Below are 53,841 nucleotides of genomic sequence, written 5' to 3'. Positions count from 1 at the left end.
GGGGACGACGGGGGCCGTCGCGGGGGCGTGGCACGGGCCGTCCGCCCGGGTCCGGGAGGCCCACCGCCCGCCACCGCCCCGGCCGCGCCCGTGCGGCGTCCGTGCCGAGGGCTCCGCCCGCCGTACCGCCGCGCGGGCGGCGCACCGCGGGCCCGCCGCCCGGCGCGCTGTGCGCGCGGGTGCCCGGCGCGCTACGCGCAGCCGCAGGACCGGCGGACGACCAGCCGGGACGGGAACACCCGCAGCCGCTCCCGGCGCGACCCCTGGACCCGGATGGCGTCGTCCAGGACGAGGTCCACCGAGGCCCGGGCCATCGCGGACCGGTCGGAGGCGACCGTGGTCAGCGGAGGATCGGCCAGCGCCGCCTCCTTGATGTCGTCGAAGCCCGCCACCGCCAGCTCGCCCGGCACGTCGATGCGCAGCTCACGGGCCGCGCGCAGCAGGCCGATGGCCTGGTCGTCGGTGGAGCAGAAGACGGCCGGGGGCCGCCGCGGCCCGGCGAGGATCTCCAGGGCCACCCGGTAGGCGTCGTAGCGGTTGTACGGCGCCTCGAAGAGGCGGTCCTCGGTGGGCAGCCCGGCCTCCTTCATGGCCCGCCGCCAGCCCTCGACGTGGTCGGAGACCGGGTCGCCGACGGAGGGGGTGTCTGCGGTGCCGCCCATGCAGGCGACGTACTCGTAGCCGTGCTCCAGCAGGTGCCGCACGGCGGCCTGGGCGCCGCCCACGTCGTCGGTGACGACGGCGACGTCGTCGATGGCCTCGGGGCGCTCGTGGAGCAGCACCACCCGGGCGTCCCAGGCGTCGATCTCGGCGGCGGCCATGTCGTTCAGCGCGTGGCTGACCAGGATCAGGCCGCTGACCCGCATCCCGAGGAAGGCCCGCAGGTAGTGGACCTCGCGCTCGCCCACGTAGTCGGAGTTGCCGACCAGCACCATCTTGCCGCGCTCGGAGGCGGCCCACTCGACCGCGTGCGCCATCTCCGCGAAGAACGGCTGGCGCGCGTCCGGGACGATCAGTCCTATGAGGTCGGTGCGCCGCGACGCCATCGCCTGGGCGACCCGGTCGGGCCGGTACCCCAGCTCGTTGATGGCGGCGAGGACACGCTCGCGCGTGGCCGGGGCGACCGGCCGGGGTCCGTTGTTGATGACGTAGCTCACGACGGCGGTCGAGGTCCCCGCCAGCCGCGCCACATCGTCCCGAGTCACCTTGGCCACGCGCGGAGTCTACGCGGATGGAACCCCCGCGGGGCAGGCCGTATCACCCCTCGGTCACCCGGATCGCGGCGGGGGCCCGCCCGGCGGGCCGCGCGCCGGACGCGGTCAGTCCCCGGTCCGGCCGGTCCGCCCGGCCCCTTCCGGCCTCCTGGACCGGTCCGTCCTGTCCGTCCGCTCCGCCGTCTCGCCCTTCTCGGGCTTCTCCGGGACGACGAAGCGGTAGCCGACGTTGCGGACGGTGCCGATCAGGGACTCGTGCTCGGGGCCGAGCTTGGCGCGCAGCCGCCGGACGTGGACGTCGACGGTGCGGGTGCCGCCGAAGTAGTCGTAGCCCCAGACCTCCTGGAGGAGCTGGGCGCGGGTGAAGACCCGGCCCGGGTGCTGGGCGAGGTACTTCAGCAGCTCGAACTCCTTGAAGGTCAGGTCCAGCACCCGTCCCTTGAGCTTCGCGGAGTACGTGGCCTCGTCGACGGAGAGGTCGCCGCTGCGGATCTCGGCGGGCAGTTCGTCGGCGGTGAGCTGGGCGCGGCCCTGGGCCAGCCGCAGCCGGGCCTCGACCTCGGCCGGTCCGGCGGTGTCCAGGAGCACGTCGTCGACGCCCCAGTCGGCGGTGACGGCGGCGAGCCCGCCCTCGGTGACGACGAGGAGCAGCGGGCAGCCGGGCCCGGTGGAGCGCAGCAGCCGGCACAGCCCGCGCACCTGCGGGAGGTCGCGGCGGCCGTCGACGAGGACGACGTCGGCACCGGGGGTGTCGACCAGGGCGGCGACCTCGGCGGGGGCCACCCGCACCGAGTGGAGCAGCAGGCCGAGGGCGGGGAGGACCTCCGCCGACGGCTGGAGCGCGTTGGTCAGCAGGAGCAGGGAACTCATCGCGGCCCACCCGCCCGGTCCGTCCCGCAGTCGTGCACGGTTCGCTCGCCCATAACGTCTGGTTCCTCCTCGGTCCTGCGAGGACGTTTACGGCACTGCTTCGTACGGTGCGGTCCCGGCGCCCGGGGCCGCTGCGACTTCGGAACCGAACGCTCCCGAAAGCACGAAAGGACCCGGGGGCTTCGCTGCCCGAGTCCTCTTCACAGCAGAATAGCCGATATGAGCAACCGACCGGCAGGCCGTGTGGCGCGTCCCACCTCCGATCCGCACGGCGGGACACCCTTCGCGGGGGCCCGGGGCGCACCGCCCGGGGGGCCGGGGGAAGGGCCCGCGGCCGGGCCGCGGCGGGCCGTGCTGCTCACCGACGACGGGGTGCCGATCGACGCCCGGTACGAGCCGGGCCCGCCCGCTCCCGCCCCCGTCCGGGAGGGCGGCCCGGCCCTCCGTTCCGCCCCGGCGCGCGGCTCCGCCCCCGTCCCCGGCCCCGGCCCCGTCATCGTGGTCGCCCACGGCTTCACCGGCGGCGCCGACGGGCCGCACGTGCGCCGGGTCGCGGCGGCCCTCGCCCGCTCCTGCGCGGTGGTCACCTTCTCCTTCCGGGGGCACGGCCGCTCCGGCGGCCACTCGACCGTCGGCGACCAGGAGGTGCGGGACCTGGCGGCGGCCGTCGCCTGGGCCCGCTCGCTCGGCCATCCGGGGGTGGCCACCGTGGGCTTCTCCATGGGCGGCTCCGTGGTGCTGCGGCACGCCGCGCTCTACGGCGGCGACGTCCACGCGCGCACCGACGCGGTGGTGGCGGTCAGCGCCCCGGCCCGCTGGTACTACCGGGGGACGGCGCCGATGCGGCGGCTGCACTGGCTGGTGATGCGCCCGTCCGGCCGCCTGGTGGGCCGCTACGGCTTCGGCACCCGCATCCAGCGCCGCGAGTGGGACCCGGTGCCGCTGCCCCCGGCGCGGGCCGCGGCGCGGATCGCCCCGACGCCGCTGCTGGTGGTGCACGGCGACCGGGACCCCTACTTCCCCCTCGACCACCCCCGGATGCTGGCCGAGGCCTCCGGCGGCCACGCCGAGCTGTGGGTGGAGCCCGGCATGGGCCACGCCGAACACGCCGCCGGGGCGGACCTGCTGGGCCGGATCGGCGTCTGGGCGGCCCGCGAAGCGGGCTAGCCTGAGGTGTTCACCGCAAGCGATTCCCTGCGATCGAGGAACCAGATGGCAAAGGTCACGGTGCGCTACTGGGCCGCCGCGAAGGCCGCGGCCCGGGTGGCCGAGGAGCCCCACGAGGCGGACACGCTCGCGGCCGCGCTGGCCGCGGCGCGCGAGCGGCACCCCGGCGAGCTGTCGCGCGTGCTGTCGCGCTGCTCGTTCCTCGTCGACGGGGACCCGGTGGGCACCCGCGGGCACGAGACGGTCCGGCTGACCGACGGATGCACCGTCGAGGTGCTGCCCCCGTTCGCGGGAGGGTGAGGATGAGCGACCAGCCGTACGGGCAGCAGCACCACCCGCAGCAGGGGCACGACGCCGGGGCCTGGCCGGGCCACCGGCCCTACGACGACTCCGACACGGGCCAGCACACCCAGCAGTGGCAGGGGCAGACCTGGGAGACCAGCCTCCAGCCGCCCGTCCCGGCGTCCCCCGCCGAGGAGACCTCCCTGCTCCCGCAGCCGCCGCGGGCGCACCCCGGCGCGCAGGGGTACCCGCCGGAGCCGTACGCGGCGCGGCAGCCGCACCCGCACCAGCCCCACGCGGCGGACCCCGCGCCGTACGCGGGCCCGCAGTCCTACGGGACCCAGCAGCCGCAGCAGTACGGGACCCCCGGGCCCCAGCCGTACGCCGCCGAGCCCCAGCCGCAGCCGTATGCCGCCGGGCCCCAGCCGCAGCAGTACGGGACCCCGCGGGCGCAGCCGTACGCGGCCGATCCGCAGCCTTACGCCCAGCCGTACGCCACGGACCACGGCGCCCGGCCGCAGCCGCAAGCGGACCCGTCCCACGGCACCGACGTCCACGGGGGCCGGCCGTACGCCCAGCCCCAGCCGTACGGGGAGCCCCAGTCCCAGCCGTACGGGGAGCACCAGCCCCAGCCGTACGGGGAGCACCAGCCCTACGGGGAGCCCCACCTCCAGCCCCGGGCGGTGCCCGCGCCCCAGCCCCACGGGCAGGCGCAGCCCCACGGGCAGGCGCAGCCCCAGCCGTACGCGCAGCCCCAGCCGCAGCAGTACGCCCAGCCGTACGGGGAACAGCCGCCGCACTCCGTGCCGCGGTCCCAGCCGTACGCCGAGCCCCGGTCCCAGGCGGCCCCTCAGCCGCACGCGGCCTCCGGGCCCGCCCCCGCCCCCGGTGCCGCCCCCGCCCCCGGTGCCGTCCCCGAGGCCGGTCCCGCCGAGGGGCCCGCCGACGGCCCCGAGTACGGTCCCGCCACCCTCGCCGGGAACGCGCGGGTCACCGACGCCCAGCGGGCGCGGGCCGAGGGGCGGTCGCCGATCATCGACCCGGGGATGCAGCCCGCCCTGCTCACCGCGCTGCTCGGCCTGCTGCTGGCGGGCGCGGCGGCGGTCGGCACGTACGCCCTGCTGGTGCCGCTGGTCGCGCTCCAGGGCCTCACCGCGGCCGGGTGGTTCCGGCTGAACGGCATGTGGCCCGCCCGGCAGGGCATCGCCCTGGGTTTCGCGGGCGCGCTGGCGGCCGACGCGGCGATGCTGGCGTCCGACCGCTCGCCCGCCGCCCTGATCGGCACCCTCGGGGTGTGGGTACTGCTCTCCCTGGTGCTGCAACTGCGCTCGCACGCCGATCCCGACGAGCGGATGTACGGCCTGATGGCGACCGTGGCCGCGACGGCCCTGGCCGTCGTCGCCGGCGGCTACCTGGCGGCGGACCACGACGCGGTGACGGTCGGCGCGGTGGCGGTGGCGGTGGCCCTCGTGGTCCGCGCCCTGCCGGTGCCCGCGGCGGTGTCGGCGGTGGGCGCGCTGCTCGCCGCGGCGGTCGCGGGCGGGGCCGTGGGCTCCCTGACCATGTCCGGCCCGGCCGGGGCGCTGCTCGGCGCGGGCGCGGCGGTGTGCGCGCTGGCGGGCCACCGGGCGGCGGCCTACGACTACCCGTCCCGGTTCGTGCACTTCACGGCGGGCGTGGCGCTGCCGCTGGCGGCGGCGGCCCCGGCGGTTTACTTTCTCGGACGGGTCCTGGGGTAGCCGCCCGGCCGCCCCGCCCCGCCCCGCCCGGCGGCGGTGCCTGTCACAGGTGATCGACAGAATCCCGGCGGCCGTCCGGCGCGGCACTACGCTCGCGGGGGACGGCCGCCGGTCGTCGTGACCGCCGCCGTGGGGGGAAGGGCCTGATGTCCCGGAAGCGAGCACCGCGCGCACTGCTGATCGCCGTCGTGGTCCTCGGCGTGCTCCTGGTCGTCGCGGACCGCGTCGCCGCGCACGTCGCGGAGGGGGTGGCGGCGGACCGGCTGCGCGCCTCGGAGAACCTGTCCTCGACGCCGGACGTCTCGATCAACGGCTTCCCCTTCCTCACCCAGTGGGCCCGCGGGGAGGTGGACGACGTGGAGATCGGCATCGGCGGCTACGAGGCGTCCACCGGCGGCGGCGGGCGCATCCGGATCGAGGGGCTGCGGGCCCGCGCCCGGGGCGTCCGCGTCGCGGAGGACGGCGGCAGCGCCACCGCGCGCAGCGCCACCGGCACCGCGACCGTCTCCTACGACGAACTGCTGAAGGCCACCAGGTCCGGGCCCACCCAGGTGTTCCCGGGCATCACCGCCGAGATCGTCGGCCTGGCGGACGGCGGTCACGGGAAGATCAAGGTGTCGGTCGCGATCACCACCCCCCTCCGTTCCTGGACCCAGCCCGTGCTCAGCACGCTGGCGGTCGAGGACAACCAGGTCCGGGTGCACGCCGACGCGCTGCCGAAGCTGGTGGCCGACCTGGCGGAGTCCCGCGTCCGGGACATCACCGACTTCCGGCAGACCATCGACGAACTCCCGGGCGGCGTACGGCTGGACAAGGTCGAGGCGACCGGGGACGGGGTCGAGATCACGGTGCGGGGCGCGGACATCCGCCTCGCCGGGTAGCGGCGCCGGGCGGCCGTCCCGGACCCTCCGCGTCCGAGGGGCGAGACGTCGCCGTCCGTACCGCAGAAGGCTTTCCCCGCGGTCCCGCCCGCGCCGCGCCGGGCGCCCGCCGCGCCCTGCCCCCATCCCGCATCGCGGACGATGTCGTCTCACTATGCGACACGCCGGTGACATCGCCCGCTTTTCGTCCTTACGATCGGTGCCATGAAGCGACAGGCGGATCTCACGAAGCGGCGGGCAGTGGACCTGTGCCGCGTTGCCGCCATGCTCTGTCGCGCCTTCTGAGCGGACGGCGACGCCGCCGTCCGTGTTCCCTCACCGCGCCCCGGTCCGGGGCGCCCGCGTGCCCGGCCCTCGCCGGCCGCGCGCACCCTCGCACCGCACGCCCCGCCGCACCTGCCCCGGAGGAGAAAGCATGAGCCGCAGCGACGTTCTGGTCGACGCCGACTGGCTGCAGGACCACCTGGACGACCCCACCATCGCCATTGTCGAGGTGGACGAGGACACGTCCGCGTACGAGAAGAACCACATCAAGAACGCCATTCGCATCGACTGGACGAAGGACCTCCAGGACCCGGTCCGCCGCGACTTCGTGGACCAGGAGGGCTTCGAGAAGCTGCTGTCCGCCAAGGGCATCGGCAACGACCACACGGTCGTCCTCTATGGCGGCAACAACAACTGGTTCGCCTCCTACGCCTACTGGTACTTCAAGCTGTACGGCCACGACAGCGTCAAGCTGCTCGACGGCGGCCGCAAGAAGTGGGAGCTGGACGCCCGCGAGCTGGTCGCCGGCGACGACGTCCCCGCCCGCGCCGCCACCGAGTACAAGGCCAAGCCGCAGGACGCCTCGATCCGCGCCTACCGCGACGACGTGGTCGCCGCCATCGGCTCCCTGAACATCGTCGACGTGCGGTCGCCCGACGAGTTCTCCGGCAAGCTGCTCGCCCCGGCCCACCTGCCGCAGGAGCAGTCGCAGCGCCCCGGCCACGTGCCGTCCTCCCGCAACATCCCGTGGTCGAAGAACGCCAACGACGACGGCACCTTCAAGTCCGACGAGGAGCTGAAGGCCCTCTACGAGGACGAGCAGGTCGACCTGGCCAAGGACACCATCGCCCTGTGCCGCATCGGTGAGCGTTCCGCCCTGACCTGGTTCGTCCTGCACGAGCTGCTCGGCGTGGAGAACGTCAAGAACTACGACGGTTCGTGGACCGAGTACGGCTCCCTGGTCGGCGTGCCGATCGAGCTGGGCCCGGCCAAGTAACCGACCCGACCGACCTCTTCTACACCCGATCAGGAGTACGACATGTGCGGAGCGAAGGCCGGCGGCCCCGACGCCTCGACGATCAAGCCCGGTGAGACCACCATCCAGGGACAGGTGACCCGCGACGGCGAGCCGGTGACGGGCTACGTCCGTCTGCTGGACTCGACCGGAGAGTTCACGGCGGAGGTGCCCACCTCCGCGACCGGACAGTTCCGCTTCTACGCGGCCGAGGGCACCTGGACCGTCCGCGCGCTCGTCCCGGGTGCCACCGCCGACCGCACGGTCGTCGCCCAGCAGGGCGGACTGGCGGAGGTCGCGATCGCCGTCTGACGGCATCCGGATGCCAGAGGGCCGCGCCCCACGGGTTGGACACCCGGGGCGCGGCCCTCTGGGCTGTCTCCGGACGCGTCCGGACCTACCCTGGACGTATGTACGCACGGCGCCGGCACGTCTACTTCGCCATGATGGGCGTCTGCATCGTGCTGTTCGTCCTGGCCTGGGCCGTGGTCCGGATGTGGTCGGTCCCGGCGGCCGTGGGCATGTGCCTGTTCGCCATGCTCATCCCGCCGGCCGCCGCGATCGTGGCCAACCGGCGGGGCCCGGAGGACCGCTGGTGGGACGACCCCTCGGGCGACGGCGAGTCCGACGAGTGGTGGGACGAACTGGACGGCAAGAAGCGGCCCCGCCGCTGACCGCCCCGTCACGGCACCCCTTCCGCACCCTCCGCACACCGGCCCCGGAGCCGGGCACGGGGGGAACCGGCGCGGGGCGCGGGCTCGTGGCCGGGAGCGGCGGCCCCGGCGCGGGGCACGGCACCCGTGGGGCGGCCGTGATGGGCGTGGTGGGTGACACGACGGGGGAGGCGGCGATTCCGCTTCGTGCCGGAGTCTTGACCGTCCGTAAGGTCTAAACCAATCATGGCGCATGCCGAGAATCCGCAGAACGCTCACCGCCCTCGCCCCGCTGCTCCTGGCCGCGGGGCTCGCCGTCCCCGCCCAGGCCACCGGTGCCACCGCCGCCCCCGCCCCGGCCGCCGCGACGGCCGCCTGGCCCGGCCCCGCGCCCGTGTTCACCCGTGTCGCCACCAGTGACCCGGTGCTCTTCATCACCATCGACGACGGATGGGGCACCGAGGACGCCGCGGGCGCCCAGCGGCTGCTCATCGAACGGCGGATCCCCGCGTCCCTGTTCCTGCTGCCGGACGCCCACGAGCGCGACCGGGACTACTACCGCACCCTGCTCGCCCACAGCCCCGCCCGGGTGGAGAACCACACCGTCACCCACCGCGACATGACCACGCTCACCGAGGCCGAGCAGCGCGGGGAGATCTGCGGGGCCCGCGACCGCCAGCTCGCGGCCTTCGGCGACAGCCCGCAGCTCTTCCGCCCGGCGGGCGGCCAGACCTACCAGTGGCCCTACTACAACGACGCCACCCGGACCGCCGCGACCGCCTGCGGTGCCCGGGCCGTGGTCACCTGGACCCACGACCTGACCACCTGGGGCACCTGGTCGCCCCCGGTGCCCGCGCTGCGCGCCGGGGACATCGTGCTGCTCCACATGGGCCCGCAGCTGGAGGGCGACCTCCGGCGGGTGCTCGCCGCGGCGGACGCGGCCGGACTGTCCCCGGCCCGGCTGCGCGACTACACCCGGGGCGCCTCCTGAGCGCGGCCCGGCGTCAGTAGACGAGCGCCTGGGTGCCGTCGGAGAGCGACTCCTGCACGAACACCTGGGCGCCCGCGATCCGCACGCCCTCGATGACGTCCTGCTCGGTGATCCCGCGGCGGGCCGCGCACTGGGTGCACAGGGTCAGCCGCCCGCCCGCCAGGACCGCGTCCAGCAGCTCCGGCAGCGGCGCGGAGTGCGGCAGCTCGAACCCGGCGGCCCGGCCCGGCACCGCGAACCAGGCGGACTCGCCGGTCAGCCAGAGCGACACCTCGACACCGCTGGCCACGGCCACCGCGGCCACCGTGAACGCCTGCGAGCACCGTTCGGGCGCGTCGGCGCCCGCCGTCACCTTGATCACGAGCTTCTTCGCCATGGCCGCATCGTACGGCGCGCCACCCGCCCGGCGGCCGCGAGGGCCGACCTCGCCCCGTGCCGCCGGGCCCGGCCGCGTAAGCTGGTGCCCGGCCCCGCGCGCGGCGCACGCACCGCCCGTACCGCACCCGCTCAACCGAGGAGCACCCGTGGAGATCTTCTTCGAAACCCTGCTGGTCCTGGTCTGCGTGGGCGTTCTCGCCTTCGCCGGACTGACCGTGAAGAAGCTGTACCAGGGCCAGCGCTGACCCCCCACGCCAGGAAGTTCCTCTCATGATCGAGATCCCGTCCGACCTCCACAAGGACCTCGTCCCGCTCGTCTTCCTCCTCGGGAACTGGGCGGGTGCCGGCGTGCACGACTTCCCGGGCGCCGAGAAGTGCAACTTCGGGCAGGAGGTCTCCTTCACCCATGACGGCCGGGACTTCCTGGAGTACGCCTCCCACTCCTGGGTGCTCGACCAGGACGGCAACAAGGTCCGCCCGCTGGAGTCCGAGCACGGCTTCTGGCGCGTCGACGCGCAGCGCCGGGTCGAGGTGACGATGACCCGCGACGACGGCGTCATCGAGATCTGGTACGGCGAGCTTGCCGACCAGAAGCCGCAGATCGACCTGGTGACGGACGCCGTGGCCCGCACCGCCGCCTCCCGCCCCTACACCGGCGGCAAGCGGCTGTACGGCTACGTCAAGAGCGACCTGATGTGGGTCGGCGAGAAGCAGACCCCCGAGGTCGAGCTGCGTCCCTACATGTCGGCGCACCTGAAGAAGGTCGTCACCCCGGAGGACGTCGAGCGCTGGGCCAAGGCCCTGCCCGACGACATGCCGGACGACGGCATCGCCTTCTTCAAGTAGCCGCGGGCTGCCGCCCGCGCGGCGCGCTCACGCCTCGACGGTCACCCGCACCACCTCGTGCGCGTCGTCGAACCGGACGGCCGGCCAGTAGCCGTCCGGGAAGTGGTCGCCGCAGGTGTCGGACAGGTGCAGGACCACCCCGTCGCCGTCGGCCTCGATGGTGTCCAGCAGCAGGTCCGCGCGCGCCTCGGCCAGCTCGGCGTCGGTCGGCGCCCCGTCCCCGAGCGCCCGGACGACCGCCTCGGCGGCCCGGCGCTCCAGCTCGGCGCACCGCCCGGCCGCCCGGCGCAGCCGGGCCGCCACCGGCGCGGGCACCGCGTCGTCCGGCTCCGGCAGCAGGGCTGCCTCCCGGCCGCCGGGCAGGCGCACCCGGCCGGGCACCCCGTCCGGCGGGGCGGCGGGCCGCTGGGCGTCGAGGGGGCGTTCGGCGGAGGGCTCGGTCACAGCGGCACTGTAGCCGCGGCCCCGAGCCCGCGGCCCCGAGCCCGCGGCCCCGAGCCCGCGGCCGGGGGCATCTCCGGCCCATCCGGGGCGGGCCGCGCCGCTCCGGCGGAGCCGGGGGAGGTCCGGGCCGTCCGGGCCCGCCGGGAAGCGCGGAACAGCCCGTAGACTCGGGGGTGTGGTGAGCACCGACTGGAAGAGCGATCTCAGACAGCGCGGCTACCGGCTGACGCCTCAGCGGCAACTGGTGCTCGAAGCCGTGGACACCCTGGAGCACGCGACGCCCGACGACATCCTCGTCGAGGTGCGCAGGACCGCCTCGGGGATCAACATCTCCACCGTCTACCGCACGCTGGAGCTGCTGGAGGAGCTGGGGCTCGTCTCGCACGCCCATCTCGGGCACGGGTCGCCCACCTACCACCTGGCCGACCGGCACCACCACATCCACCTGGTCTGCCGGGACTGCACCCAGGTCATCGAGGCCGACCTGTCGGTGGCGGCCGGCTTCACCGCGGAACTGCGCGAGCGGTTCGGCTTCGACACCGACATGAAGCACTTCGCGATCTTCGGCCGCTGCGCCGACTGTTCCGCCGCGAAGGCCCCGTCCGCCGGGTCGTAGTCTGGGGGCATGAAGAGCCCCCTGCTGTCCCTGCCCGGCGCCGTCCCCGCCGAGGGCGTGGACGAAGGCGTCGCCGCCCACTACGGCGACCTGTTCCGCGAGCAGCGCGCCCTCGCCGAGGGCACCGGATTCGTCGACCTCTCGCACCGCGGTGTGGTCGCCGTGACCGGTGACGACCGGCTGAGCTGGCTGCATCTGCTGCTCACCCAGCACGTCAGCGACCTGCCGCCCGGCCGGGCCACCGAGGCGCTGGTCCTCTCCGCCAACGGCCACATCGAGCACGCCCTCTACCTCGTCGACGACGGGACGACCACCTGGGCCCATGTGGAGCCGGGCACCCAGGAGGCGCTCATCGCCTACCTGGAGTCGATGAAGTTCTTCTACCGCGTCGAGGTCGCGGACCGCACCGCCGACCGCGCCGTGGTGCACCTCCCGGCCGGTTCCATCACCGCGGCGCCCGCCTCCGCCGTCGTCCGCGAGACGCCGTACGGGCGCGACCTGTTCCTGCCGCGCGACGGGCTGGAGGCGTTCGCCGCCCAGGCCGGGCCGCCCGCCGGGATCCTCGCCCACGAGGCGCTGCGCGTGGAGCAGCACCGGCCCCGCCTCGGCTTCGAGACCGACCACCGGACCATCCCGCACGAGCTGGGCTGGATCGGCACCGCCGTCCACCTCCAGAAGGGCTGCTACCGGGGCCAGGAGACCGTCGCCCGGGTGCACAACCTCGGCCGGCCGCCGCGCCGCCTGGTCTTCCTGCACCTGGACGGCAGCGAGGTCCACCTGCCCCCGGCCGGGGCCCCCGTCCGGCTCGCGGACGACGGGCCCGACGGGCGCAGAATCGGCTTCGTCACCACCTCCGCGCGCCACCACGAGCTGGGGCCGGTCGCCCTCGCCCTGATCAAGCGGAACGTCCCGGTGGACGCGCGGCTGGTCGCCGAGGAGACGGCGGCGGCGCAGGAGACCGTCGTCGAGCCCTGACCCGGCGGCGTCCGGGCGGCCCGTCGTCCCCGCCCCGGCGGGGCGGGCGGGCCGCCTCCGCCCCGGCGCTCACCTCCGCCCCGGCGGGCGTCTCCGCGACCCCGGCGGGCGGTCCCGGCCGGGCGGCCCGGCCCTCCGGCGGCGCGGGTCCTCAGACCTCGACCAGCACCGTGAACGGGCCGTCGTTCGTCAGCGACACCCGCATCGAGGCGCCGAACCGGCCCGTCGCCACCGTCGCCCCCAGCTCCCGCAGCCGGGCCACGACCTCGTCGACCAGCGGCTCCGCGACCTCGCCCGGCGCGGCGGCGCTCCAGGTGGGGCGGCGGCCCTTGCGGGCGTCCCCGTACAGGGTGAACTGGCTGATCACCAGGAGCGGGGCGCCGGTGTCCGAGCAGGACCGCTCGTCCCGCAGGATCCGCAGCGACCAGAGCTTGCGGGCCAGCCGCGCCGCCTCCTCCGCCGTGTCGCCGTGCGTGACGCCGACCAGGACGCACAGCCCCTCGCCGTCGACCCCGCCGACCGCCTCGCCGTCCACGACGACGCTCGCGCCGTCCACCCTCTGCACCACCGCTCGCATGGAGCCCATGATGCCGGTCCCGTCCGGTGCGGCTCCGGGCGACCCCGTACGGGGTTTCTTTTCGCTACCTAACCCCCCATCTGGGGCCGTTCGGGGGCACTCGGTCACATAGCGGCCACTTGGGATGGCACGATGCTCCCAGACGCCGGTCGAGGGACGGTTGAGGGACATGAACACACCGAGTACGGGGCAGCCGCCCAGGACTGCCGCGTCGACCTGCGGCCTGGAGGCGCTCCGGCCGCCCGTGCAGCGCACGGACAGCCCGGAGCTGGCCGCCGGGCATCCGGAGCACGACCTGGCGGCACTGAGCCTGCCCGAGCTGCGCGCGCTGCGCCGGGACGCCCGGGGCCGGGAGACCGACCTCAGCTATGTGCGGCGGCTGCTGCACGGCCGGATCGACATCCTGCGGGCGGAGCTGGCGCGGCGCGGCCCGGCCTCCGTGGCGACCACCGCGGCGGTGGGCCCGGTCGTCGAGCGGCTGTCGGAGATCCTCACCGACGCCCCGGCCCGGCACCGCTCCTCCGCCCGTCATGTGACGCTGGGCCCGCCGCGGACCGAGGAGTGCCGGCGGCTGGCCGCGGAGATGCTCGGCGAGGTGGCGCTCTCCGATCTGTCGGCCCGCACCGATGTCGAGCTGACCTCCGGCATGGGCCGCCTGGTCCGCCACGAGCAGCAGGTCTCCCGCCGCCGCCGGCGGCTCCAGCGCACGGCGGACGAGTGCGGCGCGGAGATCGCCCGCCGGTACCGTGAGGGGGAAGCCCAAGTCGACGACCTGCTCGTGTGACGCCGGGGCGGCTGTGCGGGCCGCCCGGGGGCCCGGCGATCCCGGGCCGTCACCGCGCGGGTCACCCTCCGTCCGGAAGGCCACCGCCGATGCCCGCGTCCCCGCAGCCGTCCCCCTCCGTGCCGCCGTCCCCCGCCGTGCCCGCCCCGCCCGTCCTCGCGGAGGTCGTGCGCTCCGGATTCGTGGAGGGGCGGCACCGGGGCGGTCTGGTCGTCCTGGACACCGACGGGGCCGTGGAGCTGGCCCTCGGGGACGTGACGTCCCCGGTCTTCCCCCGCTCGGCCAACAAGCCGATGCAGGCGGCGGGCGTGCTGCGGGCCGGGCTCGACCTGGCGGGCGAGCGGCTGGCGCTGGCCGCCGCGAGCCACTCGGGGGAGCCGTTCCACCTCAAGGCCGTCCGCGCCATGCTCGACGCGTACGGGCTGGACCCGGAGCTCCTCCGGTGCCCGCCCGACCTGCCGCTGGACCCCGAGGAGCGGGACCTGCGGCTGGCGTCGGGGGAGGGGCCCGACCGGATCACCATGAACTGCTCCGGCAAGCACACCGCCATGCTCGCCGTGTGCGCCCTGCGGGGGTGGCCGCTGGAGACGTACCTCGACGCGGACCACCCGCTCCAGCGGCTGATCCACGAGGTGGTGGAGGATGCCGCGGGCGAGCCGGTCGCCGCCGTCGGCACCGACGGGTGCGGGGCGCCGCTCATGGCGATCGGCCTGACCGGGCTGGCCCGCGCCTTCCGCTCCTTCGTCCGCGCCGAGCCGGGCACGGCCGGGCGCCGGGTCGCCGACGCGATGCGCGCCCACCCCGAGTACGTGGCGGGCACCCGCCGCCCCGACACCTGGCTGATGCGGGAGGTGCCGGGCGCCCTGTCCAAGATGGGCGCCGAGGCAGTGCAGGCGGTGGCGCTGCCGGACGGCCGGGCACTGGCCTTCAAGATCGAGGACGGTTCCGGACGGGCCCTGGGCCCGGTGCTGGCCCGCGGTCTGGCCCTCCTCGGCGTCACCTCGCCGGTCGTCGGGCGCATCGGCCGCGCCCCGCTGCTCGGCGGCGACCGGGAGGTCGGCGAGGTCCGCGCAACCTTCTGACCCGCTCCGGAGAGCGCCGGGCGCCGTCGGGGCGGCGCCCGGCCGCCGGGAAACCCCTCCGGGGACGGGGGCGGAGGCAGGGAAAACCCGCGAGACGGGGAGCGGGGGCGCCGCCTACGGTGAGGCCATGACATACCCCGACATCGACGTACGCCCGATCAGGGAGGACGAGCTTCCCGGCTGGAGCCGCGCCATGAACGTGGGCTTCCAGGTCTCCCCCGCGGTGAGCCCCGAGGTGCTGGAGGCGCGGCGCGGCCTCTTCGTGCCCGGCAGGCTGCTCGGCGCCTTCGACGGCGGGCGCTGCGTGGCGACGTACCGGTCGTTCGACCAGGAGGTCACCGCCGTGGGCGGCGCCCCGGTCCCCGCCGACGCGATCTCCAACGTGACCGTCAGCGCGACCCACCGCCGCCGGGGCCTGCTCTCCCGGATGATGGCGCACGACCTCGCGGCGGCGCGGGAGCGCGGGGACGTCGTCGCCACGCTGATCGCGGCCGAGTACCCGATCTACGGCCGCTACGGCTTCGGCCCGGCCACCTCCGCGGCCGAGTGGACGATCGACGTGCCGCGCACCGGGCTGGACCGCGGCCGCCCGGCCGTCGACGACGGGGGCCGCGTCGACTTCGTGGACGGCGCGGAGGTCCGCGCGCTCGGTCCCGGGCTGCACGAGCGGCTGCGCCGGGCCCGGCCGGGCGCGGTCAGCCGCACCGAGCAGTGGTGGCTGGGGCGCACCGGTCTCCTGGACATGGTCGGCCGGCCGTGGACCGAGCCCCACCACGTGGTGTACCGCTCGCCGGAGGGCGAGGTCGAGGGCATGGCCGCCTACCGGTGCGACGACCACTGGGGCGAGGCCAAGCAGCCCGAGTGCACGGCGACCGTGAGCTGGCTGGCGGCCGTGACCCCGGCGGCCGAGCGCGCCCTGTGGCGGTTCCTGTGCTCCCTCGACTGGGTCACCACGGTGAAGTCCGGCCATCTGGCCCCCGACGACCTGCTCCCGCACTTCCTGCCCGACCCGCGCGCCGCGCGCCTCACCTCGCAGGTGGACTGGCTGTGGGTGCGCGTCCTGGACGTCGTACGGGCGCTGGAGGCGCGGACGTACGGGGGCACGGGATCGCTGGTGCTGGAGGTCGTGGACCCGGACGGTCCGGCCGCCGGCCGGTGGCGGCTGGAGGCCGGTGACGGCGGGGCGTCCTGCGTGGCGACCACCGCGAGCCCGGATCTGGTGCTGGACGCTCCGGCGCTGGCCTCGCTGTGGCTGGGCGACGAGTCGGCGGTGCGGCTGGCGGCGCTGGGCCGGGTGCGCGAGGAGCGGACGGGCGCGGTCGGTCTGGCCGGCACCCTGCTGCGGGCGCCCCGGCGGCCGTGGTGCCCGGACATGTTCTAGGGGTGCCCGCCGCTTCCGGGGCGCTCTCCGCGGTCCGCGCGGGGCCGGGCGCCGCGCGGGGTGTTCCACCGACCGGTCGGGCTCCCGGCTCCCCTCCGGAGGGGGGAGCCCGGCCGGTCGGCCGCTCTGCGGGGCCAACGGGACGCGGACACCGTCGCGTTACCGGATTGGCGACCAACTTACTTGTTGTTATCTCCAGTTGGAGGCAACTCCTAACCATCTTCACATGAACTGTCCAGAGATGGCGTGAAGTTGTACTGTTCGGACGTGGAGCCGGAACATGCTTCCGCCGAGGTGCGGAAGAGGGCGCGGCCACCCCGCCGGACACCCCGCGAGGTGGCCGACGAGCTGCGCGCCCGCATCAGATCGGGTGCCCTGCCCCCGGGGCGGCGGATGCCCACCCAGGCCGAGCTGGCCGAGGAGTTCGGCGTCGACCGGGGCGCGGTGCGCCAGGCGCTGCGGCTGCTCCAGGAGGACGGTCTGCTGACCAACGTCAGCAAGGGCAGCCCGCCGAGGATCGCGGAGCCCGGCCCGCCGCGCGACGAGCCCCGGCCCGCCACGGCGGTGCTCGGCCCCCGGCTGGCGGCGGCCTTCGCGGCGCCGCACGTGCGGGTGGACGTGGTGTGCCACACCGCCGAGACCCTGACGCTGGCGCTCGGCCAGCCGCTCCGGATGGTCCACGAGGGGCTGGTCCGCCCGGAGTCCATCGGCTTCCGGGTGCTGCTGCCCGCCCACGACACCGCCCTGGCCTTCCCCGTGCCGGCCGGGGACGGGGGCGGCGACGACCCCGTGCACGCGCGCTGGCTGCGCACGCGCGACGCCCAGGCCCGGGTGCTCCGGCACCATCTGCGCACCGTCCGCTCCATCCACGGCATCGAGGTGAGCGTCGCCTTCCGCGCGCTGCCCTTCACCCCCGTCAGCAAGGCGTACCTGCTCAACGGCGAGGAGGTGCTGTTCGGCCACTACCTGATCGCCCGGCGCGAGGAGGAGTGGGAGGGCCGGAGCCGGGAGACGTACGACGCCCTCGGCCCGCGGACGCTGCTGTTCTCCTTCGGGAAGGGGGGCGGGCGGCGCGACGCGGTGTTCGTGGCGGAGACGCAGAAGTGGTTCGACGGCCTCTGGGACACCGTCACGACGGACCTGCCGCTCTCGTAACCGGGCGGTGGCCGGGGGCGGCGGGAGCGGAGGACGCGGCGGATCCGATGAGGGCGCGGCAACGTCCGGTCCCCGGTCCCCGGCGCGCGGGCGGTGCGGCGCGGTGCCGGGCGGGCGCGTGCTCCCGGCGGGCCGGGCGCCGGCCCGCGTGGCGGCCGTATCCCGGTCCCGGCCTCGGGTACGGCGGGAGCGGCCGCGCCGCGCGGGAGCGCCCGAGCCGGTCGCCGGGCGGACGGGGGTGCGGCGCCGGGGCAGCCCTTAAGGTCGGGGCGTGACGGAGATCGGGTTGCGGGAGCGCAAGCGGCGGCGGACGGTGCGGACGCTGTCGGACGTGGCCATCGGGCTCTTCGTGGAGAAGGGGTTCGACGCGGTCTCCGTCGCGGAGGTCGCCGCCGCGGCCGAGGTGTCGAAGCCGACGCTGTTCCGGTACTTCCCGGCGAAGGAGGACCTCGTCCTGCACCGCGTCGCGGACCACGAGGGCGAGGAGGCGCGGGTCGTCCGGGAGGACCCGGCGGAGCCGCTCGACGCGCTGCGCCGCCACGTCCTCGCCGGACTGGACCGCTTCGACCCGGTGACCGGCCTCAACGACCACCCCGACGTCCTCGCCTTCCACACCCTCCTCTACGGCACCCCCGCCCTCACCGCCCGCCTCCACGCCTTCCAGGAGCGCTCCGAGGGCGCGCTGGCCGAGGCCCTCGGCGGCGGCCTGGACGCCCGGCTGGCGGCGGCCCAGATCGTCGCCGTACGGCGGGTGCTCGCCCTGGAGAACTGGCGGCGGATCGCGGCCGGGGAACGGGCCGGGGACGTCCGGGCGGACGCGGTGGCCGCCGCCGGGCGGGCCTTCGGGGCGCTGGCCGCCGGGCTGCCCGGCCTGACCGCCATTGATGAGGTCCGGTAAAAAACGTTACTCGGTAACGTCTTTCCGCTACGCTCCCTGGAATGACCTCACCCGACCCCGCCCTCCGCCGTGCCCTCGACGCCGAACGCGCCCACCACGAGCGCTGCCGCGCCGCCTTCGCCGCCATGGCCGACGGCGCCCACGACCACGTCGTCACCGGCGAGGACGTGTCCGCCTCCGGTGCCGACGCCGAGGTGCTCGGCCGGCGGCTGCGGACCCGGGCCCGGGCGCTGGGCGACCTCCCCGAGGGGCCGCTGTTCTTCGGCCGCCTGGACTTCGCGGGCGCCGGCGGGGGTGGCCCGGAGGGCGGCGCGGGGGGAGCGGACGGCACGGGGGCGGCGGGCGCGGCGACGCCGGGCGCGCCGGGCGCGGGGGTGCGCGGTGCGGCGGGTGATCCGGCCCCCGGTGCCGGGCACGCCGGTCGGAACGGTCGGGACGGTCGGGGCGGTCGGCCCCGGCGCGCGGAACCCTCCGGTCGGGAGGGCTGCGCGGAACCTGCCGGTCGGGCCGGGCGCCCGGAATCCGCCGGTCGGGACGGGCATCCGGGGCGGGCCGGTCGGGCCGGGCGCGCGGAACCCGCCGGGCGGGACGGGCACGCCGGGCACGCCGGGCAGAGCTACCACCTGGGCCGGCTGCGGATCACCGAGGACCCGGCCGCCCCGCCCCTCGTCGTCGACTGGCGCGCCCCGGTCGCCCGCGCCTTCTACCAGGCCACCGCCCGCGCCCCGCAGGGCGTCGCCGTGCGCCGCCGCTTCGGCTGGGCGCCCGGTGCCCGCGGGGAGCCCTCCGACCTCACCGGCCTGGAGGACGAGCACCTCGGGCGGGGCGAGTCCGGCCCCGGCACCCTGGTGGTCCGCGAGATCGAGCGGCCCCGTGTCGGGCCCATGCGGGACATCGCCGCCACCATCCGCCCCGAACAGGACGACCTGGTCCGCGCCGACCCCGCCGACACCGTCTGCGTCCAGGGCGCCCCCGGCACCGGGAAGACCGCCGTCGGACTGCACCGCGCCGCCTACCTGCTCTACACCCACCCCCAGCGGATCACCCGGGGCGGGCTGCTCGTCCTCGGCCCGCACCGCGCCTTCCTCTCCTACATCGCCGAGGTGCTGCCCGCCCTCGGGGAGGGCGGCGTACGGCAGTCCACCCTCGCCGAGGAGATCGCCCGGCACCCGGTCACCGCCGAGGACGCCGAGGGGGCCGCCGCCGTCAAGCACGACCCGCGGATGGCCCGGGTGCTGCGCCGCGCCCTGTACGCGCGGGTGGATCCGGGGGCGGCCGGGCCCCTCGTCGTACCGGACGGCTCCTACCGCTGGCGGGTCGCGGAGGAGGAGACCGCGGCGATCGTGGCCGGCGTCCTGGCGGAGCGCCCGCCGTACGGGGTCGGCCGGGAGCGGGTGCGCGCCCGGCTGGTGCGCCGCCTGCGGGACCTGGCCGAACGGCGCACCGGGCCCCGCTCCGACGGCTGGGCGCGCCGGGTCGGCCGGTCCCGCCCGGTCGCCGGGTGCCTCGACGCCGTATGGCCGCGGACCCGGCCGGAGGAGGTCGTCGCCGGGCTGCTCGGGGACGCCGGGGCGCTGGAACGGGCCGCCCGGGGGCTGCTGGACGAGGGCGAGCGGACGGCGCTGCTGCGGCCGGGCGGCGCGCGGCGCACCTGGCGGACGGCGCGGTGGTCGGCGGCCGATCTGGTGCTGCTGGACGAGGCGGCCGGGCTGCTGGACCGCCCGGAGGGGTACGGCCACATCGTCGTCGACGAGGCGCAGGACCTCTCCCCGATGGAGTGCCGGGCCGTCGCCCGCCGGGCGGCCTTCGGGTCGCTCACCGTCCTGGGCGACCTGGCGCAGGGGACCACGCCGTGGGCCGCGCGCTCGTGGCGGACGGTGCTCGCGCACCTGGACCGGCCCGGCGCGGCGGTGGTGCCGCTGACCACCGGCTACCGGGTGCCGAGGGAGGTGGTCGCCCTCACCAACCGGCTGCTGGCGCGGCTCGGCGTGGACGTGCCCCCGGCCCGGTCGCTGCGCGGCGACGGGGAGCTGACGGTGCGGCGGGCGGCGCCGGGCGCGGTGGCGGAGGCGGTGGTGGGCGCGGTGCGCGGGGCGCTGGCGAGGGAGGGCTCGGTCGGGGTCGTCGCCGCGGGGGAGGCGGTGCCGGGGCTGCGGCGGGCCCTGGCGACGGCGGGGATCGCGGCGGGCGGGCCGGGGGAGTCCGGGGCGCGGGTGGCGGTGGTCCCGGCCGGAGCCGTCAAGGGGCTGGAGTACGACCACGTGGTGGCGGTCGAACCGGCGGCCGTGGCGGAGGAGGACGGCGGCGGCGAACGGGGGCTGCGGCGGCTGTACGTGGTGCTGACCCGGGCGGTGTCCCGGCTGGACGTGGTGCACGCGCGGCCCCTGCCGTTCTGAGGCGGGGCCGGGGGCGAAACCCCCCTCCGGTAGCATCATCGGACTTTCGATGCCCCGCCCCCCTCTCGACACCGGCCATAAATTGACATCTGGTATATCCCGTACAACGCGGTACCTCTCGCGAGCCGGCCTCGGACGTGTCCGTGCGGCGTGGCGACGGCCACGGGCCCCGCTGTGGACCGCGGCCGCGGTGGTGACCCTCGGCTTCCTCGTCGCCCTGGAGATCGCCGCCCGCCGCTACGGGCTGGCGGGGCCGATCACCAACCAGGCGCGCGAGGTGGTCCTCGCCCCCGACTCGGGGCCGCTGCTCTACGCCAGCATGGCGCTGATGATGGTGGTGCTCACCTGGCGGCAGCGACTGCTCGCCGCCGGTGCCGCGGTCGGCATCGACGTGGTCTTCGCCCTGGTGCGGTGGCCGCTGGGCGCCGAGATGAACTACGGCAACGGCGCGCTGTGGGTGATCCTCGGATGCGCCGTCATCGCCCTGACCCGGCGCACCGGGGCGGAACGCGTCCTGCTGCTCAAGGGCGTCGGCCTGGGCCTGCTGCTGGTGGCCGGCCGCAAGACCGGTGACACCTGGCTGATCATCACCTCCCGGACCCGCCCCATGGTGCTGGACCAGTACGTGGCCATGGCGGACCACGCCCTGGGCAACCCGTCCTGGCTGTTCGGCCGGCTGGTCGAGGCCGGCGGCTCCGTCGGCTTCCACGTCCTCGACTTCGTCTACGTCAAGCTCGCGGTCGCCGCGGTCGTCGTCGCCTTCTACCAACTGCGCAAGGTGGCCGCCGAACGGCGCTTCCCCCGCCACCACCTGGTCCGCACCTTCCTGGTCATCGGCCTGGTCGGACCCGCGATCTACATGATCTTCCCGGTGGTCGGCCCGATCTACGCCTACGGCACGGGCGCCTACGGCACCGGCGGCGCGGAATGGGCGCTGGCCACCCTCTGGCCCGACACCCTGCCCCCCGTCGCCACCCCGTACGCGATGCCGTACGACGGGGTGACCCCGCGCAACTGCATGCCGAGCCTGCACACCGCCTGGGCCACCGTGATCTTCCTGCACGCCCGCACGGCCCCCCGGCCGCTGCGCTGGGCGGCCACCTTCTGGCTCGTCGCCACCCTCACCGCGACCCTGGGCTTCGGCTACCACTACGGCGTCGACCTGGTCGCCGGCGTGGTGTTCGCGCTGACCATCGAGGGGGCGCTGCGCGCCTTCGACCGGGGCTGGGACCGCCCGGGCGTGTGGTTCGTCGCGCACGGTGCTGGGGTGTTCGCCGCGCTCCTGCTCGCGTACCGCTACCTGCCGATGCAGATGGCCGCCCACCCCTGGCTCTCCGGTCCCCTCCTCATCCTGGCGATGGGCACCGTGATCCACGCCTACGCGCGCACCACCCGGCAGTGGAGCGCGCCCCCGCCCCCGTCCTCGCTCACCCCGCCGACCCCGCCCACGCCTCGGCCCCAGCCGGAACCGGCGTAGGGCCGGGGGCCGGGCGTCCGCCGGGGCCACCGCCGGGCGTCCGCCCGGCGCCCGCAGGCAGGGGCCCCCGCCAGCCACCGGTCGGCCACCGGTCAGCCCGCGGTGCCCGGGGCCCGCGCGGCGGACGCCTCCGGCGCGGGGGCGGCGGTGAACAGGACCGCGGCGAACACGAGCGGCGCGGCCGTCTGGTAGCCCATCCACAGCTCGCCCCCGGCGCTGCCGCCCCGCCGCGCCAGCAGGAACCCGGCGAGGGCCGTCAGCACCCAGCCGATGTCGTAACCGACCATGAGCCGCGTCTGGAGGCGCGCCGGCCGGTGGCGCGCGCAGGCGATCTCGACGGCGCCGCAGACCAGCAGGGCCGCGCCCGAGGCGGCCATCAGCCAGAGGGGCACGCCGAGCAGCCGGCCGAGCGGGACGGCGGCGGTTGCCGCGGCGGCGCCCAGCAGCACCTTGAAGGCGCCGTCGGCGAGGACGCCCGCCGTCCGGCGGGTCAGGGGCGGAGCCAGGGGCCGGGTCATGGGCGGTCCTCCTCGGAGCCGTACCGACTGGATTCATCATGAGGTTACGGCAATAATCAAATTATGAGAATGACGAGGGCGGAGGCCAAGGAGCGCAACCGCCGTGCCCTGCTGGACGCCGCGGCGCGGGTCGTGGCCCGGGACGGGTACCGGGCCAGGCTGGAGGAGATCGCCGAACTCGCCGGGCTGACCACCGGCGCGGTGTACTCGCTGTTCGGCAGCAAGAACGGCCTGGTGGTCGCGCTCGTCGCCGACCATCTGCGGCCGTACTACGAGGAGGTCGAGCGGGCGGTCCCGCCCGAGCTGGACCTGCCGGCGGCGGTGGACGCCTTCGCCCGGCACTACCGCCGGGGCTGCGACGCCCCCGGCGCGCGGTCGGCCCTGTCGCTCCAGATCACCCTGCTGGACATGGCCCTGCACGATCCCGTGCTGGGCGGCCGGCTCGCCGAGTCCGTCCGGGCGCAGGAGGACCATCTGGTGGCGCTGTTCACCGGGAGGGCGCACGGGGGCGGCGTCCTGACGCCCGACCGGGCCCGGTGGCTGACCACCGCGCTCAGGGCGCTGTTCGTCGGCCTGAGCCAGGGAGTCGGCCTCGGCCTGGCCCCCGACGCGGACGAACAGTACTTCGCCGCCACGGCCCGTGCCCTGGCCGCCTCCCCGTATGTCACGGGGGGTGCGGACGACGGCGGGGGTGCGGACGGCGGGGGCGCGGCGGGCGGGACCTTGGCCGACGGGGGCGCGGACGACGGCTGACCGGACGAGCGGGTGCCACGCGGCGGCGCGGGCGAGCGGGCTCTTCCTCGGATTCCGGCGGGGCGACGGCCACCGGGCCCCGCCCGCGCGGCACGGTTCCGGCTGACCTGTCTCAGATCACCGTGGGCAGGGCCGGGTTCTGACCTGCGGTGCCAGCGGTTGAGTGGGGCAAGTTGGCGGTCGGCGTCCCGCTCAACCGTAGGCAGCGTGGTGGTTCACCCGCGGAGCCGTGCCGGCAGGCGCCGTGGAGTCGGTCGCCATGTACTGGCCAGCATGGAGCGGGGGGCCGATCTGGCTTTCCTGACCTGCTGGGCGAGTCGGTATTCGTCCGCCTCGCGGATGAGTTCGTGGGAGCGGACCTGGTGCAACTCGAAGTGCATGCCGCTCGCTCCTACTGCTGGAGCTCCATGACATCGGCGACGACGCAGCCGACGTTGTCGGGGCCGCCGGAGCCGTTGGCGAGGGCGACGAGTTCGCGGACCGCCTGCTCGGGCTCGCTGATGCCGGAGAGCACTCGGCGGATTTCTTCGATCGACACGACGGTGGACAGGCCGTCCGAGCAGAGCAGGTAGCGGTCTCCCCGCTGGGCGTCGTGCAGACGGATGTCGGGGGTGGAGTCGGCTCCTGGGCCCAGGGCACGTATCAGCAGGGACCGCTGGGGGTGGGAGGCGGCTTCCTCCGGGCTGAGGCGCCCTTCGTCGACCATCGACTGCACCATGGTGTGGTCGTGGGTGATCTGGAGCAGATCTCCGTCCCGCAGGAGGTAGACGCGGGAGTCGCCGATGTGGACGAGGGCCGGCCGCGAGCCGGTCCAGAGCAACGCGGTGAGTGTGGTCCCGGCATCCTCGGAGGAAGGGCCGAGTCCGGAGATGCCGTGCACGGCCTGCCTGGCCCGGTCGATCGCGTCTTCGAGGACGTTGAGGAGATTGCCCGCCGGGATGCTGTCGGTTTCGAGGCTTTCGAGGCTCTTGAGCGCGTCGACAGCGGCGGCGCTTGCGGGGGCACCTCCGCTGCCGAAGCCGTCGGCGACGGCGAGCAGGCGGGATCCTGCGTAAGCGGTGTCCTGGTTGCTCTCGCGGACACGGCCGGTGTCGGAAAGGGCTGCGTAACGGATGCCCAGGGGCTTGGCGGTAGGGGACACGGCAGGGTCCTTCCAGGAGAGGTGGTCGATGAGGAAGGTGGCCAAGTCCCGCCGTGCGGCGGTGTCGGCTTCGACCTGGGCCCAGAACGCGCGGATCTCTTCGGCTGCCGGACCCGCCTCCAGCGTGCAGACCTGTTGGATGCGGGCGAGAGGCATCCCCAGCCGTCGGAGCCAGGCAACCAGCCGGGCCCGATCCAGTTGCTCCGGTGCGTAGAGGCGGTAGCCGGTCACCGGGTCGACGCGAGCGGGAGTCAGCAGGCCGAGTTCGTCGTAAAGACGCAGCGCCTTCGGCGACAGCCGGGACGCCTTCGCGAACGTCCCGATGGTCAGCAACTCCATGCTCGTTCCTCCTCACGCCAGGCACGTCGCCCGGTCCCACTGATGCTGTGGGCTCCCCCAAGGTGAAGGTCAACCAAGGGCTCCGTTCAGCCCGTCTGGGTGGTCTCCGACTCGGTCGGAGGCTGCGTGACCAGCCGGGGACGTCGGCCCGTCGTTGGGCTCATGGGGCGGGCCCAGGAGGGCTTCGATCTGCGTTGCCGTGGCGGTGATGGTTGTGCTGAGCCGGCCCGCCGCGGACGAGGACGCAGCGGCCGGCGAGCCGCTTGCCGCGGATACCGGTGAACAGCCCAGGTTGTTCGACGTTGATGCCGGCATGGACGAAGGCCGCGGGCCGGTGCTCGGTGAAGTACTTCAGGTGGTCGGAGAGGTTTTCACCGGCGATCGTGGCGTGGTTGAGCAGGTGGATTCCGTCGATCTTCCGACCGCAGGAACTCGTGAACCGGCTCTGAACTGCGGCGATTCATGGACTGCATGTCCGCGACGGCGAGATGGAGACCATTGCTGTAGCTCGTCCGGGTGCTCTCAGGGGACAGCTCGTCCACCGGGACGGTGGCCGGGTTTCAGCAGGTGGGCGGGATGAACTCGGGTTGGTCGAGCAGACGCAACCAGCTTCCGTCGGGCTGACGCCGGACAACCTGCGCCCGGGCGCCGGCCCCGTCCTTCGGTGGGGTCGAGGTGAGGGCGATGTCGCCGCTGACCAGCGTCGGCAGTGGTTGTTCCGGCTCGAAACGGGGACGTTTGGCCAGCACCTTCTCCCATAGCGCACGGATCGCTTCCCGGCCCACCGTCTGGTCGCCGGGCGGGTAGGCCATCACTGCATCATCTTCGTAGAGTGCGGCGACCCCGGCCGCGTCACCGGCGTTGGATCGTTCGACGAACAAGCGGGTGATGTCTTCGGGTTGCATGGCCTTCTCGTATTCCGGCATGGGTTCCTCCTGACATCGGGCTTCGATGCTTCCTATCGTGGTCGTCCGATAATCAGAAGTCCAACAGATGATTCTTCTGATAGCTAGAATTTCCAGTCATGGAACTGAGACAGCTGGAATATTTTGTTGCGGTCGCTGAAGAGCAGAGCTTCACCCGGGCGGCCGAGCGGGTGCGCATCAGCCAGTCCGGCGTCAGCGCTCAGATCCGCCAGTTGGAACGTGAGCTCGGTGCCGAGCTGTTTGACCGGTCGGCGCGCACCGTCACGCCCACCGTTGCGGGAAAGGCTGCGCTCGAACACGCCCGCGTGGTGCTCGCCGCGGCTGGGGCGGTTGGCCGGGCGGTGAGTGAGGTGACCGACCTGATCCGGGGTCGGCTCACGGTCGGGATGGTCGTCGGCTGCACCCTCACGCCGCTGTTTGACGCTCTCTCCGTGTTCCACCGGGCGCATCCCGGGGTGGAGATCTCACTGTTGGAGGACAATTCCGACCGGCTCGTCGAGGGGGTGCGCGTCGGCACCATCGACCTGGCTCTCATCGGGACCGCAACCGCCACCCCCGACGGACTGGAGGCGTTGACGATCATCAGCGAGCGGCTCGTCGCAGCGGTTCCTGTCGGGCACCCCTTGGCGAAACAGCGGCGAGTCACTCTGCGCGACCTGGCCGCCCACCCGATCGTGTGCATGCCACCCGGCACGGGCCTGCGCACAGTGTTCGACCGTGCTTGCGCCGCACAAAGCCTCCGACCCGCGATCGCGTTGCAAGCGAGCGCCGCGGATGCCATTGCCGACCTCGCCGCCCGCGGACTCGGCGTCGCCGTCCTCAGCGATTCGATGGCCGCGAGCCATCGCGACCGGATCATCGCCCGCACCATCGATGACCTCGAAGCACACGCTCTGCTCGCCCTGATCTGGAAGAGGACGCACAGCCCTGCGGTGCGTGAGTTGCTCGTGCACAGCCGGCAGGCATTCGCCAAGCCCGGCCCTGGGTCGCAGGAAAACTCTTCAAGATCTGATGTGGGCCTACTTGAGCTGCGCCAGTAGACGCGCTGTGGAGTGCTCAGCGGGACATGATCACGTTGTTGGTCCGGAGTCTGCGATGCGGGCTTCGAGGTCGGCGACGCGGCGGTCCTGGAAGCGGAGGTTGGAGCGGGCAGCCTTCAGCCGCTCGTCGAGCGTGCGGTTGAAGGCGGCGAGCCGGAGGGCGCTGCTTGAGGATGGTGTTCTCGGTAGTGATCCGCTGAACGACTTCTTCGGTCCATTCGGCTTGCAAGTCGCTTATCCGGCCCCGGAGTTCGTCGATGCGGGTCCGTCGGGTGAGGATCTCGGCGCGAGCTGCCTTGAGGGCTTCTTCGGTGTTCAGCGCGCTTGCCGGCCCGGCCGAGCATCCGACGGGCCGCCACCGGTGCCCACGACTGCCCAATGTCCGCGCCGTGCAGGGGGACCAGGAGCATGCGGCCCGGCGCCGCGCGGGTATTCGGTGGTGACGTACTTGAAGTAGGTGTGCGCCATGGCCGGGCCGACCCGCTTGATCAGCCCGCCGGTCACCGTCCCGCCCTCCGCCTTCCAGCGCTCCCTGGTCTTCGCCTCGGCCCGGTTCGGATTCCTGGGACGGTGGCAGATGTGGACGTGCGGGGTAAGGCACTCGTTGCGGACCGCGTTCTCGCGCAGGTGCAGGTCGACCAGGTGCGGCCCGCAGAACTCGCCGATCCGCAGCCCGCCGTCAGCGAGCCAGGTGACCACCAGCCGGGCTTCTCGTCGCGACTCCCGTGTTCGGACACATTCCGGGACGCCGTCCGCCACCCCGGTACGGACCCTGCGCTGCCGCTGACGCAACCCTGCGCATCCGGCTCACACCCTCCCTGGGCCGCAGCCGGATCGGTGGGACTCCGCCGAGTCCACCGCCAGATCCACGGGACTCCGCCACGTTCCTCGGGAACGGACCCGTGTCCTGTCCCAGACAACTGTTGGCATGTGGAGGACCTGACCTGCTGTGCTTACGGTTGAGTGGAACGAACGCGCTCTTCCCGCCCCGCTCAACGGTAGGTAGCCGCCTCTATGGCGTGCACGGAAGTTCACTGATCGGCTCGGAGGTCTCATGCCCCTGCAGATGGAACTGGTCGCGATAACACTCGATTGCCCTGATCCGTTGGCTCTGGCGGCGTTCTATCAGCAGGCCACCGGCTTTGAACCACACCCGAAGTCGGACGCAGGGTTCGCCGGTCTCAACCGTGAGGACGGACTGTTCATCGGCTTCCAGCGGGTCGAGGACTACCGGGCTCCGAGTTGGCCTGGCCAGATCGTTCCCCAGCAGCTGCACATCGGCTTCAAGGTCGCGGAGACCTGGACGAGGCCGAGGCCCGGCTGCTGGAACTGGGTGCGGGCAAGCCGGATCACCAACCGCATGGTGACAGAGCACGGGTGCTCACCGATCCCGCTGGGCATCCTTTCTGCATCGTCACGCGCTGACTGTCGGGTTCACGAGGGCCTCGATCTGTCTGGATGTGGCCTCGATGGTTGTGCTGAGCCATGTGCGGCTGGTGCCACGAAGGGGTGCCTGCATCGGGAATCGGCGGTGGAATTCAGCGATGGCCTGCGTGACGACGAGAAGGCCGTCGTCAAGGATCGCCCGTCGCCAATGAACCGATGCGAACAGGCCGATCAGTGTGACGTGTTCGGGGTGTCCAGCTGCGATCCGCCACTGGGCCGTCTCCTCCGGCTCGGCTGTCGGCCCCTCGGCTCGGACCAGGTCGTGGAGGAGTGCGACTCGGCGGTTGAGTTGGTAGTGGCGGTGGGCAAGACCGCTCCAGAGCTTGCCGGTGGCGCCCTGGCAGATGTCAGTGACGTTCGGGCCGTAACGTCGCCGGAGCCGCCAGGAACGGCGGTTGAGCGCGGATGACGTCAGAGGTGCGGGTCAGGTCGAGTTGTTGCTCGGGGGTGAAGACGTCCTTGCCGATCCAGAGGTTGTGGCGAAGACAGATGTTGTCGTGGATGGATGCCCAGATCTGGGCGGGAAGTGTCGCTCCCGTGCGCGCGACGACGCAGCGGCCGGCGAGTTGCTTGCCGCGGCGCCGCCAGCTCCGCAGTCTTCGCCGGTTCCCGCTGCCGCAGAGACCGGACCGCCGGGTCGTATTCGGGTTTCACCGGCCCGTGCGAATCGTCCAGCGGCCGCCGGTGAGCATCTCCACCAGCTGCCGCTGCCACCACTCGGCCCGCTCCACCGCCTTCGCCGGGAGCCCTTCCAGTGCTCCGGCCGGTGGGACCACCGTCCGCACCGAGGCCGGTGGGACCACCGTCCGTACCGAGGCCGGTGGGACCACCGTCCGTACCGAGGCAGGTGGGACCACCGTCCGCACCGAGGCCGGTGTGACCACCTCGAAGCCGTCCGAAGACAGCAGATGGGCCAGCATCACCACGCTCGCAGGCTGTCCCTCGTCGACCGCCCGGACGCAGTCCCCTCCAACGCAGCCACTGTGTGCAGGCGCCCGTCGAACCGGACCAGGTCACCCGCTCGCAGCAGCCGCGGACGCGACTGCATCCCCGTCTCCCTCCCGGACGCCGAGCCGGACCTGCGTGTCCGCCGACAGCAGTCCGGTCTCCAAATCCATGGTCAGAATCCGGCGCCAGAGCAGGTGGAACAGCACCGGCAGCACCGCGATCGGATCACCCACCTGCCGAGCCCCGCCCAGCAGACCGGCGCCCTCCGGTGTGAAGTCCAGCAGCATCGCGTGATCCCGCTCCAGCCACGACTCGAACCCCACGTGCCCGCCCGTCGTGGCCGACCAGTACAGGCCCGGGAAGTTCCGCTGACCGCGGTAGCCCCGCCTCGAACTCCACTACTGCCGCCTCGGCCAGCGAACATCGATGCTCGCCGTGGGCGTCCCGCCAGCCGACCTCGAACCCCTCCGTGCCCATCCCCATGTACGCAACTGTCCAGAACGAGTTGGAATCCGCCAGGTCCAACGGGGCGAAACCACCCATGAGGATGAAGGTGTCGTAGTCGCGCCTGCCGACGTCAAAGCACTCCCGGGACAGTCCTTGACTGGGTGCGCGCCCGAACACGATCGCGTTCGGGCGCGCACCCAGTTACTTGATCAGATACTGGAGGATTGCTTCGACGAACGCCGTTCGTTCGGCTGGATCGACTACTTCCTTGGACCACACTGAGGCGATATCTTCCCAAACCCGTCCGACGCGAACTCGCGGGCCAAGCCGTTCTGCCACCTTGCGGGCCCACGCATGGTGATTCTCGATCTGGCGTGCATCATCAACGGCTTCGAGGAGATCAGCAACTCGGACATCGAGGCGATTAGAAACCTTCTCCCAAGCCGCCTCATCAAGGGCGCCAAAGACTTCCTTCTCGGGGGCCTGTGTGCCTGGAAGAAGAATGCAGCCCGCACTTTCCTCTTGATCTCCATCGAGAATCCCGAGCGATCGATTGGGGAGCTTATTCTTCGATGCTAGCTCCCCGAGGGTTTTCACTGTGGAAGCGGCACCCACTGGTATCACCGCCACTCGATTCCTGATTTCCGGCATCTCCTGGGAGGTCAATGCGTCAATCAGAATCTGCGCTTGCTCGTCCTCGCAATATATCGTGAGTTCCGGATGGTCAACATCATCCATGAGCGACATGGCGAACTCCGGAGTCACTCCATAGATAATGTTTCGTAGCCCGTTACGCTGAGCCTGAATGTAGACGCGAGCCTCAGTTGGTAGTTGTTCAAGGATGGTGGCCGAGTGGGTGGAAAGGATGAATTGGATCTTCCTTTCCTTCGAGATGGCGAACAGTTCCGTCATCAGGCGGCGCTGGGCCCTCGGATGGAGAGAGGCTTCAACCTCATCGATGATGACGAGAGACTGTGCGGGGGCGGATCGGAGCAATGCGACCAGGTCTGTGGTGGCGTCCTCGCCAGCACCCTGATGAAAATTTGAGTATTCTCCCGCGTCGGTGGTCAGGACTCCAACCTGTTTGTTTTCGTACTTCGCGATACCGCTCGCGGTGTATGACTTGTTCATGATTCGGGATAGCAGTGCCCGGTCGGACTCGCTGAATGGTGTGATATCTCCGGGGAAGTTCAGCTCTTTAGCGATCTTTCCATATCCCACTAGAGTGTTGATGGGCTGCGTGCGGCTGATGTCCAGAAAAAACACGGGGCGACGGAACCTTTCAGGCATTCCGCGCCATCGTTTGGTAGGCTTTCTCAAGGTCAGATTGCTGACGGAATTTCCGCGCCTGATCTGGTAACCCAAGGAAACACCTTCGACAGTTTCCCATGGTGTATTAGGGAAGAAATCATCCGGGTAGAAAGTCAACCCGTTCTCTTGGTTTGCCACATAGGCGGCAGCTGCAACTTTGAGGATGGTGCTCTTTCCTGCCCCATTTTCGCCAGCAACTGCAACGACGGGGAATCGGAATTCGACAGTCTCGTTGTTCCATCCCCTCAGTCCGTCCACGTGCACAGCTTCCAGGAATTGCGGCCACCCTTTTGCCGTGTTCCGTGCCGTGTTCCACTCGTGCGTAAGTGGAGACAGGGTGGGGGGTGTTTTGCGCGAAGTGCTCACTCAGTATTCTCCTTCTTGCCCGCAGCAAGGCGATCTCCTGGCGGGCAGCTTCAAGTCGGCCCGCCATGCTCGCGCCGGCGGCGGTGGACCAGCCGCCCGGCCCTGGGAGTTGTGTCACCGGCGGGGACGGCGCTGGTTCTCCTGTGATGACAGAAGCCCGAGTACGGCGTGCTCCTGGTGGTGGTTGAACCAGAGTTCGGCCAGGCCGCGGTCCTTGAGCTTTCCAAGTCCGGGCTCTGTCGACGGGGTCAGCTCGATCGCTTCCCACCCGCCGACTGTCTCGGCGAACTCCTCGGCGATGTCCACGAATGAGGGCCCCTGGAAATAGCTCACGGCGGTGTTGCTGCTGTCCAGGGGCGTGCCGGACTGGTCTGAGACCAGTAAGCCGACCGTTTTTCGCGACTCGAAGTAGGCATTGATCGTCGACTTGATCTCGTCCCGCATCACGTTCATGACCTGCTGACGGTAGGTCGGCGGCTTCAGGCACGTCTGGTAGGAGAAGTCGATGCGGCTCCCGTCCGTGCGGATCACCTCGAAGCCCGGATACGGGCCACGCGGTGGAGGGGCGATCGCGAAGGCTTCAACGCCCGGACCGATCTTGTCGTCCGCTTCGTGATGCATGTCGAGGAGGTCCAGCAAGAGCAGGTGATCGTCCTCCTGGTCCACGATGCTGCCCACGTTGTACTGGTACAGCACCTCGCGTACGGCCTCTTTCGCCTCCCCCTTCGTCCGGTACCGGCGGTGCCCAATCCAGAACTCAGCCACGAACCAACCCTTCTGTTCGATCGTTCGCCAGCCCCTCACGCGACGCATGCTCGGGCGCCTGGATCGACGCTACGTCGACAGTGTTCCGGATACGCGCTTCTCGTCGCGACTCCCATGTGCGGACACGTTCCGGGACGCCGTCTGCCACCTGCCATCCCGGTATGGACTCTGCGCTGCTGCTGACGCAATCTTGCGCATCCCGCTCACGCCCTCCCTGGGTCGCAGCCAGATCGGTGGGACTCCGCCATGACCACCGCCAGATCCACGGGACTCCGCCACGTTCCGCGGGAACGGACACCTGCCCAGGCGCGTCGCAGGTGGTCCCGGCGCTCCCGTGCCGCCTTTTGCAAGCAGGCTGCTTGCAAAAGTTAGCGGGCGGAGGCATGGTGGGGGCATGGCATCGCTCAACGTCGGCAACCTCGGTGAGTACCTGCGCGAGCAGCGGCGCAACGCGCAGCTCTCGCTGCGGCAGCTCGCCGACGCCACGGGGGTGTCCAATCCGTACCTGAGCCAGATCGAGCGCGGGCTGCGCAAGCCGAGCGCGGAGGTGCTGCAGCAGGTCGCCAAGGCCCTGCGGATCTCCGCCGAGACGCTCTACGTCCGTGCCGGGATCCTCGACGCGGAGCGGGACCGGGACGAGGTGGAGACGCGTGCGGTCATCCTCGCCGATCCCGGTCTGAACGAGCGGCAGAAGCAGGTGCTGCTCCAGATCTACGAGTCCTTCCGCAAGGAGAACGGCCTCGGGACCGGCGACGCCGCCGGTGCTCCCGGCGACGGCGGTGACACCTCCATATCCGGGCCCCGCACCCAAGCGGCCGGTGACGGCGGAGCCGTCCCGCCGCGCCCGGCCGGATGAGCGGCGGCCACCGCAGCCCGGCCGGAGGCGGAACCAGCAACATCCACCCTCAGCAGAACGTGATCCGGAGGACCATCACCATGGCCATCACCGAAGACCTGCGCAAGACCTTCAGCGACCCCACCCCCCTCTACTTCGCCGCGGGCACCGCCGACCTGGCGTTCCAGCAGGCCAAGAAGGTGCCGGTGCTGGTGGAGCAGTGGCGCGCCGAGGCCCCGTCCCGCATCGAGGCCGTCCGCAACACCGACCCGAAGGCCGTGCAGGAGCGTGCCGCCGCCCGGGTCAGGGAGACGCAGGGGACTCTCCAGACCAAGGTCAACGAGTTCATCGGCTCCCTCGACACCGACTTCAAGAAGCTCGGCGAGACCGCCCAGGACCTCGCCCTGCGCGGTGTCGGCGTCGCCGCCGAGTACGCCGTGAAGGCGCGCGAGACCTACGAGAAGGTCGCGGACCACGGCGAGCAGACCGTCCGCACCTGGCGCGGCCGGGCCGCCGACGACATCGAGGACGCAGCCGGGGAGGTGGAGGGCCTGGCCGTCGCGGTCGAGCCCGAGCCCCGCCCGGCCGCCGCCGGGGGCGGGGAGCCCGCCGCAGGGCCCGCCGCGGAGGACGGCGAACCCGCGGCCAGGCCCGCCGCGAAGCGGACCCCGGCCGCCCGCAGGGCCCCGGCGCGGAAGAACAACACCGCCGCCAGGAAGACCCCGCCGCCCGCCGAGTGACGCCGTCGCCCCCGGAACGACCCGGGCACCCCGGGGATGCCCGGTTCGTTCTCCGGGTACGGTGACCGGGTGGACACGATCCGACTCTGGTGGTGGACGTTGTGCTGATGCAGGGATTCGCGAGCCTGATGTGGCTGCTGAGTACCGCCCTGATCCTTTTCAGCGGCTTCGCGCTGATCGACGCCGCCCTGCGCCGCGAGGACAGCTACCGCGCGGCCGACAAGCAGACCAAGCCGTTCTGGCTGATCGTCCTCGGGATCGCCTTCGTGGTGGACCTGATCTTCCCGATCCTCGCGTTCCTGCCGATCATCGGCCTCATCGCGACGATCGTATACATGGTCGACGTGCGGCCCGCGCTGCGCGGTCTGTCCGGCGGCGGCCGTCCGCGGCGCGGTTCCAGCAGCGACGGCCCCTACGGTCCCTGGAACGGGGGCCGCTGACCGGGGCCGGGCCTCACGGGACGGGACGGCCGGGCGCCGCGGCCTTCCCGCCCGGAGGGCGGGGGCTCTCCGCCCTCCGGGCGGGACCGCCCCGGGCCGGTGACGGGGGCGCGCCGCCGGTTCAGGCCGTGCGGTCCAGCAGGACGACGGCCACGTCGTCGGCCAGTTCGCCGCCGTTGAGCGCCCGCACCTCGTTGACGGTCTCGCGCAGCAGTTCCTCGCCGCGCAGCCCCTCGGAGAGGCGGCGGCGCACCAGCTCCACCATGCCGTCCTCGCCCAGCCGCTCGCGGCCCTCGCCGGTGTACCCCTCGATCAGCCCGTCGGTGTAGAGCATCAGGCTCCACTCGGCGCCCAGCTCCACCTGCGTCCGCGGCCAGCGGGCGTTCGGCAGCAGACCGAGCGCCGGGCCGTTGCTGTCGTACGGCAGCAGCCGGGCGGGCCGCCCCGGTGCGGTGACCAGCGGGGCCGGGTGCCCGGCGAGGCACACCCCCGCGCGGCGGCCGTCCGGCGCGATGTCGACCGTGCACAGGGTCGCGAAGATCTCCTCGTCGGAGCGCTCGTGCTCCAGCACCTCCTGGAGCGTGCTCAGCAGCCGGTCGCCGCAGAGCCCCGCCAGGGTCAGTGCCCGCCAGGCGATGCGCAGTTCCACGCCGAGCGCCGCCTCGTCCGGGCCGTGCCCGCAGACGTCCCCGATCATGGCGTGCACGGTGCCGTCCGGAGTGCGGACCACGTCGTAGAAGTCGCCGCCGAGCAGGGCGCGGGAGCGGCCGGGGCGGTAGCGGGCGGCGAAGCGCAGCGAGGCGCCGTCCAGCAGGGGCGTCGGCAGCAGGCCGCGCTCCAGGCGGGCGTTCTCCTGCGCGTGCAGCCGCCCCTCGGCCAGGCGCCGCTCGGCCGAGTCGGAGCGCTTGCGCTCGACGGCGTAGCGGATCGCGCGGCTCAGCAGCCGGCCGTCCAGCTCGTCGCGGAGCAGGTAGTCCTGCGCGCCGACGGCCACGGCCTCCGCGCCGCGCTCGGCGTCGCCCGCGGAGGTGAGCGCCAGCACGGCGTGCCGGGGCGCCAGCGCCAGCACGTGCCGGAGCACGGCCAGCTCGTCGTCGCCGTCCGCGCGGCCGGGGGCGGGCAGGGCCAGGTCGAGCAGGATGCAGTGGACGTCGTCGGTCAGCAGCCGCTCGGCCTCGGTGAGGTTGCGGGCGGTGCGGACGCGGACCGGCCCGCCGGAGCGGTCCAGCAGGTCCGGCACGATCGGGAAGCCGCCGGGATCGTCCTCGATGAGCAGCAGCGTCAGCGGGGCGGGCACGGCGGGGGCGGCCTCCGCCGCGGCCTCGGGGCACGCGTCATCGCCGCCGTCGGCGTGGAGGCCGGTGCGGGTGCCGGTGCCGGTGAGGACGTGGGCGCGGGCGTCGTTCCCGGGCCGTCCGGTCGTCGTCTCGTGGTTCTCCATGGCGCTCTCGTCCGGCGCGCCGTCCGGCGGGGTGCGCGCCTGCCGGCGGCCACCGCCCGGGCAGACGGGCCGCGCCTGACCACTCTCCGCGGCCGGTGTCGCTCTCGGCCCCGGTACGGGTACGGGCATGCTGTTCGGTTCCTTCCCTCCCCCCGAGGGCACGGCGGGGCGAGGGACCTCGACCCACCGACGGGGACCATAGCGGGTGTCGGCGCCGGGGTGGAATGGTCCGCGGCACGCGGGGCGGGCTCCGGTGCCTGTCATATGCAGCGTTCTGGGGCGGAGTTGGACAGGTTCCGGGGCCTTTGCGAATGACGAACGTCACGCGGGTGCCGCACGGGACGTGGAACGGGTCACTCCGGTGGCGTGTGGGGAGGGTCACGCGGGGGCGCGGGGCGCGGGGCGCGTGAGGTTACGGGGGTACGGGGACGGAGGGGACGGGGGCGCGCGGTCCCACGTTCGCGGGGACACCGCCCCGGCAGGGGCACGCCGCCCCCCACTGCCGCCATTCCGTGGGGAACCCCGTCCGCAGGTGGCGCCGTCATCCCGGAGCGGCGTCCCGTCCCGTACGGGAACCCGCCCGCAGAGGGCACCGCCGGCCCGGAGGAGCACCGCCCCCATGGAGAACTCCGCCCGGTAAGGCCGCCGCGTCCAGTAGGGGCATCCCACCCCGTAAGGCACCCCCCGTAAGGCACCCTCGTAAGGGCACCGCCCGGCCGTATCCGTCCCGGAGGGGCTACGCGTCCGGGCGGACCACGCCGAGGATCGGCATCGAGCCCGCCCCCGCGATCGTCACCGTGCGCCCGGGGCGCGGGGAGTGCACCATCCTGCCGTCCCCGATGTACATCCCGATGTGGCTGGCGTCCTTGAAGTAGACGATCAGGTCGCCGGGCCGCATGTCCGCGACCTCGACCCGCTCCAGCCGCCTCCACTGCTCCTGCGAGGTGCGCGGGATCGCCCGCCCGGCGGCCAGCCAGGCCTGGGAGGTCAGCCCCGAGCAGTCGTACGACGCCGGGCCCGCCGCGCCCCACTGGTAGGGCTTGCCGATCTGCGCGGTGGCGTACTCCACCGCCTTCTCCCCGCGTTCGGTCGCGGTGCCGCCGGTCTCCTTGAGGGCGCCGGAGCCGAGCCAGGCGTTCTGGGCGCGCTCGGCGGCCAGCCGCTCCAGCCGGGCCAGGCGCACCTTCTCCTCCTTCTCCAGCCGCGACTCCAGCTCCTCGGCCGCCGCGATCCGCTTCTCGACCTTCTTGCGCGCGGTGGCCTTGGCCCTGCGGTTCGACTCCAGCCGGGTGAGGTGGACCGAGGCGTCCGCCTGGTACGTCTCCAGGTCCTCCTGGGCGCGGGTCAGGTCGCCGAGCAGGCCCTTGGCTGCGCGCTCGCCCTGGATGACGCGGCCGGTGCCGTCGAGGAAGTCGTCGGGGTCGCCGTTCAGGATCAGCTTGGCCTCGTCGGGCATCCCGCCGGTGCGGTACTGGGCGCGGGCGGCGGCCCCGGCGCGGTCCCGGAGCGCGGCCAGCCGCTCGCGGCCCGCGTCGATCCTGACGGTCAGCTCGTCGAGCTGGGCGGACTGCTCCCGCGCCTTCTCGTCGGCGGCGTTGTACTCCTCGGTGGCGACCGCCGCCGCGCGGTACAGCTTCTCCAACTGCTTGCGCACGGCTTCGAGATCCCTGTCCGGCGCGGCCGGGGGCGTCGCGGTGGCCGGCGGGGCGGCGGGAGGCGGGGCGGGGGCCGCGAGGGCCGTGCCGGGCACCGCCAGGGCGGTGGTCGCGCAGACGACGGCCAGGGCCGCCGTGACCAGGACACGCTTGCCCGTACCCATGCCGTCCCCCACCTGGTTAACCGTCAGTAACATGTGGTCGCCCGGGGATCGTGCCACGTCCGGGCGCAAAGCGACAGAGGCGGCCGCGTCACCGCCGCCGGGCGCGGACGCCTCTCCCCGGGACGTCCCCCCGCTGTGGGACGAACACCGCGCGGAGAACGTTCCCCCACCGGCGGGATCACCGGCGGGATCACCGGCGGGATCACCGGCGGGATCACCGGCGGGATCACCGGCGGGGCGCCAGGGCCTCCCAGCGCACCGTCACCTCGCCCTGCCGCCAGCGCGCCGGACCGTCCGTCACCGGCCAGTCGGCGGTCAGGTCCCGCACCGCGCGCAGCCAGCGCTGGCGGGCGCCGTAGGAGGCGTAGGGCGCGGCGGCGGCCCAGGCGCGGTCGAAGTCGCGCAGGAAGGCGTGCACCGGCTCGCCCGGGACATTGCGGTGGATGAGCGCCTTCGGCAGCCGTTCGGCCAGGTCGGAGGGGCGGTCGAGGGAGCCGAGCCGGGTGGCGAGGGTCACCGTGCGGGGGCCCTCGGGCCCGAGGGCGACCCAGACGTGGCGGCGTCCGATCTCGTCACAGGTGCCCTCGACCAGGAGCCCGCCCCGGCCGCCCTCCGCCGCCGGCGCGAGCCGCGCGCACAGCCGCTCCCAGACGGCGGCGACCTCCCCCTCGTCGTACTGCCGCAGCACGTTCGCGGCGCGGATCAGCAGCGGGCGCGGGGAGACGGGCACCTCGAAGCCGCCGTGCCGGAAGACGAGCCCCTCGCGCGCGTACGGCGCGGCGGCGGCCACCCGCGCGGGGTCGATCTCGATGCCCACCACACGGGTGCGCGGGGCGGCCCCGCGCAGCCGGTGCAGCAGTTCGACGGCGGTCCAGGGGGCCGCTCCGTAGCCGAGGTCGACGGCGACGGGTTCGGCGGCGCGGCGCAGCTCGGCGCCGTGGACGGCGGCGATCCAGCGGTCCATGCGGCGCAGCCGGTTCGGGTTCGTCGTCCCGCGCGTGACCGTGCCCACGGGGCGGGAGGCGGTGCGGGAGGACATGGGTACGAGGGTATGCGGCGCGGGGACCGGCGGGCACCGGCGGTGGGGGCGGAAGGGCGCGCCGGGACGGGGCACGGGGGCGGACCGGGGGAGGGCGCGGGGGCCGTGCGTGCCGGGGCGGGAGAGGGGGGACGGGGCCGGGGGAGCGGGGCCGGGGAGCGGGGCCGGGCGGGAGCGGCCCGTCCGGTCGTGCACCGCGTCCCGGCGTCCGGTCCCCTCGCCCCGGCCTCCACCTCGGCTCCGGCTCCGGCCTCGGCCTCGGCTCCGGCCTCGGCCCCGGCTTCATCCCCCGCCCCGCCCCCGGCTCCAGCCCCCGCCCCGGCCCCGGTCTCCGGCCGCAGCTCCCTGCTCCCGGTCGTGGCCCCGGTCCCGGTCGTGGGGCGACGTCCGGGGCCGCGCAGGCCCGGCCCCCGGTCGTGGAGCGAGGCGCCGAGGAGCCACGAGTTATCGAACGTAGGCTCGATCGTACGGTAATGGTTCGGCAAAGCCCCGGAAACCGGAATGGAGCGGCGCCGACGCGCGTTCGCACCCCGTGGAGGACGAGACGGGTCCTCCGCCCGGCACGGCATGCCCCGCAGCGAGGAGGAAACGGGTCGTGAGCCAGTACGTCGGCAGGCTCGGCCGTCGGTCACCAGTGGCATCCCCACGGCTCCGGCTGCACCGCAGACCCCGCCGCATCGCGATGCTCTCCGTGCACACCTCGCCGCTCCACCAGCCGGGCACCGGCGACGCCGGCGGCATGAACGTCTACATCGTCGAGCTGGCCCAGCGCCTCGCCGCGATCAACATCGAGGTGGAGATCTTCACCCGCGCCACCACCGGCGCCCTCCCGCTCACCGTCGAACTGGCCCCCGGCGTCCTCGTCCGGCACGTCGACGCGGGCCCGTACGAGGGGCTGGCCAAGGAGGAGCTGCCGGCCCAGCTCTGCGCCTTCACCCACGGGGTCATGCAGGCGTGGGCCGGGCACCGCCCCGGCCACTACGACCTCGTCCACTCCCACTACTGGCTCTCGGGGCACGTCGGCTGGCTCGCCGCCCAGCGCTGGGGCGTCCCCCTGGTGCACGCCATGCACACCATGGCCGCCGTGAAGAACGCCAGCCTGGCGGACGGCGACACCCCCGAGCCGGCCGCCCGCGTCATCGGCGAGACCCAGATCGTCGCCGCCTCCGACCGGCTGATCGCCAACACCGGCGAGGAGGCCGCCGAACTCGTCCGCCACTACGACGCCGACCCCGCCAAGGTCGCCGTCGTCCACCCAGGCGTCAACCTCGAACGGTTCCGCCCCGCCGACGGCCGGGCCGCCGCCCGCGCCCGGCTGGGGCTGCCGCAGGACGCGCTGATCCCGCTCTTCGCCGGACGGATACAGCCCCTCAAGGCCCCCGACGTCCTGTTGCGCGCCGTCGCCCATCTCCTGGGGGAGCGGCCGGAGCTGCGCTCCCGCATCGTCGTGCCCGTCGTCGGCGGCCCCAGCGGCAGCGGCCTCGCCAAGCCGGAGGGGCTGCAGAAGCTCGCCGCGCGCCTGGGCATCGCGGACGTCGTGCGGTTCCGCCCGCCGGTGGGGCAGGAGCAGCTCGCGGACTGGTTCCGGGCGGCGTCCCTGCTGGTCATGCCGTCGTACAGCGAATCGTTCGGCCTGGTGGCCATCGAGGCCCAGGCGGCGGGCACGCCGGTGCTGGCCGCCGCGGTCGGCGGGCTCCCGGTCGCCGTGCGGGACGGGGACACCGGCCGTCTCGTCGAGGGCCACGACCCGGCCGCCTACGCCCGGGTCCTCGCCGACTTCGCGGACGACCCGGACCTGACCCCCCGGATGGGCGACGCCGCCGCCCGGCACGCCCGGGGCTTCGGCTGGAGCGCCGCCGCCGCCGCGACCGCCGAGGTGTACACGGCCGCCGTGCAGGCGCACCGGCGTCGCGTACGCTCGGCCCATGGGTGAGGCTGAGGCGGAGCGGGCGGCGCGGACCGTAGCGGGTGCCCTGAGGGACGCCGGTCTGGAGTGGGAGGGCCCGGAGCCCGGCACCTTCGTCGTCGCGCTCCCCGGTACCCGCAAGCTGTCGACCGCGGTCTCCCTGCGGATCGGCCGCCACTCGCTCTCCCTGAACGCGTTCGTCATCCGCCACCCCGACGAGAACGAGGCCGCCGTCCACCGCTGGCTGCTGGAGCGCAACCTCCGGCTGTACGGCGTGGGATACGCCGTCGACCGGCTCGGCGACATCTACGTCACCGCGAAGCTGCCGCTGGCCGCCGTCACCGCCGAGGAGGTCGACCGCCTGCTCGGCCAGGTGCTGGAGGCGGCCGACGGCTCCTTCAACACCCTGCTGGAGATGGGCTTCGCGTCCGCCATCCGCAAGGAGTACGCGTGGCGGACCTCGCGCGGGGAGTCGACGCGGAACCTGGACGCCTTCCGGCACCTGGTCGAGCGTCCGGGGGAGTGACGGCGGCCCACCCGTAGGGGCGTATCCCGCCGGGGGATCCCGTAGGGGCCCGTCGGCGCGGACCGGCGCGCCGGCCCCGCTACGGGAGGCTCCCCTTACGGGTGCCACCGCTGGACGCCTCCGGGGGCACCGCTCCGGAGGCCCCGACCCCGGACCGCTCCCCGGCGGAACCCTCAGCGGAGGCCCGGGCGGCCCCGGTCCCACCGGCCGCCCCGCCGGCCCCGGCCCCACCGGCCTCCCCGGACACGGCTCCACCTGCCCCGGTACCGGCCCCGGTCCCACCGGACGCCGCCCCCGTCCCGGCCCCGGCGGGCACCGCCCCGCCCTCCTCGGGCAGCCCCCGCATCAGCAGCGCGTACCCGCCCGCCGCGATCGTGCCGATGACCGCGCACACCCCCCAGAGCCAGGCGGCGCCCCAGTGGTCGATGACGAAACCGGACATCAGCGGGGCGATGAGGGAGGCGACGGCCCAGGACATGGTGTACATCCCCTGGTAGCGCCCGCGCCCCTCGACCGGGGAGAGCCGTACGACGAGCCCGGTCTGCGTCGGGGCGTTGACGATCTCCGCCAGCGTCCACACGCACACCGTCAGCGCGAACACCCCGAGCGACCCGGCGAAGGCGGTGAGCCCGAACCCGTACCCGGCCAGCAGCGCCGAGACGACGAGCAGGTTGCGCGGGTCGCGGCGCTCGATGAACCGGGTGACGGGGATCTGGAGGACCACGATCAGCACGCCGTTGAAGCCGATGACCAGACCGTAGTCCGCGGGGCTGAACCCGGCCTCGCCCATGGCGATCGGCAGCCCCAGGTACCCCTGCTGGAAGATCACCGCGACCAGCAGCGACAGCCCGACGACCCCCATGTACCGCCCGTCCCGCAGCACCGTCAGCAGCGACACCGGGGCGCCCCCGGCGGCGCCGTCCCCGGCCGTCCGCTCCGGCCGGGACTCGGGCAGCTTGACGAAGACGACGACCGCGCAGGCCAGGGTCATCCCGGCCTCGATCAGGAACCCGGCGAGGTAGCTGTACTCGGCGATGAACCCGGCGGCCATGGAGGAGATCGCGAAACCGAGGTTGATGGCCCAGAAGTTGAGGGCGAAGGCCCGCACCCGGTCCTCGGGCCGCACGATGTCCGCCATCATCGCCTGTACCGCCGGACGGGACGCGTTGCTCGCCATGCCGACGAGGAAGGCGACGGCCGCGATGGCCACCGGGTCCCGCATGAAGCCCAGCAGCGCGACCGAGAAGGCGGTGGACACCTGGGCGACGAGCAGCGTGGGCCGCCGTCCGAACCGGTCCGTCATCACCCCGGCGCCCAGCGAGGACACCACGCCGCCGAGCCCGTGCAGCGCGGCGACCAGACCGGCGTAGGAGGCGGAGTAGCCCCGGTCGATGGTCAGGTACAGCGCCATGAAGGTGGCGACGAAGGCGCCGAGCCGGTTCACCAGGGTGCTGGTCCACAGCCACCAGAACGCGCCGGGGAGCCCGGCGACGGACTCGCGCGCGGCACGTCGGAGACCGGCGACGGACATGGAACCCCCGGGGAAGTGGCGGTAAGCGGCTGATGAGGTGAGCACACCTTACGAACGCGCCGTCGCGGGAGCCACCCGATTAGCACTTCCCGTCAACCGTCCGCCCAGCGGGCGCCCCGAGCACCCGGCGAGGGGGTTCGATTACGCTCGGCACCATGGCCGACGCACCGTACAAGCTGATCCTCCTCCGCCACGGCGAGAGCGAGTGGAACGAGAAGAACCTGTTCACCGGCTGGGTGGACGTCAACCTCACCGCCAAGGGCGAGAAGGAGGCGACGCGCGGCGGCGAGCTGCTCAAGGACGCCGGTCTGCTGCCCGACGTGGTCCACACCTCCCTCCAGAAGCGCGCGATCCGCACCGCCCAGCTCGCGCTGGAGTCCGCCGACCGCCTCTGGATCCCCGTCCACCGGTCCTGGCGCCTGAACGAGCGCCACTACGGCGCCCTCCAGGGCAAGGACAAGGCGCAGACCCTCGCGGAGTTCGGCGAGGAGCAGTTCATGCTCTGGCGCCGCTCCTACGACACCCCGCCGCCGGCGCTCGACCGCGACGCCGAGTACTCCCAGTTCGGCGACCCCCGCTACGCCGCCCTCCCGCCGGAGGTGCGCCCGCGGACGGAGTGCCTCAAGGACGTCGTCGTGCGCATGCTGCCGTACTGGTTCGACAGCATCGTCCCCGACCTGCTCACCGGCCGCACGGTCCTGGTCGCCGCCCACGGCAACAGCCTGCGCGCCCTGGTCAAGCACCTCGACGGCATCTCCGACGCCGACATCGCGGGCCTGAACATCCCGACGGGCATCCCGCTCTCCTACGAACTCGACGCCGAATTCAAGCCGGTCACCCCCGGCGGCACCTACCTCGACCCGGACGCGGCCGCCGCGGCCATCGAGGCCGTGAAGAACCAGGGCAAGAAGAAGTAGCCCACGCGATCACGCCCCCGACCCGCGCGTACGGCGCGGCTCGGGGGCGTTCTCGCGGCCGGGGACGGCTTCGGGCCCTCGGACCGGGGACACCGGTGTCCGGGCGCGCGGGCCGACGGGAGCAGGCGTCCGCGATACTCTCCCTGGTCATGCGAGCCCTCTTCCCAGGGTCCTTCGACCTGGTCACCGAGGGGCACCTGGACGTTCTCCGCCGCGCCGCGTCCCTGTTCGACGAGGTCGTCGTCTGCGTGATGGCGAACGCGGGCAAGACCGGGCGCTTCCCCGTCACCGAACGGCTGGACCGGCTGCGAGCGGTGACGACGGGTCTGGGCAACGTCTCGGTCGACTCCCACACCGACGGCCTGCTGGTCGACTACTGCCGCAGTGCCGGAATCGACGTGGTCGTCCGAGGCGTCCGCGACGGCGCCGACGTGGAACACGAAACGCGGCTGGCCCGCGTGAACCGTGAACCGGCCGGGATCGAGACGTTCTTCATCCCCGCCGACCCCGCCCTGGCCCACATCTCCTCGACCCTCCTCACCACGGTGCATGCGTTCCGTTCCTCCTGAAGCGGTGATCGGGTCGGTGCGGACCAGGAGGATGCGGTGCCCGGGCGGGTGACTGACACGGCGACGTCCGACGGTGGAGCGCGCGGGGTCGAAGGGCTCACCTACGCCGAGCCCGGCGCGGGAACCGTCGCGGCCACGTCCTGCCCCGAGTGACCGGGGCCCCGGCGGCACCCGCCCTCCCCGTGCCACGGGGCCGGGGAGGGCGGGTGCCGCCGGGCCCCCCGGGAGGCTATGCCGCGTTCAGCGCCACCGTCGGGTGCAGGCGGGACGCCCTGACCGCCGGGTAGAGGCCCGCGATCACGCCGATCACCAGGGTCGCCGCCACGCCGCCCGCCAGGGACTCCGGCGGGACCACCGCCGTCCAGCCCTGGAAGCGCGCGAAGCCGTACGTCGCCGCCGTGCCCAGCAGCGCGCCCGTCACCCCGCCCAGCGCGGACAGCAGCAGCGACTCGGTGAGGAACTGGAGCCGGACCGCGCCCCGGGTCGCGCCCAGCGCGCGCCGCAGCCCGATCTCCTGGCGGCGCTCCAGCACCGAGATGACCATGGTGTTGGCCACCCCCACCCCGCCGACCAGCAGGGCCACCGCGCCCAGTCCGAGCATCAGCTGGGTCAGCCCCTCGTCGGTGGCGGCCTTCGCGGCCAGCGCGTCCGAGGGGCGGGAGACCTTGATGCCCCCCTCCTGGCCCGGGTTGACGGTGCGGGCCAGGATCGCCCGCACGTCCTCGACGGAGGCGTCCGTGGAGCGCTCGAAGATGGTGCTCGGATGCCCGTCGAAGCCGAAGTACCGCTCGGCGGCGGGGAATCCGACCATGGCCACCCGGTCCAGGGTGGGGACCAGTTCGAGCGGCTTCAGGATGCCGACGACGGCCACGCGCGTGTCGTTCATCATGATCGTCTCGCCGGTGCGGGTGATGCCCAGGCGCTGGGCGGCGACCGAGCCGAGCACCGCCGTCGGCAGGCGCTCGGACGCCGGGTCCAGCCAGACGCCCCGGGACACCTCGCCGCCGAGGGCCGTGAGCAGGTCGCGGCGGACCGCCTGGGCGGTGACCCCCGCGGTGCGCTCCTCGGGGACCACGTCGCTGCGGCGGATGCGGGCGTCGATGTCGGCGGACGCGGTGGCCCGCTGCACCGGGCCGATCCGCTCGACCATCGCCACCGCGTTCTTCGGGAGCTTGATCGCCTCCCCGGTGGGATTCTTGCCCGCCTCCGCCGTGAGCAGATTGGTGCCGAGGCGGTCGAGCCGGGCCATCAGGTCGGCGCGGCTCGACTCGGACAGCCCCACCACCGCGACCATCGTCGCGATGCCGATGGCGATGCCGAGCGCCGAGAGCACCACCCGGGCCCGCCGCGCGCGCAGCCCCACGGCGCCGACGCGCAGCACGTCGCCGGGGGAGAGGCGGGAGGGCCTGAGACCGTTCCTCATGACTCCCCCTCCGGTGCGACGGGGACCGGGCCGGAGGCGAAGCCGCGGCCGGCTCCGGCCGCCGGGTGCGGGCCGGGCCGAGTGTGCCCGGCCCCGTCCCGGCCGCCGCCGGGGCCCGCGCCCCGTACGCCGGTACGCCCGCCGGGGCCCCCGCCGCCCGAGCCGCCCCCGGTACCGGAAGCACACCCTGGCCCGTTCCCGGCCCCTGGCCCGCCCCCTGCACCGGACGCGCCCCCGGGGCCGTCCCCGGGGCCGACCCCCGGCCCGGCCCCCGAGCCGCCCCCGCCCCCGACACCCGTGTCCGACACGATCTCCCCGTCCCTGAACCGCACCCGCCGCGGCAGCGCCTCCGCGATCTCCTGGTCATGGGTGATCACGCAGACCGTCGTGCCGCCCGCGTTCAGCTCGCGCAGCAGCTCCATGACGATCGTGCCGGACGCGGTGTCCAGCGCCCCGGTGGGCTCGTCCGCCAGCAGCAGCCGGGGCTGGCCCACCAGGGCACGGGCGATGGCCACCCGCTGCTTCTCGCCGCCGGACAGCTCGTTGGGCGTGTGCGAGGCCCGGTGGTCCAGCCGCACCCGGGCCAGCGCCTCCCGTGCCCGGGCGCGCCGTTCCCCGCGCGGCACGCCCGCGTACAGCAGTCCGTCGGCGACGTTGTCCACCGCGTCGCGGCCCGCCGCCAGGTGGAAGTGCTGGAACACGAAGCCGATGTGGCGGGCCCGCAGCGCCGAGAGCCGGGCGTCGGACAGCTCGGCCACGTCGTACCCGGCGATCCTGACCGTGCCGCTGGTGGGCTTGTCGAGGGTGCCCATGATGTTGAGCATCGTCGACTTGCCGGAGCCGGACGGGCCGACGACGGCGAGCAGTTCGCCCGCCGCCACCGCGAGGTCCACCCCGCGCAGGGCGTGGACGCCGCCGGGGTACGACTTGGTGGCGCCCCGCAACTCGACCACCAGCGGGGCCACGTGCCCCGCCGGTCCGTGCGACCGGAACGCCGGGGGCACCGGGGATGCCGTCATGACGCCGCCACCCCGACCTTCATCCCCTCGCGCAGCTCGGGGCCGCTGACCTCGATCCGCCCGTCGGCGGTCATGCCCGTCTCCACCCGCACCATCCGGGACGTGGTGCCTTGGACGATCTGGAGTCCGTAGCCGCCGTTCTCGCCCCGCAGGGCCACGACCGCCTCCACGGGCACCGCGAGGACGTTCCTGCGCGCCTCGCTGACGAAGCGCACGCTCGCGCTCGCCCGGGTGTCCTCGCCGGAGGCCGCCTTCGCCCCGCCGTCCAGGACGACTTCGACGGTGATCCCCTCCTGGGAGCCCTCCCCGGCGGCGCCCGGCTCGGGGCGCACCGTCCCGGTGACCTTGCCCGCGGCGGTCCGCCCGCTCGGCAGGGTGACCTCGACCTTGGTGCCGGAGGCGGCCAACGGGCCGTCCGTCTGATCCAGTTGGGCCCGGATGACGGGCCGGGGGGAGGCCACCGTCAGGACCGTCCCGCCGGGTGCGACGCGGTCGGCGAGCGGCGCGTCGGCGGAGACGACCTTGACGGGACCGGGCTGGAAGACGACGTCGCCGGCGCCGACCCGCCCGGTGGGCTCCCGGTTGAGGGACTTCTGCCACCGCTTGACGGCGGCCTCGGTGTCCCGGCCGTACCAGACGTCGACGTACAGCCCCGAGCCGTATCCCAGGTCCCGCAGGTTGCGCTCCAGTTGGAGCACGTCGCTGCCGCGGTCGCCGTTCCTCATCTCGCGGAACATGGGGACCGGGCCGTAGAGGAGGGTGACGGGCTTGTCGTTCAGCTCGTACAGGGCCTGCCCGGCGGCCACCGTCGAGCCCTCGGCTGCGGCCACCGTGACGGTGCCCTCGACGGCGGCCTTGACCGGGCGGCGGCGCGCGAAGTCCAGCCTGCCGTCGACCGTCTTGGACTGCACGAGGTCGGTGCGGACGACGGCCGCGGTGGCGGGCGGCAGATCGCCGCCGGCCGCCGGCGCGCCGGTGCCGCCGCCGGTGCCGAGGAGCAGGACGCCCCCGGCGGCCGCGGCGGCCGCCGTGCCGAGTGCGAGGAGTGCGGTGCGCCGTCTCACTGCATGCCTTCCACGCTCTCGATCAGCTTCGACCGGCAGGCCTCCTCGGCCCTCTCGTACGCCGGCGAGTTGACGTCGAGGACCGGGGAGGCCGGGTTGGGGTCGCCGCCCGGGATGGCCTGGCCGCCGCTCATGGTGGGGTTGGTGAAGCGCGAGACGCCGTTGTCCCGCATGCACTTGGCGTGCGCGAGCAGCGACTCGTACGCCTTCTGCTGGTCGACCTCGGGCTCGACGTCCATGGCGGCCCGCATCTCGGGGAAGCAGACGCCCTTCCTGCCGCCCTTCCACGCCTCGTCCTCGCCGGTCCGCTCGACGATCTTCTCGATCTCGGCCCAGTCCAGGTAGCCGCTCAGCTTGGGGTCGGGGTAGTCCTTGTAGCCGCCCTTGGCGCGCATGCACTGGACGTACTTCACCTGGGCGTCGTAGTAGGCGCTCTTGGCGGCGGGCCGGGGGCTGGTGGTGCCTTCGGCGCGGTCGGCGGCACCGGGGGCCGGGGCGTCCGGGACGTCGGCGACGGCGGTGTTCCGCCCGTCCTTCACACCGGAGCCGTCGCCGCCGCAGGCGACCGCGAGGGCGAGGAGGGGCAGGGTCACGAGGGCGGTGGCGCGCAGCCGGAGGGCGGCTCGGGGCCGCGTTGCGTAGCTCATGGGTCCCACCGTCGCCACCGCGCGTGATGGCCCCTCCATGGCCGCATGATGGGAACGTAACAATGCCCCGACCTGCGCCTTCCGCTGTCCCGAAGGGGTGGGGGAAGCGGCCCGGCCGCGCCCATAATCGTGCCCATGCCGCATGTGCTGCTCATCGAGGACGACGCGTCGGTACGGGACGGGATGGAGCTGGTGCTGCGCCGGCACGGGTACGGGGTGGACACCGCCGCCACCGGTGAGCAGGCCCTCGACCTGCTCGACGGCCCGGACGGCCGGAGGGTCGAACTGGCCGTGCTGGACCTGATGCTGCCCGGCATGGACGGCTTCGAGGTGTGCCGCCGCATCCGGGAACGGACGGCCGTCCTGCCGGTCATCATGCTGACCGCGCGCGGCGACGACCACGACATCGTGACGGGACTGGAGGCGGGCGCCGACGACTACGTGGTCAAGCCGGTCACCGCGCCCGTGCTGGAGGCCCGGATCCGGGCCGCGCTGCGCCGGGTGGAGCCGTCGGCGGGGCGGGAGCAGGAGGGCGACCTCGCCGGGCTGGTCATCGACCGCGCCGGGCTGACCGTCACCCGCCGGGGCGTCCCCGTCCCGCTGCCGCCGGTCGAGATGCGGCTGCTGCTGGAGCTGTCGGCCGCGCCCGGCCGGGTCCTCAGCCGCGAGCAGCTCCTCGAATCGGTGTGGGACCACAGCTTCCTGGGCGACTCCCGGCTGGTGGACGCGGCGGTCGCGCGGCTGCGGTCCAAGCTGGAGGACGTGCCGGCCAAGCCCCGGTTCGTGCAGACCGTGCGGGGTTTCGGCTACCGCTTCGGGCCCCTGTGAGACGGGCGGGCGGCCGTGCGGGCGGCGCCGCGGCGGGGCGGGGCCGCGGTGCCGGGCGCGGTGCCGGGCGCGGTTCCCACTCCGGCCGCGGCGCCGGAACCGGGCACCGGCGCCGGCGGCGGTTCACCGGCGGGCTGCGGGTGCGGCTCGTCCTCACCTTCGTCGTCGTCGCCCTCCTCAGCGCGGCGACCGCGACCGCCCTCGCCTACCGGGACGCCCGCACCGCCGTCCTCCAGCGCACCCAGAACGCTGCGGTGAAGGACTTCCGGGCCCAGGTCGGCACGGTCGCCGCCGACTTCGACCTGCCGCCCGACCAGGAGTCGCTGTCCCGGTTCGCGGCGAAGGTCTCGGAGCGCGTCGGCGGACGGACCGTGGTCGCCCGCTACCGGTCCCTGTCCGCCACCTCCGACACCTTCGCCGAGTCGACGGCCTGGATCACCACCGGACTGCGCGCCTCCGTCACGGCCGGCGACGCCACCGTCTTCCAGCGGGTGCGGTGGCGGGGGGAGCCGTACCTCGTCGTCGGCACCCCCGTCCGCTATGTCGACGGGGACCGCCGCGCCTCCGGCCTGGAGGTCTACACGCTGACCGATCTGCGGGCGGAGAGCGCGGACACCGCCGCCCTGATCGGCTCCGTCCGGGACGGCATCGTGCCGGTGGTCCTGCTCGCCGCCGTCCTCGCGCTGCTGGCGGCGGGGACGGTGCTGCGGCCGGTGCGCACCCTGGGCCGGGCCACCCGCGAACTCGCCTCCGGTGACCTCGGCATCCGGGTCGAGGTCACCGGCAACGACGAACTCGCCGACCTGGCACGGACGTTCAACGAGACCGCCGACGCCCTCCAGGCGTCCGACGCCGGGCTGCGCGAGCAGGAGGCGAAGGCGCGCCGCTTCGTCGCGGACGTCTCCCACGAACTGCGCACCCCCCTCGCGGCGATGACCATGGTGGCGACGGTCCTGGAGGAGGACGCCGACCGGCTGCCGCCGGACGCGGCACGGGCCGCCCGCACCGTCGGCGCGGAGACGGCGCGGCTCGCCCGGCTGGTGGAGGACCTGATGGAGATCTCCCGCTTCGACGCCGGGGCGGTCCGGCTGAACGCGGCCGGCACCGACCTCGCCGCCACCGTGCGGGCCTCGCTGGCGCTGCGCGGCTGGACGGACCGGGTGCGCGCGGACCTCCCGGAGGGACTGCGGGCGGTGGTGGACCGGCGCCGGATCGACGTGATCGTGGCGAATCTGGTGGGCAACGCGCTGCGGCACGGCGCCCCGCCGGTCACCGTGACCCTGCGCACCTCCCGGACCGGGGAGGAGGAGTGGGTGCTGCTGTCCGTCGCCGACCACGGCCCGGGGCTGCCCCCCGAGGTGCGGGAGCGGGTCTTCGACCGGTTCTACAAGGCCGACGCGGCCCGTACCCGCGGTGCGGCGGACGACAGCGGGCAGGGCAGCGGCCTGGGGACGGCGATAGCGCTGGAGAACGCCCGGCTGCACGGCGGCACGATCGAGGTGACGGGCGGAGGCGGTGCGGCGGACGGCGGGACGGACGCGGAAGCGGACGGCGGGACCGGGACGGCCGGTGCCGTCGGGGCGTCCGGCGGAGGCCGGGGGACGCCGCCCGGCGCGGTGTTCACGCTGCGGCTGCCCCTGCGACGCCCGGGAAAGGACACGGAGTGCGGATGATCCGGCGGGGGGTCCTGGCCGCCGTGCTGGGCATCGCCCTGATGGGGTGCGGGGTCCAGCCGACCGGCGTGATCGGCGCGGGCGAGCCCGCGTCCGGCCTGACGCGCGGGATGCGGCTGTACTACGTCTCGTCGAGCGGGCTGCGCGCGGTGCCGCTGGTCGACCGGGAGATCGGCAAGGACATCGGCTGGGTGCTGAAGCTGCTCCTCGAACCCCCCGAAGGGCTCGTCAACCTGCTCCAGCTGGGCGGCTACACCGTCTCCGCCCGGGGCGCCCGGGTCACCGTCGAGATCGACGGCACCTACGGGGGGACGGGGCTCGACCTGGGCACGGGCCAGATGGTGTGCACGCTGGCGAGCGCCCGTTCGGTGGTCGCCCCGGAGGTAGGCAGCGACGAGGTGGAGGTGACCCTGTCGCCGTCCGTCGGCCCCGAGCAGGGGCCCTACCGGTGCGCGGACTACTTCGTGCGGTGAGGCGCGGCTCCGTCCGGGTACCTGGCGGGTGGTGTGCGGCGCGTGGTGTGCGTCCAGCGGGTGCCGGGTGCCGGGTGCCGGGTGCCGGGTGCCGGGTGCCGGGCGCGGTCCGGCGGGGCGGGCGCGCGCCCCGGGCCGCCTACGAACCGCCCGCCGTCGGGGCGCTCGTCGCCGGACCGTCCGCCGGCGGGGTATCCGTCGCCGAACCGTCCGGGGCGGAGCCGTCCGCCGGGGCGACGCGGGCGAGCGCGCCCGTCTCCAGGGCCGTCCACACGGCGCCGTCCGGTCCGACCGCGATGCCGTGCGGCTCGGAGCCCGGGGTGGGCAGGCCGTACGCGACCGGGGTGCCGCCGGGGGCGAGCGCGCCGACCCGGTTGCCCGCCCATTCGGTGAACCACACCGTGCCGTCCCCGGCCACGGTGACCGCGTGCGGCCGGGCCGCCGGGTCGGCCAGCGGGTACTCGGTGAGGTGCCCGCCGGGCGTGATCCGGCCGATCCGCCCGGCGGCGATCTCGGTGAACCACAGGGCCCCGTCGGGCGCCGCCGCGATCCCCACCGGGGCCGCGTCCGCGGTGGGCAGCGGATACAGGGCGACCGCGCCGTCCATGCCGATCCGTCCCACCGCGTTCGCCCGGTCGAGGGTGAACCACATCCCGCCGTCGCCCCCGGCGGCGATCCCGGACGGGAAGGCCCCGCTCACCGGCAGCGGGAACTCGGTGAACCGCCCGTCCACCGTGACGCGCCCGACGCGGTCGGCGGCCGTACCGGTGAACCACAGCGCCCCGTCCGGACCCGCCGCGATGCCGAACGGGCCGCAGCCGGGGGTGGGCACCGGGTACTCGGTGACGTGCCCGTCGCAGGTGATCCGGCCGATCCGGTCCGCGCGGTACTCGGTGAACCAGAGCGCGCCGTCCGGGCCGGCGGTGATGACGCTCGGCCCGCACCCCGGGTCGAGGGCGTACACCGTCGGCCCGCCGCCGGGGACGAGCCGGCCGATCCCGCCGCCGTGGACGAGGGTGAACCACAGGGTGCCGTCCGGCCCGGTGGTCAGGGAGTAGGGCCCGGCCGTGCCGTCGGCCACCCGGTACTCCTCGACGGACACCTGCCGCACCCGGGCTCCTCCGCGTTCGCGATCGGGGCGCCACGGGGTCCCGGCCGGGGGCCGGTTCCCTGACGCGCTCACTCAAGTCCCTCCGGCCCGAGGACACTTGGCCAACCAAGCGCCGGGCGGCGGTGGTTCACCGGCCCGCCGCCGAAGAGGCCGCCGACGGAGGCGGTTAGGGTGGCCCGGGACGAGGGGAGGCGCGGCGGATGGAAGCCGAGTACTACAGCGCCGTCAGCGAGGACGGCGACCGGATCGAGGATCCCTCCGAGGACGCGCTGTTCATGATGATCGGCGATCTCGACGGCGCCGACAACACCTTTCTCGCCGTCCGGCCCGCCGGGGGCGCCTCCGGCTGGTCGGTCTCCGTGACCCTGCTGTGCGGCGGCCGCTTCGAGGTCGTCCGCAGTGACACCGCCCGCGGTGAGCAGGAGATGACCGTCTCGGCGAGCCCGAACGACATCGCCCGTGAGCTGACCCTCTGGCTGGCCGCACGCGACACCGGCGCCCGCTGACCTCCCGGCCCGGGGGCCCGTACGACGGCGGCCGTGAGCCGGGGCGCGCGATCCGTTTCGAGCGCCGGGTCGCGTCGTACCGCGCCGGGCGCGCGCCACTGCGATCTCCCGCCCCGCAGGGGCAGCCCTCCGGCCGCCGGGGTCGGCGCGCCCCCGGCGGCACGCCCGGCCCGTCAGCCCGCGGTCGGCGCGCGATGGCGGCGGTGTCCGCGCAGCGCCCGTGCCGTGGCGCCCAGGAGGCACGCCTGGAGCAGCGCCGTGACCACGATCCCGCCGAAGAAGTACCAGCCCGGCGCGTCCCCGCCCCAGAACGCGTCACCGCACCAGACCACGAGACCGAAGGCCGGAAAGATGAACAGCGCGGGCCGGACCCAGGCCGGCGACGCGTCCTGCGAGGCAGGGAGCAGTGCGGCGACGGCCATGGCACCGCCCACCAGCGCGAGGTAGACCGCCGGGACCGGATGGGCCAGGTTGCGCCGGGCAAAGGCGCGCAGGGTACGGCTCCGGCCGCCCGTGTCGGTGTTCGTCGGATCTCCCCCGGGTGTCGTCGTCCTGCGCCCAGGGTGCGCCGGGGGAGGCGCCCGCGTCGTGAGTGCCCGTACTCGGCCGGGCGGACCCGCCACCCGGGGAGGACCGGACGGCTCCCGTGCGCCGCAGGGGCGCCCGCCCGCCCCGCCCGCCCCGCACGCCCTCACGGGCGGCCGGGCGAACGGGTCGCCCGGCCGCCGTGACGGAACGTGAGCCGCTCAGCGGTGTGCCGGTGCCGGTGCCGGTGTCTGTGCCTGCGGCCGTGCCGGTGCAGGTGCCTGCGGCCGGGCCCGTGCCGTCAGCCGCACTGGCACGGGCTGCCCGACTGGCAGCCGCACCCGCACCCCGATCCGCAGCCGCAGGCGGCGATCAGGGGCAGGCTGCGGAGGTCGGCGGGCTGCTCGGACGGGCGCTGCTGGGCGGGGTCGGGCGTGGTGGCGGGGGAATCGGACATGGGTCCTCCTCGGGGCGGTTGCCTGCGCCCATTGGACGACGGGGACCGCGGTCGCATCAACGGCGCACTGGGGCGTCCGCCCCGCGCCCCCGCCCGTCCTCCGGCGCCGCCGGCCCTGCCCCACCCGGCTCCCGGAACCCCTGGCGCCCCCGACCCACGGGAGCCATCCTCCCTGCGGTCCCTGCGGTCCCTGCGGTCCCTGCGGTCCCTGCGGTCCCTGCGGTCCCTGCGGTCCCTGCGGTCCCTGCGGTCCCTGCGGTCCCTGCG

General features: G+C 74.1%; 56 protein-coding genes and 2 pseudogenes. 34 read left to right on the top strand and 24 right to left on the bottom strand.

The features are described 5' to 3' along the window. Positions 1-191: 191 nt before the first annotated feature. Together ACZ7LB_RS27375 and ACZ7LB_RS27370 are read right to left on the bottom strand one after the other, a co-directional pair. Positions 192-1,214: a LacI family DNA-binding transcriptional regulator gene (locus tag ACZ7LB_RS27375; protein ID WP_471471879.1), complete on the bottom strand. Its 1,023-nt coding sequence runs from the start codon at positions 1,212-1,214 to the stop codon at positions 192-194. A gap of 105 nt (positions 1,215-1,319) precedes the next feature. Next, positions 1,320-2,084: a response regulator transcription factor gene (locus ACZ7LB_RS27370; protein ID WP_471471878.1), complete on the bottom strand. Its 765-nt coding sequence runs from the start codon at positions 2,082-2,084 to the stop codon at positions 1,320-1,322. A gap of 219 nt (positions 2,085-2,303) precedes the next feature. Here ACZ7LB_RS27370 and ACZ7LB_RS27365 point away from each other — a divergent pair, with 219 nt between their 5' ends. From ACZ7LB_RS27365 to ACZ7LB_RS27325, 9 genes are all read left to right on the top strand, one after another. Further along, positions 2,304-3,251: an alpha/beta hydrolase family protein gene (locus ACZ7LB_RS27365; protein WP_471471877.1), complete on the top strand. Its 948-nt coding sequence runs from the start codon at positions 2,304-2,306 to the stop codon at positions 3,249-3,251. 45 nt (positions 3,252-3,296) lie between these two features. Then, positions 3,297-3,551: a MoaD/ThiS family protein gene (locus ACZ7LB_RS27360; RefSeq protein WP_161229851.1), complete on the top strand. Its 255-nt coding sequence runs from the start codon at positions 3,297-3,299 to the stop codon at positions 3,549-3,551. Between the two features lie 2 nt (positions 3,552-3,553). Then, the gene (locus ACZ7LB_RS27355) at positions 3,554-5,272 is read left to right on the top strand and encodes a hypothetical protein (RefSeq protein ID WP_471471876.1); all 1,719 of its coding nucleotides are present in this window, start codon (positions 3,554-3,556) and stop codon (positions 5,270-5,272) included. Positions 5,273-5,418: 146 nt separating this feature from the next. Next, on the top strand, positions 5,419-6,153 hold the full coding sequence (locus ACZ7LB_RS27350; RefSeq protein WP_471471875.1) for an LmeA family phospholipid-binding protein: 735 nt from the start codon (positions 5,419-5,421) through the stop codon (positions 6,151-6,153). A gap of 204 nt (positions 6,154-6,357) precedes the next feature. Then, complete coding sequence (locus tag ACZ7LB_RS27345; protein WP_355172694.1) at positions 6,358-6,438, top strand: putative leader peptide; 81 nt, start codon at positions 6,358-6,360, stop codon at positions 6,436-6,438. A gap of 130 nt (positions 6,439-6,568) precedes the next feature. Next, positions 6,569-7,414, top strand: coding sequence for a sulfurtransferase (locus tag ACZ7LB_RS27340; RefSeq protein WP_161229853.1), 846 nt, complete (start codon positions 6,569-6,571; stop codon positions 7,412-7,414). A 42-nt stretch (positions 7,415-7,456) separates the two neighbouring features. Beyond that, positions 7,457-7,744: a DUF1416 domain-containing protein gene (locus tag ACZ7LB_RS27335; protein WP_010351646.1), complete on the top strand. Its 288-nt coding sequence runs from the start codon at positions 7,457-7,459 to the stop codon at positions 7,742-7,744. 98 nt (positions 7,745-7,842) lie between these two features. Next, on the top strand, positions 7,843-8,106 hold the full coding sequence (locus ACZ7LB_RS27330; RefSeq protein ID WP_471471874.1) for a DUF3099 domain-containing protein: 264 nt from the start codon (positions 7,843-7,845) through the stop codon (positions 8,104-8,106). A gap of 232 nt (positions 8,107-8,338) precedes the next feature. Beyond that, positions 8,339-9,076 (top strand): polysaccharide deacetylase family protein, encoded by a 738-nt coding sequence (locus ACZ7LB_RS27325; protein WP_471471873.1) that lies wholly within the window; start codon positions 8,339-8,341, stop codon positions 9,074-9,076. Positions 9,077-9,089: 13 nt separating this feature from the next. Here the strand turns inward: ACZ7LB_RS27325 and ACZ7LB_RS27320 are convergent, their stop codons facing one another. Next, on the bottom strand, positions 9,090-9,452 hold the full coding sequence (locus tag ACZ7LB_RS27320; protein WP_161229856.1) for a DsrE family protein: 363 nt from the start codon (positions 9,450-9,452) through the stop codon (positions 9,090-9,092). A 272-nt stretch (positions 9,453-9,724) separates the two neighbouring features. On the opposite strand from ACZ7LB_RS27320, the gene ACZ7LB_RS27315 reads away from it, so the two are divergent. Further along, the gene (locus tag ACZ7LB_RS27315; RefSeq protein WP_471471872.1) at positions 9,725-10,300 is read left to right on the top strand and encodes a heme-binding beta-barrel domain-containing protein; all 576 of its coding nucleotides are present in this window, start codon (positions 9,725-9,727) and stop codon (positions 10,298-10,300) included. A 27-nt stretch (positions 10,301-10,327) separates the two neighbouring features. Here the strand turns inward: ACZ7LB_RS27315 and ACZ7LB_RS27310 are convergent, their stop codons facing one another. Continuing rightward, positions 10,328-10,744, bottom strand: a complete 417-nt coding sequence (locus ACZ7LB_RS27310) for a hypothetical protein (protein ID WP_471471871.1) — start codon at positions 10,742-10,744, stop codon at positions 10,328-10,330. A 175-nt stretch (positions 10,745-10,919) separates the two neighbouring features. Between ACZ7LB_RS27310 and ACZ7LB_RS27305 the strand changes: the two genes are divergently transcribed. Beyond that, positions 10,920-11,360, top strand: coding sequence for a Fur family transcriptional regulator (locus ACZ7LB_RS27305; protein WP_471471870.1), 441 nt, complete (start codon positions 10,920-10,922; stop codon positions 11,358-11,360). A 9-nt stretch (positions 11,361-11,369) separates the two neighbouring features. Continuing rightward, positions 11,370-12,335, top strand: coding sequence for a CAF17-like 4Fe-4S cluster assembly/insertion protein YgfZ (ygfZ, locus tag ACZ7LB_RS27300; RefSeq protein WP_471471869.1), 966 nt, complete (start codon positions 11,370-11,372; stop codon positions 12,333-12,335). Between the two features lie 151 nt (positions 12,336-12,486). Here the strand turns inward: ygfZ and dtd are convergent, their stop codons facing one another. Then, entirely contained in the window at positions 12,487-12,912 is a 426-nt protein-coding gene (dtd, locus tag ACZ7LB_RS27295; protein WP_471471868.1) for a D-aminoacyl-tRNA deacylase, read from the bottom strand. Positions 12,913-13,081: 169 nt separating this feature from the next. Between dtd and ACZ7LB_RS27290 the strand changes: the two genes are divergently transcribed. The 7 genes from ACZ7LB_RS27290 (at position 13,082) to ACZ7LB_RS27260 (ending at position 22,085) form a co-directional block, all read left to right on the top strand. Continuing rightward, positions 13,082-13,696 carry an RsiG family protein gene (locus ACZ7LB_RS27290; RefSeq protein ID WP_471471867.1) on the top strand — a complete coding sequence of 205 codons (615 nt, stop codon included), beginning with the start codon at positions 13,082-13,084 and terminating at the stop codon, positions 13,694-13,696. Between the two features lie 89 nt (positions 13,697-13,785). Then, a complete protein-coding gene (locus ACZ7LB_RS27285) occupies positions 13,786-14,778 on the top strand; it encodes an asparaginase (RefSeq protein WP_471471866.1) in 993 nt (330 codons plus the stop codon). A 127-nt stretch (positions 14,779-14,905) separates the two neighbouring features. Further along, complete coding sequence (locus tag ACZ7LB_RS27280; protein ID WP_471471865.1) at positions 14,906-16,159, top strand: GNAT family N-acetyltransferase; 1,254 nt, start codon at positions 14,906-14,908, stop codon at positions 16,157-16,159. 294 nt (positions 16,160-16,453) lie between these two features. Beyond that, positions 16,454-17,314: a winged helix-turn-helix domain-containing protein gene (locus ACZ7LB_RS27275; RefSeq protein WP_471471914.1), complete on the top strand. Its 861-nt coding sequence runs from the start codon at positions 16,454-16,456 to the stop codon at positions 17,312-17,314. Positions 17,315-17,585: 271 nt separating this feature from the next. Next, positions 17,586-18,212: a TetR family transcriptional regulator gene (locus ACZ7LB_RS27270; RefSeq protein ID WP_471471864.1), complete on the top strand. Its 627-nt coding sequence runs from the start codon at positions 17,586-17,588 to the stop codon at positions 18,210-18,212. Between the two features lie 41 nt (positions 18,213-18,253). Beyond that, a complete protein-coding gene (locus ACZ7LB_RS27265) occupies positions 18,254-20,608 on the top strand; it encodes a HelD family protein (RefSeq protein ID WP_471471863.1) in 2,355 nt (784 codons plus the stop codon). Between the two features lie 49 nt (positions 20,609-20,657). Then, the gene (locus ACZ7LB_RS27260) at positions 20,658-22,085 is read left to right on the top strand and encodes a phosphatase PAP2 family protein (protein WP_471471862.1); all 1,428 of its coding nucleotides are present in this window, start codon (positions 20,658-20,660) and stop codon (positions 22,083-22,085) included. A 92-nt stretch (positions 22,086-22,177) separates the two neighbouring features. Here ACZ7LB_RS27260 and ACZ7LB_RS27255 read toward each other — a convergent pair whose 3' ends face one another. Then, positions 22,178-22,603: a hypothetical protein gene (locus ACZ7LB_RS27255; protein WP_471471861.1), complete on the bottom strand. Its 426-nt coding sequence runs from the start codon at positions 22,601-22,603 to the stop codon at positions 22,178-22,180. A gap of 69 nt (positions 22,604-22,672) precedes the next feature. Between ACZ7LB_RS27255 and ACZ7LB_RS27250 the strand changes: the two genes are divergently transcribed. Beyond that, on the top strand, positions 22,673-23,356 hold the full coding sequence (locus ACZ7LB_RS27250; RefSeq protein ID WP_471471913.1) for a TetR/AcrR family transcriptional regulator: 684 nt from the start codon (positions 22,673-22,675) through the stop codon (positions 23,354-23,356). A gap of 391 nt (positions 23,357-23,747) precedes the next feature. Here ACZ7LB_RS27250 and ACZ7LB_RS27245 read toward each other — a convergent pair whose 3' ends face one another. Together ACZ7LB_RS27245 and ACZ7LB_RS27240 are read right to left on the bottom strand one after the other, a co-directional pair. Continuing rightward, complete coding sequence (locus ACZ7LB_RS27245; RefSeq protein ID WP_471471860.1) at positions 23,748-24,836, bottom strand: MerR family transcriptional regulator; 1,089 nt, start codon at positions 24,834-24,836, stop codon at positions 23,748-23,750. A gap of 560 nt (positions 24,837-25,396) precedes the next feature. After that, positions 25,397-25,762, bottom strand: a complete 366-nt coding sequence (locus ACZ7LB_RS27240; protein WP_471471859.1) for a YybH family protein — start codon at positions 25,760-25,762, stop codon at positions 25,397-25,399. A gap of 98 nt (positions 25,763-25,860) precedes the next feature. Between ACZ7LB_RS27240 and ACZ7LB_RS27235 the strand changes: the two genes are divergently transcribed. After that, positions 25,861-26,802 (top strand): LysR family transcriptional regulator, encoded by a 942-nt coding sequence (locus tag ACZ7LB_RS27235; protein WP_471471858.1) that lies wholly within the window; start codon positions 25,861-25,863, stop codon positions 26,800-26,802. 315 nt (positions 26,803-27,117) lie between these two features. On the opposite strand, the gene ACZ7LB_RS27230 is transcribed toward ACZ7LB_RS27235, so the two are convergent. Then, positions 27,118-27,501, bottom strand: coding sequence for a hypothetical protein (locus ACZ7LB_RS27230; RefSeq protein ID WP_471471857.1), 384 nt, complete (start codon positions 27,499-27,501; stop codon positions 27,118-27,120). Between the two features lie 355 nt (positions 27,502-27,856). On the opposite strand from ACZ7LB_RS27230, the pseudogene ACZ7LB_RS27225 reads away from it, so the two are divergent. Both ACZ7LB_RS27225 and ACZ7LB_RS27220 read left to right on the top strand, forming a co-directional pair. Then, positions 27,857-28,227: pseudogene (locus ACZ7LB_RS27225) on the top strand (VOC family protein). Positions 28,228-28,333: 106 nt separating this feature from the next. Beyond that, a complete protein-coding gene (locus tag ACZ7LB_RS27220; RefSeq protein ID WP_471471856.1) occupies positions 28,334-28,657 on the top strand; it encodes a hypothetical protein in 324 nt (107 codons plus the stop codon). Positions 28,658-28,898: 241 nt separating this feature from the next. On the opposite strand, the gene ACZ7LB_RS27215 is transcribed toward ACZ7LB_RS27220, so the two are convergent. The 4 genes from ACZ7LB_RS27215 to ACZ7LB_RS27200 all read right to left on the bottom strand — a co-directional run bounded on the left by ACZ7LB_RS27215 (position 28,899) and on the right by ACZ7LB_RS27200 (position 32,085). Continuing rightward, entirely contained in the window at positions 28,899-29,174 is a 276-nt protein-coding gene (locus tag ACZ7LB_RS27215) for a hypothetical protein (protein ID WP_471471855.1), read from the bottom strand. A gap of 87 nt (positions 29,175-29,261) precedes the next feature. After that, complete coding sequence (locus ACZ7LB_RS27210; protein WP_471471854.1) at positions 29,262-29,519, bottom strand: hypothetical protein; 258 nt, start codon at positions 29,517-29,519, stop codon at positions 29,262-29,264. Positions 29,520-29,844: 325 nt separating this feature from the next. Continuing rightward, complete coding sequence (locus tag ACZ7LB_RS27205) at positions 29,845-31,320, bottom strand: ATP-dependent nuclease (RefSeq protein ID WP_471471853.1); 1,476 nt, start codon at positions 31,318-31,320, stop codon at positions 29,845-29,847. Between the two features lie 114 nt (positions 31,321-31,434). Next, entirely contained in the window at positions 31,435-32,085 is a 651-nt protein-coding gene (locus ACZ7LB_RS27200) for a DUF3223 domain-containing protein (RefSeq protein ID WP_471471852.1), read from the bottom strand. 394 nt (positions 32,086-32,479) lie between these two features. On the opposite strand from ACZ7LB_RS27200, the gene ACZ7LB_RS27195 reads away from it, so the two are divergent. The 3 genes from ACZ7LB_RS27195 to ACZ7LB_RS27185 all read left to right on the top strand — a co-directional run bounded on the left by ACZ7LB_RS27195 (position 32,480) and on the right by ACZ7LB_RS27185 (position 34,100). Next, on the top strand, positions 32,480-32,941 hold the full coding sequence (locus tag ACZ7LB_RS27195) for a helix-turn-helix domain-containing protein (protein WP_471471851.1): 462 nt from the start codon (positions 32,480-32,482) through the stop codon (positions 32,939-32,941). Positions 32,942-33,021: 80 nt separating this feature from the next. Further along, positions 33,022-33,660, top strand: a complete 639-nt coding sequence (locus tag ACZ7LB_RS27190) for a hypothetical protein (protein ID WP_471471850.1) — start codon at positions 33,022-33,024, stop codon at positions 33,658-33,660. 107 nt (positions 33,661-33,767) lie between these two features. Beyond that, complete coding sequence (locus ACZ7LB_RS27185) at positions 33,768-34,100, top strand: DUF2516 family protein (RefSeq protein ID WP_161229876.1); 333 nt, start codon at positions 33,768-33,770, stop codon at positions 34,098-34,100. 121 nt (positions 34,101-34,221) lie between these two features. Here the strand turns inward: ACZ7LB_RS27185 and ACZ7LB_RS27180 are convergent, their stop codons facing one another. From ACZ7LB_RS27180 to ACZ7LB_RS27170, 3 genes are all read right to left on the bottom strand, one after another. Further along, positions 34,222-35,670 carry a PP2C family protein-serine/threonine phosphatase gene (locus ACZ7LB_RS27180; protein ID WP_471471849.1) on the bottom strand — a complete coding sequence of 483 codons (1,449 nt, stop codon included), beginning with the start codon at positions 35,668-35,670 and terminating at the stop codon, positions 34,222-34,224. Between the two features lie 607 nt (positions 35,671-36,277). After that, on the bottom strand, positions 36,278-37,360 hold the full coding sequence (locus ACZ7LB_RS27175; protein ID WP_471471912.1) for a C40 family peptidase: 1,083 nt from the start codon (positions 37,358-37,360) through the stop codon (positions 36,278-36,280). A gap of 226 nt (positions 37,361-37,586) precedes the next feature. Continuing rightward, positions 37,587-38,399 (bottom strand): class I SAM-dependent methyltransferase, encoded by an 813-nt coding sequence (locus ACZ7LB_RS27170; RefSeq protein WP_471471848.1) that lies wholly within the window; start codon positions 38,397-38,399, stop codon positions 37,587-37,589. 595 nt (positions 38,400-38,994) lie between these two features. Here ACZ7LB_RS27170 and mshA point away from each other — a divergent pair. Together mshA and ACZ7LB_RS27160 are read left to right on the top strand one after the other, a co-directional pair. Beyond that, the gene (gene mshA, locus ACZ7LB_RS27165; RefSeq protein ID WP_471471847.1) at positions 38,995-40,332 is read left to right on the top strand and encodes a D-inositol-3-phosphate glycosyltransferase; all 1,338 of its coding nucleotides are present in this window, start codon (positions 38,995-38,997) and stop codon (positions 40,330-40,332) included. Next, entirely contained in the window at positions 40,325-40,831 is a 507-nt protein-coding gene (locus tag ACZ7LB_RS27160; RefSeq protein ID WP_471471846.1) for a type III secretion system chaperone family protein, read from the top strand. Before mshA ends, ACZ7LB_RS27160 begins: the two co-directional genes overlap by 8 nt. A 79-nt stretch (positions 40,832-40,910) precedes the next feature. Here the strand turns inward: ACZ7LB_RS27160 and ACZ7LB_RS27155 are convergent, their stop codons facing one another. After that, positions 40,911-42,362 carry an MDR family MFS transporter gene (locus tag ACZ7LB_RS27155; protein ID WP_471471845.1) on the bottom strand — a complete coding sequence of 484 codons (1,452 nt, stop codon included), beginning with the start codon at positions 42,360-42,362 and terminating at the stop codon, positions 40,911-40,913. Positions 42,363-42,517: 155 nt separating this feature from the next. On the opposite strand from ACZ7LB_RS27155, the gene ACZ7LB_RS27150 reads away from it, so the two are divergent. Beyond that, on the top strand, positions 42,518-43,279 hold the full coding sequence (locus tag ACZ7LB_RS27150) for a phosphoglyceromutase (RefSeq protein WP_471471844.1): 762 nt from the start codon (positions 42,518-42,520) through the stop codon (positions 43,277-43,279). A gap of 149 nt (positions 43,280-43,428) precedes the next feature. Continuing rightward, on the top strand, positions 43,429-43,848 hold the full coding sequence (gene coaD / locus ACZ7LB_RS27145) for a pantetheine-phosphate adenylyltransferase (protein ID WP_471471843.1): 420 nt from the start codon (positions 43,429-43,431) through the stop codon (positions 43,846-43,848). 229 nt (positions 43,849-44,077) lie between these two features. Here coaD and ACZ7LB_RS27140 read toward each other — a convergent pair whose 3' ends face one another. From ACZ7LB_RS27140 to ACZ7LB_RS27125, 4 genes and pseudogenes are all read right to left on the bottom strand, one after another. Further along, the gene (locus ACZ7LB_RS27140; protein WP_471471842.1) at positions 44,078-45,271 is read right to left on the bottom strand and encodes an ABC transporter permease; all 1,194 of its coding nucleotides are present in this window, start codon (positions 45,269-45,271) and stop codon (positions 44,078-44,080) included. A 299-nt stretch (positions 45,272-45,570) separates the two neighbouring features. After that, a pseudogene (locus ACZ7LB_RS27135) lies at positions 45,571-46,290 on the bottom strand (ABC transporter ATP-binding protein); the annotation flags it as partial. Next, the gene (locus tag ACZ7LB_RS27130; protein ID WP_471471841.1) at positions 46,287-47,354 is read right to left on the bottom strand and encodes a peptidoglycan-binding protein; all 1,068 of its coding nucleotides are present in this window, start codon (positions 47,352-47,354) and stop codon (positions 46,287-46,289) included. The pseudogene ACZ7LB_RS27135 and the gene ACZ7LB_RS27130, both read right to left, overlap by 4 nt. Next, entirely contained in the window at positions 47,351-48,001 is a 651-nt protein-coding gene (locus tag ACZ7LB_RS27125; protein ID WP_471471840.1) for a hypothetical protein, read from the bottom strand. The genes ACZ7LB_RS27130 and ACZ7LB_RS27125 overlap by 4 nt, the downstream gene beginning before the upstream one ends. Before the next feature lie 135 nt (positions 48,002-48,136). On the opposite strand from ACZ7LB_RS27125, the gene ACZ7LB_RS27120 reads away from it, so the two are divergent. The 3 genes from ACZ7LB_RS27120 to ACZ7LB_RS27110 all read left to right on the top strand — a co-directional run bounded on the left by ACZ7LB_RS27120 (position 48,137) and on the right by ACZ7LB_RS27110 (position 50,975). Next, a complete protein-coding gene (locus tag ACZ7LB_RS27120; protein ID WP_471471839.1) occupies positions 48,137-48,829 on the top strand; it encodes a response regulator in 693 nt (230 codons plus the stop codon). A gap of 134 nt (positions 48,830-48,963) precedes the next feature. Then, on the top strand, positions 48,964-50,502 hold the full coding sequence (locus tag ACZ7LB_RS27115; RefSeq protein WP_471471911.1) for an ATP-binding protein: 1,539 nt from the start codon (positions 48,964-48,966) through the stop codon (positions 50,500-50,502). Further along, positions 50,499-50,975, top strand: coding sequence for a GerMN domain-containing protein (locus ACZ7LB_RS27110; protein ID WP_471471838.1), 477 nt, complete (start codon positions 50,499-50,501; stop codon positions 50,973-50,975). The genes ACZ7LB_RS27115 and ACZ7LB_RS27110 overlap by 4 nt, the downstream gene beginning before the upstream one ends. A gap of 139 nt (positions 50,976-51,114) precedes the next feature. Here the strand turns inward: ACZ7LB_RS27110 and ACZ7LB_RS27105 are convergent, their stop codons facing one another. Continuing rightward, positions 51,115-52,077, bottom strand: a complete 963-nt coding sequence (locus ACZ7LB_RS27105) for a Vgb family protein (protein ID WP_471471910.1) — start codon at positions 52,075-52,077, stop codon at positions 51,115-51,117. A 209-nt stretch (positions 52,078-52,286) separates the two neighbouring features. On the opposite strand from ACZ7LB_RS27105, the gene ACZ7LB_RS27100 reads away from it, so the two are divergent. Next, on the top strand, positions 52,287-52,592 hold the full coding sequence (locus ACZ7LB_RS27100; RefSeq protein WP_471471837.1) for a hypothetical protein: 306 nt from the start codon (positions 52,287-52,289) through the stop codon (positions 52,590-52,592). Between the two features lie 173 nt (positions 52,593-52,765). Here the strand turns inward: ACZ7LB_RS27100 and ACZ7LB_RS27095 are convergent, their stop codons facing one another. Both ACZ7LB_RS27095 and ACZ7LB_RS27090 read right to left on the bottom strand, forming a co-directional pair. Then, the gene (locus ACZ7LB_RS27095) at positions 52,766-53,215 is read right to left on the bottom strand and encodes an SCO4225 family membrane protein (protein ID WP_471471836.1); all 450 of its coding nucleotides are present in this window, start codon (positions 53,213-53,215) and stop codon (positions 52,766-52,768) included. 203 nt (positions 53,216-53,418) lie between these two features. Continuing rightward, positions 53,419-53,574 carry a hypothetical protein gene (locus ACZ7LB_RS27090; protein ID WP_202551420.1) on the bottom strand — a complete coding sequence of 52 codons (156 nt, stop codon included), beginning with the start codon at positions 53,572-53,574 and terminating at the stop codon, positions 53,419-53,421. Between the last annotated feature and the right edge of the window lie 267 nt (positions 53,575-53,841).

This window comes from Streptomyces sp. NPDC107521 (assembly GCF_055598485.1).
This window is presented reverse-complemented; position numbering and strand designations above follow the sequence as displayed.

Excerpts from the sequence above, each read along its gene's own strand:
- ACZ7LB_RS27370 (WP_471471878.1), bottom strand. The coding sequence starts at position 2,084 with ATGAGTTCCCTGCTCCTGCTGACCAACGCGCTCCAGCCGTCGGCGGAG.
- ACZ7LB_RS27365 (WP_471471877.1), top strand. The coding sequence starts at position 2,304 with ATGAGCAACCGACCGGCAGGCCGTGTGGCGCGTCCCACCTCCGATCCG.
- ACZ7LB_RS27360 (WP_161229851.1), top strand. The coding sequence starts at position 3,297 with ATGGCAAAGGTCACGGTGCGCTACTGGGCCGCCGCGAAGGCCGCGGCC.
- ACZ7LB_RS27355 (WP_471471876.1), top strand. The coding sequence starts at position 3,554 with ATGAGCGACCAGCCGTACGGGCAGCAGCACCACCCGCAGCAGGGGCAC.
- ACZ7LB_RS27350 (WP_471471875.1), top strand. The coding sequence starts at position 5,419 with ATGTCCCGGAAGCGAGCACCGCGCGCACTGCTGATCGCCGTCGTGGTC.
- ACZ7LB_RS27345 (WP_355172694.1), top strand. The coding sequence starts at position 6,358 with ATGAAGCGACAGGCGGATCTCACGAAGCGGCGGGCAGTGGACCTGTGC.
- ACZ7LB_RS27340 (WP_161229853.1), top strand. The coding sequence starts at position 6,569 with ATGAGCCGCAGCGACGTTCTGGTCGACGCCGACTGGCTGCAGGACCAC.
- ACZ7LB_RS27335 (WP_010351646.1), top strand. The coding sequence starts at position 7,457 with ATGTGCGGAGCGAAGGCCGGCGGCCCCGACGCCTCGACGATCAAGCCC.
- ACZ7LB_RS27330 (WP_471471874.1), top strand. The coding sequence starts at position 7,843 with ATGTACGCACGGCGCCGGCACGTCTACTTCGCCATGATGGGCGTCTGC.
- ACZ7LB_RS27325 (WP_471471873.1), top strand. The coding sequence starts at position 8,339 with ATGCCGAGAATCCGCAGAACGCTCACCGCCCTCGCCCCGCTGCTCCTG.
- ACZ7LB_RS27320 (WP_161229856.1), bottom strand. The coding sequence starts at position 9,452 with ATGGCGAAGAAGCTCGTGATCAAGGTGACGGCGGGCGCCGACGCGCCC.
- ACZ7LB_RS27315 (WP_471471872.1), top strand. The coding sequence starts at position 9,725 with ATGATCGAGATCCCGTCCGACCTCCACAAGGACCTCGTCCCGCTCGTC.
- ygfZ (WP_471471869.1), top strand. The coding sequence starts at position 11,370 with ATGAAGAGCCCCCTGCTGTCCCTGCCCGGCGCCGTCCCCGCCGAGGGC.
- dtd (WP_471471868.1), bottom strand. The coding sequence starts at position 12,912 with ATGCGAGCGGTGGTGCAGAGGGTGGACGGCGCGAGCGTCGTCGTGGAC.
- ACZ7LB_RS27290 (WP_471471867.1), top strand. The coding sequence starts at position 13,082 with ATGAACACACCGAGTACGGGGCAGCCGCCCAGGACTGCCGCGTCGACC.
- ACZ7LB_RS27285 (WP_471471866.1), top strand. The coding sequence starts at position 13,786 with ATGCCCGCGTCCCCGCAGCCGTCCCCCTCCGTGCCGCCGTCCCCCGCC.
- ACZ7LB_RS27280 (WP_471471865.1), top strand. The coding sequence starts at position 14,906 with ATGACATACCCCGACATCGACGTACGCCCGATCAGGGAGGACGAGCTT.
- ACZ7LB_RS27265 (WP_471471863.1), top strand. The coding sequence starts at position 18,254 with ATGACCTCACCCGACCCCGCCCTCCGCCGTGCCCTCGACGCCGAACGC.
- ACZ7LB_RS27260 (WP_471471862.1), top strand. The coding sequence starts at position 20,658 with ATGCCCCGCCCCCCTCTCGACACCGGCCATAAATTGACATCTGGTATA.
- ACZ7LB_RS27255 (WP_471471861.1), bottom strand. The coding sequence starts at position 22,603 with ATGACCCGGCCCCTGGCTCCGCCCCTGACCCGCCGGACGGCGGGCGTC.
- ACZ7LB_RS27250 (WP_471471913.1), top strand. The coding sequence starts at position 22,673 with ATGACGAGGGCGGAGGCCAAGGAGCGCAACCGCCGTGCCCTGCTGGAC.
- ACZ7LB_RS27245 (WP_471471860.1), bottom strand. The coding sequence starts at position 24,836 with ATGGAGTTGCTGACCATCGGGACGTTCGCGAAGGCGTCCCGGCTGTCG.
- ACZ7LB_RS27240 (WP_471471859.1), bottom strand. The coding sequence starts at position 25,762 with ATGCCGGAATACGAGAAGGCCATGCAACCCGAAGACATCACCCGCTTG.
- ACZ7LB_RS27235 (WP_471471858.1), top strand. The coding sequence starts at position 25,861 with ATGGAACTGAGACAGCTGGAATATTTTGTTGCGGTCGCTGAAGAGCAG.
- ACZ7LB_RS27195 (WP_471471851.1), top strand. The coding sequence starts at position 32,480 with ATGGCATCGCTCAACGTCGGCAACCTCGGTGAGTACCTGCGCGAGCAG.
- ACZ7LB_RS27190 (WP_471471850.1), top strand. The coding sequence starts at position 33,022 with ATGGCCATCACCGAAGACCTGCGCAAGACCTTCAGCGACCCCACCCCC.
- ACZ7LB_RS27185 (WP_161229876.1), top strand. The coding sequence starts at position 33,768 with ATGCAGGGATTCGCGAGCCTGATGTGGCTGCTGAGTACCGCCCTGATC.
- ACZ7LB_RS27180 (WP_471471849.1), bottom strand. The coding sequence starts at position 35,670 with ATGCCCGTACCCGTACCGGGGCCGAGAGCGACACCGGCCGCGGAGAGT.
- ACZ7LB_RS27175 (WP_471471912.1), bottom strand. The coding sequence starts at position 37,360 with ATGGGTACGGGCAAGCGTGTCCTGGTCACGGCGGCCCTGGCCGTCGTC.
- ACZ7LB_RS27170 (WP_471471848.1), bottom strand. The coding sequence starts at position 38,399 with ATGTCCTCCCGCACCGCCTCCCGCCCCGTGGGCACGGTCACGCGCGGG.
- ACZ7LB_RS27160 (WP_471471846.1), top strand. The coding sequence starts at position 40,325 with ATGGGTGAGGCTGAGGCGGAGCGGGCGGCGCGGACCGTAGCGGGTGCC.
- ACZ7LB_RS27155 (WP_471471845.1), bottom strand. The coding sequence starts at position 42,362 with ATGTCCGTCGCCGGTCTCCGACGTGCCGCGCGCGAGTCCGTCGCCGGG.
- ACZ7LB_RS27150 (WP_471471844.1), top strand. The coding sequence starts at position 42,518 with ATGGCCGACGCACCGTACAAGCTGATCCTCCTCCGCCACGGCGAGAGC.
- coaD (WP_471471843.1), top strand. The coding sequence starts at position 43,429 with ATGCGAGCCCTCTTCCCAGGGTCCTTCGACCTGGTCACCGAGGGGCAC.
- ACZ7LB_RS27140 (WP_471471842.1), bottom strand. The coding sequence starts at position 45,271 with ATGAGGAACGGTCTCAGGCCCTCCCGCCTCTCCCCCGGCGACGTGCTG.
- ACZ7LB_RS27125 (WP_471471840.1), bottom strand. The coding sequence starts at position 48,001 with ATGAGCTACGCAACGCGGCCCCGAGCCGCCCTCCGGCTGCGCGCCACC.
- ACZ7LB_RS27120 (WP_471471839.1), top strand. The coding sequence starts at position 48,137 with ATGCCGCATGTGCTGCTCATCGAGGACGACGCGTCGGTACGGGACGGG.
- ACZ7LB_RS27110 (WP_471471838.1), top strand. The coding sequence starts at position 50,499 with ATGATCCGGCGGGGGGTCCTGGCCGCCGTGCTGGGCATCGCCCTGATG.
- ACZ7LB_RS27100 (WP_471471837.1), top strand. The coding sequence starts at position 52,287 with ATGGAAGCCGAGTACTACAGCGCCGTCAGCGAGGACGGCGACCGGATC.
- ACZ7LB_RS27090 (WP_202551420.1), bottom strand. The coding sequence starts at position 53,574 with ATGTCCGATTCCCCCGCCACCACGCCCGACCCCGCCCAGCAGCGCCCG.